Annotated in this window: 42 protein-coding genes and 2 riboswitches (2 of these 44 cut by a window edge); of the genes, 15 read left to right on the forward strand and 27 right to left on the reverse strand. The window is 46.0% G+C overall.

Going from position 1 to position 57,671, the window contains the following annotated elements:
• The 5 genes from M0413_RS10730 to M0413_RS10750 form a co-directional block, all read right to left on the reverse strand.
• A protein-coding gene (locus tag M0413_RS10730) for an adenosylcobinamide-GDP ribazoletransferase (RefSeq protein ID WP_037414785.1) crosses the window boundary here: on the reverse strand, positions 1–509 show its 5' portion. 280 nt of this gene lie to the left of the window's left edge; the window shows 509 of its 789 coding nt (coding positions 1–509); it begins with the start codon at positions 507–509; its stop codon lies beyond the left edge, outside the window.
• Between the two features lie 91 nt (positions 510–600).
• Positions 601–1,653, reverse strand: a complete 1,053-nt coding sequence (gene cobT, locus M0413_RS10735) for a nicotinate-nucleotide--dimethylbenzimidazole phosphoribosyltransferase (RefSeq protein WP_249554099.1) — start codon at positions 1,651–1,653, stop codon at positions 601–603.
• A gap of 129 nt (positions 1,654–1,782) precedes the next feature.
• Positions 1,783–2,922 (reverse strand): FecCD family ABC transporter permease, encoded by a 1,140-nt coding sequence (locus M0413_RS10740; protein WP_069453401.1) that lies wholly within the window; start codon positions 2,920–2,922, stop codon positions 1,783–1,785.
• Positions 2,919–3,806, reverse strand: a complete 888-nt coding sequence (locus tag M0413_RS10745) for an ABC transporter ATP-binding protein (RefSeq protein ID WP_241406985.1) — start codon at positions 3,804–3,806, stop codon at positions 2,919–2,921. Before M0413_RS10745 ends, M0413_RS10740 begins: the two co-directional genes overlap by 4 nt.
• A gap of 124 nt (positions 3,807–3,930) precedes the next feature.
• Positions 3,931–4,119, reverse strand: a riboswitch (cobalamin riboswitch).
• 175 nt (positions 4,120–4,294) lie between these two features.
• Positions 4,295–5,017 carry a histidine phosphatase family protein gene (locus M0413_RS10750; RefSeq protein WP_249554101.1) on the reverse strand — a complete coding sequence of 241 codons (723 nt, stop codon included), beginning with the start codon at positions 5,015–5,017 and terminating at the stop codon, positions 4,295–4,297.
• 202 nt (positions 5,018–5,219) lie between these two features.
• On the opposite strand from M0413_RS10750, the gene metH reads away from it, so the two are divergent.
• Positions 5,220–8,954: a methionine synthase gene (gene metH, locus M0413_RS10755; protein ID WP_249554103.1), complete on the forward strand. Its 3,735-nt coding sequence runs from the start codon at positions 5,220–5,222 to the stop codon at positions 8,952–8,954.
• Positions 8,955–9,374: 420 nt separating this feature from the next.
• Here the strand turns inward: metH and M0413_RS10760 are convergent, their stop codons facing one another.
• From M0413_RS10760 to M0413_RS10785, 6 genes are all read right to left on the reverse strand, one after another.
• Complete coding sequence (locus tag M0413_RS10760) at positions 9,375–9,785, reverse strand: hypothetical protein (RefSeq protein WP_144345931.1); 411 nt, start codon at positions 9,783–9,785, stop codon at positions 9,375–9,377.
• Between the two features lie 56 nt (positions 9,786–9,841).
• Entirely contained in the window at positions 9,842–10,186 is a 345-nt protein-coding gene (locus M0413_RS10765) for a hypothetical protein (protein ID WP_144345930.1), read from the reverse strand.
• 224 nt (positions 10,187–10,410) lie between these two features.
• A complete protein-coding gene (locus M0413_RS10770) occupies positions 10,411–12,345 on the reverse strand; it encodes an ATP-binding protein (RefSeq protein ID WP_249554105.1) in 1,935 nt (644 codons plus the stop codon).
• A gap of 423 nt (positions 12,346–12,768) precedes the next feature.
• On the reverse strand, positions 12,769–14,604 hold the full coding sequence (locus tag M0413_RS10775) for a putative Ig domain-containing protein (protein WP_249554106.1): 1,836 nt from the start codon (positions 14,602–14,604) through the stop codon (positions 12,769–12,771).
• Positions 14,605–15,464: 860 nt separating this feature from the next.
• Complete coding sequence (locus tag M0413_RS10780) at positions 15,465–17,045, reverse strand: Na+/H+ antiporter NhaC family protein (RefSeq protein WP_249554107.1); 1,581 nt, start codon at positions 17,043–17,045, stop codon at positions 15,465–15,467.
• Positions 17,046–17,128: 83 nt separating this feature from the next.
• Positions 17,129–17,300: riboswitch (Lysine riboswitch) on the reverse strand.
• Positions 17,301–17,440: 140 nt separating this feature from the next.
• Complete coding sequence (locus M0413_RS10785) at positions 17,441–18,403, reverse strand: dienelactone hydrolase family protein (protein ID WP_249554108.1); 963 nt, start codon at positions 18,401–18,403, stop codon at positions 17,441–17,443.
• Between the two features lie 282 nt (positions 18,404–18,685).
• Here M0413_RS10785 and M0413_RS10790 point away from each other — a divergent pair, with 282 nt between their 5' ends.
• From M0413_RS10790 to M0413_RS10800, 3 genes are all read left to right on the forward strand, one after another.
• Positions 18,686–20,959: a hypothetical protein gene (locus M0413_RS10790; RefSeq protein WP_249554109.1), complete on the forward strand. Its 2,274-nt coding sequence runs from the start codon at positions 18,686–18,688 to the stop codon at positions 20,957–20,959.
• Positions 20,960–20,968: 9 nt separating this feature from the next.
• The gene (locus M0413_RS10795) at positions 20,969–22,702 is read left to right on the forward strand and encodes a toxin-antitoxin system YwqK family antitoxin (protein ID WP_172590133.1); all 1,734 of its coding nucleotides are present in this window, start codon (positions 20,969–20,971) and stop codon (positions 22,700–22,702) included.
• 123 nt (positions 22,703–22,825) lie between these two features.
• Positions 22,826–25,135: a toxin-antitoxin system YwqK family antitoxin gene (locus M0413_RS10800; protein WP_249554110.1), complete on the forward strand. Its 2,310-nt coding sequence runs from the start codon at positions 22,826–22,828 to the stop codon at positions 25,133–25,135.
• A gap of 92 nt (positions 25,136–25,227) precedes the next feature.
• On the opposite strand, the gene M0413_RS10805 is transcribed toward M0413_RS10800, so the two are convergent.
• The 3 genes from M0413_RS10805 to M0413_RS10815 form a co-directional block, all read right to left on the reverse strand.
• Positions 25,228–26,796 carry a rhomboid family intramembrane serine protease gene (locus M0413_RS10805; RefSeq protein ID WP_249554112.1) on the reverse strand — a complete coding sequence of 523 codons (1,569 nt, stop codon included), beginning with the start codon at positions 26,794–26,796 and terminating at the stop codon, positions 25,228–25,230.
• 211 nt (positions 26,797–27,007) lie between these two features.
• Positions 27,008–27,973: a D-alanyl-D-alanine endopeptidase gene (gene pbpG, locus M0413_RS10810; RefSeq protein ID WP_037414829.1), complete on the reverse strand. Its 966-nt coding sequence runs from the start codon at positions 27,971–27,973 to the stop codon at positions 27,008–27,010.
• A gap of 291 nt (positions 27,974–28,264) precedes the next feature.
• On the reverse strand, positions 28,265–29,191 hold the full coding sequence (locus M0413_RS10815) for a LysR family transcriptional regulator (protein ID WP_249554114.1): 927 nt from the start codon (positions 29,189–29,191) through the stop codon (positions 28,265–28,267).
• Positions 29,192–29,357: 166 nt separating this feature from the next.
• Between M0413_RS10815 and M0413_RS10820 the strand changes: the two genes are divergently transcribed.
• Entirely contained in the window at positions 29,358–29,861 is a 504-nt protein-coding gene (locus M0413_RS10820; protein WP_249554115.1) for a lactoylglutathione lyase family protein, read from the forward strand.
• Positions 29,862–29,967: 106 nt separating this feature from the next.
• On the opposite strand, the gene lysS is transcribed toward M0413_RS10820, so the two are convergent.
• On the reverse strand, positions 29,968–31,470 hold the full coding sequence (lysS, locus tag M0413_RS10825; protein ID WP_011788273.1) for a lysine--tRNA ligase: 1,503 nt from the start codon (positions 31,468–31,470) through the stop codon (positions 29,968–29,970).
• Between the two features lie 29 nt (positions 31,471–31,499).
• Positions 31,500–32,598, reverse strand: a protein-coding gene (gene prfB / locus M0413_RS10830; RefSeq protein WP_164925631.1) for a peptide chain release factor 2 whose coding sequence is annotated in 2 segments (ribosomal slippage) — positions 31,500–32,522 and positions 32,524–32,598 — 1,098 coding nt in all. Because the reading frame shifts where the segments join, the coding sequence is not laid out codon by codon here.
• 470 nt (positions 32,599–33,068) lie between these two features.
• On the opposite strand from prfB, the gene M0413_RS10835 reads away from it, so the two are divergent.
• Positions 33,069–34,760, forward strand: coding sequence for an amidohydrolase (locus M0413_RS10835; RefSeq protein WP_249554116.1), 1,692 nt, complete (start codon positions 33,069–33,071; stop codon positions 34,758–34,760).
• A gap of 4 nt (positions 34,761–34,764) precedes the next feature.
• On the opposite strand, the gene M0413_RS10840 is transcribed toward M0413_RS10835, so the two are convergent.
• Positions 34,765–35,652, reverse strand: coding sequence for a LysR family transcriptional regulator (locus M0413_RS10840; protein WP_164925829.1), 888 nt, complete (start codon positions 35,650–35,652; stop codon positions 34,765–34,767).
• Positions 35,653–35,900: 248 nt separating this feature from the next.
• Here M0413_RS10840 and fdhF point away from each other — a divergent pair, with 248 nt between their 5' ends.
• Entirely contained in the window at positions 35,901–40,181 is a 4,281-nt protein-coding gene (fdhF, locus tag M0413_RS10845) for a formate dehydrogenase subunit alpha (RefSeq protein ID WP_249554117.1), read from the forward strand.
• Positions 40,182–40,273: 92 nt separating this feature from the next.
• On the opposite strand, the gene M0413_RS10850 is transcribed toward fdhF, so the two are convergent.
• From M0413_RS10850 to ohrR, 5 genes are all read right to left on the reverse strand, one after another.
• Positions 40,274–41,938: a methyl-accepting chemotaxis protein gene (locus tag M0413_RS10850; RefSeq protein ID WP_099456921.1), complete on the reverse strand. Its 1,665-nt coding sequence runs from the start codon at positions 41,936–41,938 to the stop codon at positions 40,274–40,276.
• Positions 41,939–42,067: 129 nt separating this feature from the next.
• Positions 42,068–43,219: a chromate efflux transporter gene (chrA, locus tag M0413_RS10855; RefSeq protein WP_249554119.1), complete on the reverse strand. Its 1,152-nt coding sequence runs from the start codon at positions 43,217–43,219 to the stop codon at positions 42,068–42,070.
• A gap of 179 nt (positions 43,220–43,398) precedes the next feature.
• Complete coding sequence (gene rlmC, locus M0413_RS10860; RefSeq protein WP_088586057.1) at positions 43,399–44,553, reverse strand: 23S rRNA (uracil(747)-C(5))-methyltransferase RlmC; 1,155 nt, start codon at positions 44,551–44,553, stop codon at positions 43,399–43,401.
• A 179-nt stretch (positions 44,554–44,732) separates the two neighbouring features.
• Positions 44,733–45,908 carry a glycerol-3-phosphate dehydrogenase/oxidase gene (locus M0413_RS10865; protein WP_249554121.1) on the reverse strand — a complete coding sequence of 392 codons (1,176 nt, stop codon included), beginning with the start codon at positions 45,906–45,908 and terminating at the stop codon, positions 44,733–44,735.
• A gap of 64 nt (positions 45,909–45,972) precedes the next feature.
• Positions 45,973–46,467: a transcriptional regulator OhrR gene (ohrR, locus tag M0413_RS10870; protein ID WP_088586059.1), complete on the reverse strand. Its 495-nt coding sequence runs from the start codon at positions 46,465–46,467 to the stop codon at positions 45,973–45,975.
• 129 nt (positions 46,468–46,596) lie between these two features.
• Here ohrR and ohr point away from each other — a divergent pair, with 129 nt between their 5' ends.
• From ohr to M0413_RS10885, 3 genes are all read left to right on the forward strand, one after another.
• Entirely contained in the window at positions 46,597–47,022 is a 426-nt protein-coding gene (gene ohr / locus M0413_RS10875) for an organic hydroperoxide reductase Ohr (RefSeq protein WP_069453421.1), read from the forward strand.
• Between the two features lie 215 nt (positions 47,023–47,237).
• Positions 47,238–48,662 carry a cytochrome C biosynthesis protein gene (locus M0413_RS10880; RefSeq protein WP_088586060.1) on the forward strand — a complete coding sequence of 475 codons (1,425 nt, stop codon included), beginning with the start codon at positions 47,238–47,240 and terminating at the stop codon, positions 48,660–48,662.
• A gap of 98 nt (positions 48,663–48,760) precedes the next feature.
• On the forward strand, positions 48,761–48,946 hold the full coding sequence (locus tag M0413_RS10885; protein WP_011621607.1) for a hypothetical protein: 186 nt from the start codon (positions 48,761–48,763) through the stop codon (positions 48,944–48,946).
• Between the two features lie 119 nt (positions 48,947–49,065).
• On the opposite strand, the gene M0413_RS10890 is transcribed toward M0413_RS10885, so the two are convergent.
• From M0413_RS10890 to M0413_RS10900, 3 genes are read right to left on the reverse strand one after another with little or no spacing between them, the layout of a single operon-like run.
• On the reverse strand, positions 49,066–49,356 hold the full coding sequence (locus M0413_RS10890) for a hypothetical protein (protein ID WP_037414668.1): 291 nt from the start codon (positions 49,354–49,356) through the stop codon (positions 49,066–49,068).
• Between the two features lie 55 nt (positions 49,357–49,411).
• On the reverse strand, positions 49,412–49,945 hold the full coding sequence (locus M0413_RS10895) for a class I SAM-dependent methyltransferase (protein WP_249554123.1): 534 nt from the start codon (positions 49,943–49,945) through the stop codon (positions 49,412–49,414).
• Positions 49,942–50,352, reverse strand: a complete 411-nt coding sequence (locus M0413_RS10900; protein WP_047538262.1) for a hypothetical protein — start codon at positions 50,350–50,352, stop codon at positions 49,942–49,944. The genes M0413_RS10895 and M0413_RS10900 overlap by 4 nt, the downstream gene beginning before the upstream one ends.
• 500 nt (positions 50,353–50,852) lie before the next feature.
• Here M0413_RS10900 and fccA point away from each other — a divergent pair, with 500 nt between their 5' ends.
• The 3 genes from fccA (at position 50,853) to M0413_RS10915 (ending at position 54,684) form a co-directional block, all read left to right on the forward strand.
• Complete coding sequence (fccA, locus tag M0413_RS10905) at positions 50,853–52,643, forward strand: fumarate reductase flavoprotein subunit FccA (RefSeq protein WP_037414671.1); 1,791 nt, start codon at positions 50,853–50,855, stop codon at positions 52,641–52,643.
• A gap of 244 nt (positions 52,644–52,887) precedes the next feature.
• On the forward strand, positions 52,888–53,877 hold the full coding sequence (ldhA, locus tag M0413_RS10910; RefSeq protein ID WP_055647423.1) for a lactate dehydrogenase LdhA: 990 nt from the start codon (positions 52,888–52,890) through the stop codon (positions 53,875–53,877).
• A gap of 69 nt (positions 53,878–53,946) precedes the next feature.
• Positions 53,947–54,684 carry a dienelactone hydrolase family protein gene (locus tag M0413_RS10915; protein ID WP_249554125.1) on the forward strand — a complete coding sequence of 246 codons (738 nt, stop codon included), beginning with the start codon at positions 53,947–53,949 and terminating at the stop codon, positions 54,682–54,684.
• A gap of 59 nt (positions 54,685–54,743) precedes the next feature.
• On the opposite strand, the gene M0413_RS10920 is transcribed toward M0413_RS10915, so the two are convergent.
• The gene (locus tag M0413_RS10920; protein WP_037414674.1) at positions 54,744–55,289 is read right to left on the reverse strand and encodes a DUF3332 domain-containing protein; all 546 of its coding nucleotides are present in this window, start codon (positions 55,287–55,289) and stop codon (positions 54,744–54,746) included.
• 247 nt (positions 55,290–55,536) lie between these two features.
• The gene (locus tag M0413_RS10925) at positions 55,537–56,082 is read right to left on the reverse strand and encodes a mechanosensitive ion channel family protein (RefSeq protein ID WP_037414676.1); all 546 of its coding nucleotides are present in this window, start codon (positions 56,080–56,082) and stop codon (positions 55,537–55,539) included.
• Positions 56,083–56,172: 90 nt separating this feature from the next.
• On the opposite strand from M0413_RS10925, the gene M0413_RS10930 reads away from it, so the two are divergent.
• Both M0413_RS10930 and M0413_RS10935 read left to right on the forward strand, forming a co-directional pair.
• Positions 56,173–56,916, forward strand: coding sequence for a spermidine synthase (locus M0413_RS10930; protein WP_050991411.1), 744 nt, complete (start codon positions 56,173–56,175; stop codon positions 56,914–56,916).
• An 89-nt stretch (positions 56,917–57,005) separates the two neighbouring features.
• Positions 57,006–57,671 carry the start of a leucyl aminopeptidase gene (locus M0413_RS10935; protein ID WP_047538251.1) on the forward strand. It continues 870 nt past the right edge of the window, so only the first 666 of its 1,536 coding nucleotides appear in the window; the start codon lies at positions 57,006–57,008; its stop codon lies off the right edge, out of view.

The raw sequence follows: 57,671 nt of genomic DNA on the forward strand, positions 1-57,671 counted from the left end.
TATTTTTCGGTGAAAATAAGGCTCGCAGCCACGACTCGACTCACAGTATGGGCGACAATCATCGCCGAACCAGCAACCACAGGGTCATAAAGCGCTAATTCAACCAATAATTGCCATTTAAGCATCAAGACAATAATCAAGGCCAAGGCACCATAACTACCAAGGCGCGAATCCTTCATAATGCGCAGCTTGTCTTCGGCCGTCCAACCGCCACCAAACCCATCGAAGGTATCGGCTAACCCATCTTCGTGGAAACCGCCCGTTAACAGCACGCCCGTTAACATCGACAGCAATACCGACACCCCAGCGGGTAACCAATTTTGGGTCAGCCAAAAAACGATGGCGCTTAACAGTCCCACGAGTAAACCCACTAAGCCAAAGTAACGGCTGGCTTTATTGAGTTTATCGGCATCGACTTCGACCCATTTGGGCATAGGAATACGGGTAAAATAGCCCATGGCCACAAAAAATAAATCTATCTCTTTGTGCCAGCTTTCGCGTTCTGACATAAAGCATCCTTAGTGAATACACACTTGCTGCAGGGTTTAAAGTTAAAACGATTGGCTAAACGTTATTATTTTAAATAAGTTAGCAGGCACATCATACAACAGCCTCAATCCCTGCATCACTAAAACTCGCCATTTGATTGTAAAAATTTACTGCGGCTTGAATTAACGGCAATGCTAAGGCTGCGCCCGTACCTTCACCTAATCTAAGCCCCAAAGATAACAAGGGTTTAGCTTGTAAATATTCCAACATACGTTGATGGCCTTGCTCCTCGGAGCAATGGGCGAAAATCAGATAATCCCGTACATTAGCATTGATCGTCACCGCCACTAATGCGGCGGCTGTCGCAATAAAACCATCCACAACCACCAACATCTTGCGCTCAGCAGCAGCCAGCATGGCGCCAGTCATTTGCACAATTTCAAACCCGCCAAGACAAGCAAGCACCTGTTTTGGCCCACTAAGCGCACTTTGATGCGATAGCAACGCCAGTTCTACCAAGGTTAACTTACGCGCTAAAGTGTCGCTATTAATGCCTGTACCGCGCCCCACACAGTCAGCTACATCTAATTGCATAATCGCCGCCATAATTGCCGCGGCAGAGGACGTGTTGCCAATCCCCATTTCACCAAACGCAACCAGATTACAGCCTGCTTGATGGTGACGCTCAATAAGCTCCCGCGCCATATCAAAGCCCTTATCCACACTCGTTAAAGGCATGGCGGGTTCCAAATGAATAGCAGCAGTACCCGCGCCAAGACGTTGATCGATAATCCCTTCTAGCCCCTCAACGGGTGTCAAAATACCGCAATCGATCACTTCAAGCGTAAAATCTAATTGGCGACAAAACACATTAATGGCCGCGCCGCCGTGGGCAAAGTTTTGCACCATTTGGTGGGTGACTTCACTTGGGGCAATCGAAACCCCTTCAGCGGCAATGCCGTGATCCCCTGCAAACACCAACATGGTCGGTTTGACTATCTGCAATTGTTGTGGCCCTTGAATGCGAGCAATTTGTAATGCTAAGGATTCGAGTTGCCCCAAGGCACCTGGCGGCTTGGTTTTAAGATCGATTTTTTGTTGAATAACCTGATCCTGCGCTTTACTCACAGGCTCGATTTGAAATGACAGGCTTGATTGAGACATTCACACTCCAGTGACTAATTCGATTTCAATAACTCGTTCGATAACAACAACTACGACGCATACAGCGGCTATTTTCCATACGCACTTAGTACTAAATTAGCTAATCCTCTGCGAAAAACGCGAGTTCGATTAGTTGCGCCGACGCAAAATCAGCAAAAAGAAAAAACTACCTATCGAGGCGGTGATAATCCCAACGGGCAGTTCTTGATTTCCCAGTAAACATCTCGCGAGCACATCAATCCACACCATAAACAAGCCGCCAACTAACGCGGTGAGCAAAATGGGCTGACGCCCGGGAAATAACAAGCGCACCGTATGGGGGATCATTAATCCAACAAAACCTATGCCACCACAGGTCGCCACTAAAACGGCGGTAATTAGCGAGCAGAGCAATAACATATTGAGGCGTAATTTAGGTACATTCACCCCTAAGGTGTGGGCCGTTTCATCCCCCGCCTGCAGGGCCATAATCTGCCGCTTCCAACCGAGGATGATAAAAAAACTCACCAATACAACGATGGATGGCAAAATTAAGAGCGGCCAACTGGCCTTAGCAAAACTGCCCAAACTCCAAAAAAGCACTGATGCCGTGGCCTGCGGGCTGGCAAAATACAACAGCAAGCTGGTTAATGCGCCAAACATAAACGATGTTGCCACCCCAGAGAGCAGCATGCGCTCAACTTGGCTGTTGAGCCCAAGCCCTGACAAGGCGAGAACAATAAGAACGGATAAACTGGCACCAATAAAAGCGCCGAAAGGCAAACTAAACCACAGGAGCCCAGCAAACATTCCCGAGCCACTAAAAATCCCCGAATTGGCAATAACGCCCGCATTACCGAATAGACCGGAGCCAGTAAACAAGGTCAGCATCACCACAGCGCCAAAGGAGGCTCCTGAACTAATGCCAAATAAATAAGGGTCAGCAAGCGGATTGCGCGTTACGGTTTGCAGCACACTGCCCGCTAAAGACAGCCCCGCCCCCGCCACAAACGCGAGCAATATCCGTGGCAACCTTAATTCCATCACAATCCGCTCCGTCATCGAGGCGGCAGTTGACGCATCGTCGTTGGCGAAAAATTGATTGAATAATTTAATAAACACATGCAGCACATCTAAAAAGCTGATATTTGCCGCGCCAAAACTGGCGGCCGCAATCGGGGTCAGCAGAGCAAAACCCACCAAGCCAAGAATCAGCCATTGCTGGCGGGTTAATGGCGTTAAAATATGGGTTAAAAGATTCATCATTATCAGCTTAAACGTGTCAATCATGGCGTGTTTATCTCCCCGTTGATGTTATGGGGAGCGGATACAACCACATCATCCGTCGGTGATTTTTGATAACCATAAAAGTAATTAATTAAAGGATTGGCATGTTGTGGATGGGGCATCACTTGGGCGCAAACACCAAAAACTTGGGCAATGCGCTCCTCTGTTAATACCTCACTCGGCGTGCCCATGGCGCTCACTTGCCCCTTATCCAGTAGCAGCAAACTATCACACAGGGCACTTGCTAAATTCAGATCATGAATAGAGGCAATGACACTAATGCCAAGGCTTCGAACCAACTCCAAAATTTGTATTTGATAGCGCACATCGAGGTGGTTTGTGGGTTCATCTAAAATCAGTAACTGAGGTTGTTGCACGATAGCGCGTGCAATCAGTGCCCGTTGTTTCTCGCCGCCAGAGAGCCGTTCATATTGCTGATAGCGCTTATGGCTAAGACCTACCTTTTCAAGCGCCTTGATAATTTTTTCACTATCACCGCTGGAATTAGTATCAAACATTCCTTTGTGGGGCGTGAGCCCCATAGCAACGAGTTGCTCTGTGGTCATATCAAAATAGTGCGGCGTATCCTGCTGCACCACAGCTACTTTACAGGCAAATGCCTTGGGCGAAAGCTCGTTAATGTCCTGCGAAAACAAACTGATTTGCCCCAGAGTTGGGCGAATAAAACGATATATACAACGCAGTAAACTGGATTTACCCGCACCGTTAGGGCCGATTAATCCCAGCATTTCACCGCGTTGTAGGGCAAAGTTAATCCCTGAAAGAATGGTTTTGCCTTCGATGGTCCAACTTAATTGGCTGACATTGAGTGCCACATTAGTTAGCACCGCCGAAGATTGCACATCTGTTGACGTGGAAGGCTTCATTAAAAGCTGCTCCCACAGGCATATTTTGTACCCAAACCCAGTAGCACCATGGGCCACAGGGCGAAACGTATCAATATCATTTTCTGCTCCCTCGAGTCACCCGCTCGAGAACTAAGGCTGCACGCAGCGAAAACAGAAATAGGCAGGTCTCCTGACTTGTAGCAAAGAAGATTCTAGGTTCTAGATTCTAGGCACTTCTTTTAACTACTCACAGTTGCGGGTACAGTTCGGGCTGGCTGACGGGCAGCACCCCGATTCCCTATTATGTTTGGGTTGATTCGGCGTTTATAACGACTATTGCCTTAAGCTAATAGCGCAGGATAAAGCGAAATTCCCAACACCTATTTCTGCGACATTTAAACTTAGCGAACACAATGCGCTATCTGGCTCAAACGTCAGGGAAAAGCATTATCCTATATCTTGCTCATTAGGCAATGCAGTTTAAATCAGAAAATGTTCATCATCCCATTTAGCATGAGATTTCAATCTCAATCACCATGGCTCGATGGCCAGTCTAAGCGCCAGTATCGAGTCCCATGTTTATCTTCGAGTACATTAATCGTCACCACCGCGGCAACCGGTAAAGTCAGTTGACTGTAAAACCCTACCGTTCTCACCGCCCCCAATGCTCTTGCCATTAAATGACGGATCACTCCGCCGTGGGTCAGAACCCAAATATTGGCTGTGGGTACATTGGCATTACACTCGCCGTGGGCCTGTTCATCATCCAACGCCAGCTGGGCAAACTCTTTATTGAGGATCTGCTCTATTGCGCCATCGATACGAGCCTCAAAACTTGCCATCGTTTCACCATTGGGCGGCGATACGGCCCAAGGATCTTGCCAATAGGCCGCCATGCGCTCGCCATCCTGTTGATATAACTCATCGAGCAAGCGACCATCCCAATCGCCAAAATCCATTTCTTGTAGATCCTCCAGCAGGTTGACCTCAAGCGACGAAGGCGTTGGCGCAGCTAAATGTGAACTCTCAGACAAGCTGGAATGCGGCTCCAGCGCCAACTCCTTGGCAAATTCAGCGCAGCGCCTTGAGGTGGAGCTGTAAATACCGTGGCATTCTCTGGCCTGCAAAGCGACTGCTGCCAACATCTGCCGCCAGCCCTTCTCGCTCAGTGGAACATCGACTCTGCCACGTAAAATGGCCCCGCCCTCGCATTCCCCATGGCGTAACAGTAATAAGCGAACTTGTTTCATATATGCCTTTTAAAAATCTTAGGATCTAGATTCTCGCTCCTAATGACTTTCACCTTGCCCTGACAATCCGATGTCGCGTATTATGGACGTCTATACGTATAAATGTCCAAACCATAACGAACGACATTCAATAATAAAATGCAATTTACCGCAGAATTGCATATTTTTGGACTCAACTTAGCTGTAGTAAAGGTAATCATTTATGGCGATATCTCTCCATCGAGCCAGCCAAACACTGGCAGACATTCGCAACCAGTTGTCAAAGCGCATTCTGATTTTAGACGGCGCCATGGGCACTATGATCCAAGGCTACAAGCTAGAAGAAGCCGATTACCGTGGCGAGCGTTTCAAGGATTGGCATACCGACGTTAAGGGCAATAACGATCTTTTAGTGCTCACGCAGCCACACATCATCAAACAAATTCACAGCGACTACCTATTAGCCGGTGCGGATATTATTGAAACCAACACCTTTAACGCCACCACTATCGCCATGGCCGACTACGATATGCAGTCGCTGTCCGCCGAAATTAACCGTGAAGGTGCGCGTCTCGCCCGTGAGGCCTGTGATGAAATCGAAAAAGCCACGGGTAAACCACGTTATGTTGCCGGTGTGTTAGGGCCCACTAACCGTACTTGCTCTATCAGCCCCGATGTTAACGATCCCGGATATCGCAATATCCACTTCGATGAGTTAGTGACCGCTTACTGCGAATCGACCCGTGCCTTAATTGAGGGCGGCGCCGATATCATTATGGTCGAGACCATTTTCGATACCTTAAACGCCAAAGCCGCGCTATTTGCCATCGAAACCGTGTTCGATGAACTCTTTGGAGCAAATTCGCCAGCGCGTTTGCCAGTAATGATCTCCGGCACCATTACCGATGCCTCGGGCCGAACCCTGACCGGACAAACCACCGAAGCCTTTTATAACTCCCTTCGCCATATCAAGCCCTTATCTATCGGTCTTAACTGCGCCCTTGGGCCAAAAGAGCTACGCCCCTACGTCGAAGAACTGTCGCGCATCGCCGAATGTTATGTGTCGGCGCACCCTAACGCGGGTCTACCAAACGAGTTTGGCGGTTACGACGAAACCCCAAAAGACATGGCCAGCGTTATCCAAGAATGGGCCCGTGAAGGCATGCTCAACATTATCGGCGGCTGCTGTGGTAGCACGCCCGAGCATATTAAGGTCATTCGTGAAGCGGTGGAACCGTTTGCGCCACGGGTATTACCCGAGATCCCCGTCGCCTGCCGTTTATCGGGTTTGGAACCGCTCACTATCGACGCCCAAACCCTGTTTGTGAACGTGGGTGAACGTACCAACGTCACTGGCTCGGCTAAGTTCTTAAAGCTGATCAAAGAAAGCAAGTTCGAGCAGGCGCTCGATGTCGCCCGTGAACAGGTAGAAAGCGGCGCGCAGATCATCGACATCAACATGGACGAAGGCATGCTCGATGGCGTGGAGGTGATGCATAAGTTCTTAAATCTTATCGCCTCTGAGCCGGATATCAGCCGCGTGCCGATTATGATCGACTCCTCGAAGTGGGAAGTGATTGAAGCGGGCCTCAAATGTATTCAAGGCAAGGGCATTGTTAACTCAATCTCCTTAAAAGAAGGCGAAGAGAAGTTTATCGAGCAGGCAACCCTCGTTAAACGCTACGGCGCGGCTGCCATTATTATGGCGTTCGACGAGCAAGGTCAGGCCGATACGAAGGCACGCAAAGTCGAGATCTGTACCCGCGCCTACCGCGTGCTGGTCGATAAGGTGGGTTTCCCGCCCGAAGATATTATCTTCGACCCGAATATCTTCGCCATTGCCACGGGTATCGATGAGCACGATAACTATGCTGTCGATTTTATTGATGCCATTAAAGAAATTAAGGCCACCCTGCCCCACGCGATGATTTCAGGCGGGGTGTCGAACGTGTCGTTCTCGTTCCGCGGTAACAACCCAGTGCGTGAGGCGATTCACGCGGTATTTCTGTACCACGCGATTAAAGTCGGCATGGATATGGGGATTGTCAACGCGGGCCAGTTAGCGATTTTTGACGATATCGACCCAGAGCTTAAAGTACGGGTCGAGAACGTGGTGCTCAACCTACCTTGCCCGGTTGAAGGCTCGAGCAATACAGAGCAATTGCTTGAGATTGCTGAAAAATTCCGTGGCGATGGCTCAAGTGCCGCCAAAAAAGAAGATTTAGAATGGCGCTCATGGCCAGTTAATCAACGTTTAGCCCATGCGCTGGTCAAAGGCATCACCGAATTTATCGACGAAGATACTGAAGCCGCTCGCCAACTCGCCTCCCGTCCGCTGGATGTGATCGAAGGCCCGCTGATGGACGGTATGAATATCGTCGGCGATCTGTTTGGCTCAGGTAAAATGTTCCTGCCACAGGTGGTCAAATCCGCGCGGGTGATGAAAAAGGCCGTGGCCTACCTCAATCCCTTTATTGAAAAGGAAAAAGTTGCAGGTCAGTCGAACGGTAAGATTTTGATGGTGACCGTAAAAGGCGATGTGCACGATATCGGCAAGAATATTGTCGGCGTGGTGCTCGCCTGTAACGGTTTTGAAGTGTTCGATTTAGGCGTGATGGTGTCGGTAGAGCGCATTCTTGAGGCGGTGAAAGAACACAATATCGACATTATCGGCATGTCGGGACTTATCACCCCAAGCCTCGATGAAATGGTGCATAACGTCAAAACCTTCCACCGTGAAGGCCTCACCATTCCAGCGATTATCGGCGGCGCGACCTGCTCGAAAATCCATACCGCGGTGAAGATTGCGCCCCATTATCCCCATGGCGCGATTTACATTGCCGACGCCTCCCGCGCCGTGCCTATGGTCAGCAAGCTAGTCAGCAATGAAACTCGCCAAGCGACTATCGATGAGACCTACGCCGAATACGAAGAGATGCGCATTAAGCGTTTATCGCAAACCAAGCGTAAAGAAATCGTCTCGCTGGAAGCCGCCCGCGAAAACCGCTGCCAGCACGACTGGGCAAACTACACCCCGTTCAAGCCCAACGTACTTGGTCGCCAAGTATTTGAAGACTATCCATTAACCGATTTAGTCGACCGTATCGACTGGACGCCGTTCTTCCGCGCTTGGGAGCTGCACGGCCATTACCCCGAGATCTTAACCGACAACGTAGTGGGGGTTGAGGCGCAGAAACTGTTTGCCGATGGTCAGGCGATGCTTAAAAAAATCATCGATGAAAAATGGCTCACCGCCAAGGGCGTGATTGGGCTATTCCCCGCCAATACTGTCAACTTTGATGATATTGAGCTGTACACAGATGAGACTCGCACCGAGGTTGAGCTGACCACCCATCACCTGCGGATGCAACTTGAGCGTGTGGGTAACGATAACTTCTGTCTGGCCGACTTTGTGGCGCCCAAGGACAGCGGCGTTGCCGACTATATGGGCGGCTTTGCGGTGACCGCTGGCCATGGTATCGACGAGCATATCGCCCGCTTTGAGGCAAATCATGATGACTACAACGCCATTATGCTCAAGTGTTTAGCCGACCGTTTAGCCGAAGCCTTTGCAGAGCGGATGCACGAGCGCGTGCGTAAGGAATTCTGGGGTTATGCCGCCGATGAGCAGCTCGATAACGAAGCCTTAATTCGCGAAAAATACAAGGGCATTCGCCCTGCACCGGGTTACCCCGCTTGCCCGGATCACACCGAAAAAGGCCTGTTGTGGGAACTGTTAAAGCCGAATGAAACCATCGACTTAAACATCACCGAAAGTTACGCCATGTTCCCCACAGCGGCGGTATCCGGCTGGTACTTTGCCCACCCGAAATCCCGCTACTTTGGCGTGAGTAATATTGGTCGCGATCAGGTGGAGGATTACGCGAAGCGTAAGGGGATGACTGTTGCAGAGACGGAGAAGTGGCTAGCGCCAGTGCTTGACTATGATCCCGAGTAATCGGGATTTAGATTACGCTAACGCGGTTTGAAAAGCTGATTCAAACTTCGTTTGAATTTTAAATCAAAGTCGTGGAATTCCATTCCACACCAGGGCAAGAAGGGGATCAACAGCAATCCCCCTCTTGCATCTCCCCTTGCCGCCCCTAGCGAAGTTACATGCATTGAATACTGGCTTCGTGCTTATTCAAAAATCGCTAACGCTTCCGATGGGGCGTCCCTTCCCCCCGAAAGCTACGCAGACGTCCTGTCTGCGTCACGCTATTTTCTTCAACGCCCTTCAGCAACTTCGCAGGGGATGGGTGTACTTCTGCGACTTTTGTGTTGCCTCTAGCCATGCAAAGCAAATCGAGTAATCTTTACTACCAATTTTAGAATTTAACAATAGGTGGCTCATTAAACCAAAAAGTTATTTATCAATTTATATAGTAGACTCGACCTTATTATTGATACTTCTACAAACTAAATATAAGTGTATTAATTCAACCAATGCAAAATTAACTATTACGATGGTGAAGAATTTCAAATCCCCAATAATCCACAAGCCAAATAAAAAGAACACTCCTAAATTTCGAAATTTAGACCATGCGAAATAGTTTGCTGGATATTCTTTACCTGCAAAAAAAGATAGCAGTTTAAAATTAAACGAGATAGCAATAGCTACATACACTAGGATCATACTAAGTAATAATATGAGCAATTTAAAGCTAAACACATTCATCCATGTGAACATCGATTCATACCAAAACTCAAAGCTCAAATCAACGGCAAGACCGATAGCAACAGATAAAGCCAATACTATGCTAATACCCAATATACTAATTTTATTCATACAATTGCCTTAAGATAAAAATCGTGGAATTCCATTTCACACAAGGATAAATAGAGTTAACGAGGGGGATTAAAATGTGACTGAAGTTGCTTGATTCGTTCTGGGATCAAATCCATTTTCTTGTCGGTGTTTAACTCATCACAGTTTTCAGCGACAACCCGTTCTACGCCATTTTTATCAGTAAAATAGAGTTTTTCGCAGTCGCATCTCAGTTTAGCGATGAGCGGCTTTTCCGCTTTAGCTTGGCGAACCTCGGCAACCCAGCAGGAATCAGCACAACCGCAGGAATGATAAGTCAGTTCCTCACCAGAGACAGGCCAATCCAGCTGATATTCGCCAGCCAGTGCATTGCCCACATATGCCACAAGAGCAAAGAATACGAATAATAAATATCGAATCATTTTTAATCATCCAAGGCTTATCTGAGTTCCTTAGGACTAAGCATTAAACCACCTTGTTTAATGCTTAACCCAAGAAGAATCATGATGTTACGTCCGAGATATTAACAATGAATTTCCATTTTATTCTGCGGATTTAACAATGGGTGTCCAATTAAACTTTTTATTCTGCTAATTTAACAATGGATATCGAATTAAATCGTCAAACTTATCAAAAAGGTCCTATGCTATTCACCGACAGCCAAATCAAAACTACTTTGTTGTGGCAAAGATAATAACTCATCTAATAGTGCATCCTTCTCTATACCAATATAACGGCTCTCAATTTTTTCTTTCAATGAAAACAGCCTGGCCTCAGCAGTCCTAACCAACTCATTATATGTTAGAGCATGAATTTCACCATATTGATTTTCTTTGTCTGTACCAGCACTTACAAATTTACCTGTAAAATTATCAATAGTTTCTCCAACAACAAAAGCTTTAATAAAAGGTCTAGTTGAACCAACTCCTGCATGCCAGATATCATCTACATAATATTTAGCTTGAGTCATTTCATCTCTGCCAATTTCAAATCCACCTTTTTTTAGTTCTATCAGAAGTACTCGTGTAGTTTTCTTAATTTCATTATCAAACTGCTCTAATCCCAATGTACTGATTGAGGAGTTTTCCCCAACAACAATGTCAGGTCTTTTCGCTGAGTTAAGAAAGTTTTGCTTCTTGTGTTTCACTTTAAAGACGGTATCCATCGTCTTAACTAACCCTTTATTGCTGGAGTATTCAGGAGTATCAAATTCAGGACCAAACACCCATCGAGCTTTTTCAATTAAAGGATGCAATGTATGTAACTCATCTACAGTATGATCACTACTTAATCTTTCAATAGCCTCTACAACTTTAATCCTAGAGTCAATTTCAGAAAGAATATTCATAGCATCAGAGATGCACCACTCTTGCAATAATAGGTCTACAGCCTCAGCATCATCACTAGAAATATTCGTTAATTTATGCAAAAGAGATAAACCAGCTCGTGACTTCTCTAAATTTATCGCAGCTTTTAAAGCTAACTCTAATATTTCAGGTTTAATATCTGGGTTCTCAGACAATATTTGATCAATGAAATCATACAATTCTTTCCTTGCAAGCCTCGGCAAAGCTTTAATTTCAGATTTATGAATATCAATAACCTCTCTTTTACTTTTATCTATTTCACTTTTTGATAGTTCCAAATAACAAGACTTAACGAAAGAAGAAATTTCATCTGAAATAAGATCTAAAGACGAAAAGTCAGATTTAAAACCTGACCAATCTGCTTCAATAAAATCAAACAAACTCTCAGACTCTGCAATAACAGTATATCTCTTTGCAAAAGATTTTCTGCCATCAAGAATTTGATTACCACGGATCGACCAAGATGGATTACCTAAAAGTCGCCCACCTAACCAAAATGCAACTCCATGCTGAGTTGATGTTCTTGAAACTGTCGAAGAATCTACTAATGTTAGTCTTATTTTTATCTTACCGATCGGATTTATTTCATGTACCTTTACAATGCCTGGATGTTCAGAAAGGCACACTTGTCGACCATTTACAGTAACTTTAAACTCTGGATTAAATAAAAATCTGGCAGAAATTATTTCTGAAAGTTCCTTCTCATCAATTAGATTTCTTTTCACAAGAATCTTAATTAAGGTACCATGCCCAGACTTAGGGAAACTATGAGAGTTAACTACTACGATAGGTTGAGAACCATCAGATAACTCTAGTTCATATGAGTTACATACTCCATCCTTCCATGTCTCAACAAAATAAGTATCATTAAAACACAATCCTGCATGACGTCCAACACCGTTACGGCCAAATGCTAATCGGTTTCTTACAATATCATTATCTTTGGGTACTTCGACAAAAGCTCCCTGATGACGCCTTCTGTCATATCGAAGCTTCAACCATCTTTGTTCAAATTCTTTATTAGAAAGCCCAGTGCCATTATCTTCAACTGTTATATATTGGTCTCTGTCAGAAGGTATTCTTATTGAAACCTTTGAAGCGCCAGCATCATGTGAATTGGCAATTAGCTCTGTAATTGCCACATCTGGCTTTGTAGCGATTGAACCAATCTCTCTAATTAAAAAACCCTTTTCATAAGTTACTGAATATGACATTTAACCTCCTTATACAGATCAAAAAGATAAAAAGATCGGACAGCCGCTTTTTATGCCTTAACAATCGACCAATAACACCTGAGCTTAAGTAATACACCATCCCCTCGGAGTTGCCGCAGGGTATTTGCGTTCGTTGCGTGAGCGAGGCATGGATGCCGAGATAGCGTCAGTCGAATCAGGGACGAGCGTCTGACGCGATAGCATTAGAACGCTTAATGCCCAAGGGGCTTTCAACTCCGTTAGGGGCGTCTTGGCTGATGTGAAAACAATAGGCAAGGAGGATAGGACGAGCAGTCCACCTTGGTCGACTTTTGTTTAAAAATCAAGGGGGAAGCCCCACGACCTTGATATATCTCGGCCGCTAGGCCGTAATCACCCCATAATTCATCAAGTCACAAAGCATTAACTTCAATTGTTAAATATTTAATTATGCTTTAAACGCCTAAAAAACAACGTAATCAATAGCATCAACAATGTGAAATCCATAGTCCCACCACCGCCTTCGGATGATTTTTCAGGTTCACCAGTATCATTAACGATAAATGTCACATCAAATGTCAATTGTGCGCCCAACGGATCAGTTGCGGTGACAGTCATTAGATATTGGCCTTTAGTCTTAACAGCACCTTGGAATATTCCATCCTCTCTTGCCATTAATCCACTCGGTACATTCTTATATGTATAAGTCACAGGCTCTCTATCAGGATCAATGACAATTCCAGGAAGTCCACCGTAATATTCTTGATCTTTCTGAAGATACTGAATACCAATCTCCGCAGTTAAAATAGGAGCATCGTTAACGTTAGTCGGTGTAATATAAAAGATCTCTGTAGATAATGGAGGAATATTCACTCTCACTTGAATGGAACTGGCTGGTGTTGGATCAATTAAATTTTTTGAGGCAAACATATCTTCATTAGTAAAAGTCCCACGAATATATTCACCATCCCAAATCAATCTTTCATGTATATATTCAGTTTGAAAACCGGTAACCACAAGGTTGTTTCCATTTAGAAAATGCTTCTTAATATTTATCGCCAAAGGAACATCTTGAATAGCTGGAATAGAGCCTGTAGGTAAACCACCTTTATATATAAGAGGGTTAGGGTTAGAGAGGGTAAACGTTGTAATATTAGGTGACATTAAGTTAACGAAAAAACCTTTCTTGTCGTCAGTGAGCTGAAACCAACCATCTGCAATAGCATACACCTGGGAAGACTTATAAAAATACTTTTCTTCATCATCAAACACGTAAGAATGTCTTCCAGAGCGTTCAATAAAATAATTTTCACTCTTTAAATAAATAGCTTCTTTGGGATAACTAACACTATTCTTCATTTTAGATAGAAAAAACTTATTATCTTCTGATGAGTATTTATAATTCAACAACATATCACTACCCACAATAAATTCTTTCCCATCATTAATTGTATATATAGCTTCAACACCACTAAATCTAGATGAATCAACTCTTTCTGGGATAACTATTTCTTGAAAAACCACAAAGTCATTAATATCAGACTGCCATTTCAAAACATATAACTTAGGCTCTACCTTCGTTTCATTAATCCCCACACTTTCTGGAGAGAAGATGACTTCATCACGACCCTCTAATCGATATAGCTTGTAGGTACTATTTGATATGAGCGATTTATCAGCTAAGATTTTTTTACGTTCGCAAGAATCTATCACACCATTTATACTTAACTTACAAACACTATAATCGTAACTGGTTTTTCCTGTATGAGTATCATCATAATTAGGGTGTAAAGCAATAATGGTATCTTTATTTACAAATTCAACCTGTTCTACATATGAACCGTACTGACCTGAACTAGATGAAAATTCTACTTCTTGAGACAATGATAACTCATTACCTTCAAGAGTAAATCTAACTAATTTTCTAGCTCCGTCATAATTTGACTCAGATAAGGCGTAATAGTTTTTATTATATTCACCTATAGGTTCCACATTAATATAACCAACGAGTTCTGATACTATACCAAAACTGGCAGAGCTAATATAATCCACTCCATTATTATCAACATTATACTTCCATAAATAAATTCTTTTATCAGCAGAAAATTCATCACCAGCAGTACCAGATATTAATATTTCTTTTTTAGCCTCAGAGAAAGCCACCTTTAAGGATGATTTAGGCAGGTTATTTTCATACGTCTTATCAATTGAATAAGGGCTTTCAACCGCTATAGCTGATACTGAAAAAAAAGATAAAATCACTAATATACTTCTATACATACAGACACCTCACCCAACATCAGTATAATTATTAGTTAATCAACATACTCACGTAAAAATCATCAATTCCAACGGATAAAATCAAAAAGATCGGACAGGCACTTTTTATGCTTTAACAATCGACCAATAACACCTGAGCCGAAGGAATACACCACCTCCTCGGAGTTGCCGCAGGGCATTTGCGTTCGTTGCGTGAGCGAGGCATGGATGCCGAGATAGCGTCAGTCGAATCAGGGACGAGCGTCTGACGCGATAGCATAAGAACGCTTAATGCCCAAGGGGCTTTCAACTCCGTTAGGGGGCGGCAAGGGAGATCCAAGAGGGAATTGCTGTTGATCCCCTCTTGGTCGGGTGTGGGTTGAAGACCCACGACCTTGATTCACCTCGGCCGAAAGGCCGCTAAATAACCAGTTCACTACTTTGTGAACCGACAAAAATCTTTCCATGGCTACCGCACTTGGCCAACACCCATTAGCCAAGGGATTGCACTGCTGTAATGCTTTTATAGAATCTAGAATCTAGAATCTAGAATCTAGAATCTAGAATCTAGCACCTAGCACCTAGCACCTAGCACCTAGCACCTAGCATCTAGAGACTTATCGCATATTGTTCAGGAGGTGTTCTTGCGAAATAAAGATACATCTTCCTGATGCAAGTGAACTGAATCGAGGTCACGATTAAGTTTCATCCTTGTTAAAAACCTAAGATAACGTTGTGCTGAACATCTGTCTACCACTTTCACATTACAAATTAGATAGTTAAGTGATGACTTAAGTTTGCTTGAATGGATGCAGGTTTACTCAAGCCCACAAAAAACCAAGGGGCCCGTGGGCCCCTGGTTGATAGCGTGTAAAAGTGCCTTATGCCGTAGCTAACAAAGGCTGATTTTTCGTTTTACGCAGATGATAAGCAGTGAAGAGTACAAACCACAGGGCGCTTACGGCAAATCCAGCTAAGGTTGAATGCATAATCCCCATGGCCAAATAGCCTAAGGTGGCGCCAAAGGCGATGGCTAAGGCATAGGGTAGCTGGGTCATCACATGGTCAATATGGTGGCAACCTGCCCCCGTGGCCGACAAAATACTGGTGCTGGAAATCGGCGAGCTATGATCGCCAAACACTGAACCCGCAAGCACTGCGGCAAGCATTGGCAGCATTAACGCGATATCACTGGCAGCGGCCATGTCGCCAGCCAGTGGCAACATAATACCAAAGGTGCCCCAACTGGTTCCGGTGGCAAATGCCATGGCGCAGGACAACACAAACACCACCGCAGGCAACACTTCTATTGGCAAGTTACCGTTGGCGAGGGAGGCCAGATATTTGCCAGTCTCAACATCGCGAACAACCGCACCAATCGCCCAGGCAAACAGCAAAATATTAATGGCGGGTAACATGGCCATCACGCCTTGCGGGGCGGCTTTAAGCCAGTTTTTAGCACCCAATTTTAACCGCAGCGCAAGCAGAATTGACACCGCTAAGCTGCACAGCGCGCCATACACTAGCGAGGAGCCCACATTGGTGTTTTCAAAGGAGCCAAGTACGCTAAATGGCAGCCCTTTTTCATCCAACACTGCCGCACCAGAGGAGATCATAAAATACACGGTCGCGCCGGTGAGGGTTAGGATCGGCAATACCATATCGATCATGCCACCGTTACTTTCTTCAGGGCTTTCCATATCTAAGCCGATTGGACGAGGCTTAGACGGATCCCAAAGCTTCCCTTCCAGCGCCCATGCTTCATGTTTACGCATCGGGCCGATATCCATTTGAAAGATAATCACCACCAGCACCATCAACAGGGTAAACACGGCATACAGATTCATCGGGATCATCTCAACAAAGGCTGAGATTGGACTTTGCTCGCTAATGCCGTGGGCGGCCATAATGCCACCGATAAGCGCGATAATATAAGCGCCCCAAGAAGAGATGGGCATCAATACGCACACGGGCGCAGCGGTAGAATCTAAAAGATAAGCCAGTTTAGCGCGGGAGATTTGAAAGCGATCAGTCACCGGACGGCAAATGGCGCCAACCGACAAACTATGAAAAAAGTCGTCAATAAAAAACGCAAACACCATCACGCCAGTTAAGCCTTTCGCGCCGCGACGGGTCTTAGCGCGCTTAGCTGCCCACTCGGCAAAGGCGCGGGTGGCGCCAGAAACCGTCATCAGACTAATGAGTCCGCCAAGCAACAACATAAACAGCAACATATTGATATTGTCGCGATTAAGTGCGCCATCGACCCAAAAAATCTTCAGCACGGTATTGAACATATAGTGCAATGAATCAAGGGGAGAAAACTGATTGAGCAACAAACTGCCGGCCACAATCCCTACGCCAAGGGATAACAGTACGCGACGTGTGATGATCGCCAAGGCGACGGCTAACAAAGGGGGAAGTACTGACCAACCTGAGTCAGCAAAATGACTAATGTCCATGATCTCTTTTCACCAAAAAACGGGTGGAGATCTACCGAGAGGATAAAGAAACAAAACCTATAGGGAGGTATTACTCCTCAGCCCCTTCAGGTAGCGCTCCATAGTGGATGACTATGGCAGTCTTGCACCTATTTGATGCAAAACCAGCAGCTCGGTTTGATGACCTGGCTACTTCGGCGCTGACTCCTTTCCTTGTACATCTGCGGCATCACCCTCCGCACAAGTAGTCATAGGCAGCGCGCCTCTACTTAAAGGTATTCGAGCGGGCATTCTAGCGAGATGGGAACTGATAGCAAGTATTTTGATCCCACTCGCGTATAAAACAATGAATCACCTACAAGTTGGTAACACAAGAAACATCCACCTTTCAAGCGTTGCAATAGCGCCAAATGGACTTATACGAGTAAATGTTTACCAAAAAAATCTAAGGTTCTTGTCCATGCGAGCTCAGCCGTTGGCTCATCATAACGGGCGGTGGAGTCATTGTGAAAACCGTGATTAACATTGGGATAAAGGTAGGCTATATACTCGGCTTTATTAGCCTTTAGCTGGGCTTCATACTCGGCCCATGTATCGTTAATCCGTTGATCTAAAGCGGCAAATTGCAACATCAGTGGGCCTTTTACTCGGCTACGCAGCTCAGTTGCTGCGGGTGTGCCATAAAAAGGCACACCCGCCGCTAGCTCATCGGGAATGGTGGCGGCAAGCATATTGACGATATAGCCACCAAAGCAGAAACCGACGGCGCCGAGTTTGCCATTACTCTGCGGGTGCGACTTTAAAAAGCGCGCGGCGGCGATAAAATCCTGCTCGATTTTGGCCCTATCGAGGCTCGCTTGCATGGCGCGGCCCGCATCATCATTACCGGGATAACCACCAAGGCTATAAAGCGCATCGGGGGCAAAGGCTATATAGCCCTTGGCCGCTAAGCGGCGGGCCACATCTTCGATATAGGGATTTAAGCCTCGGTTCTCGTGCACCACTAACACCACAGGGGCTTTTTTACTGAGATCTAAGGTCTTAGGATCGCCCGCCTTTTGGCCTGGGATCAGCAACGCGTTTGGCAAGACTAAATAACCGCGACCTTCACCATAACCATCGGGGGATGGAAATTTCACATAACTGGCTTGAATGCTGGGATCGTTAAAGGAGACTTGCTCGGCTAAGGCGTAATTAGGCATTAGTGCGCCCGTCAGCGTGGTCATGGTAAAACCCAGTGCCACTAGGCCCGCAAGGCGAGCCATAAACTCACGGCGGTCGATAATGCCGTGGGCATATTCGTCATACCAGTCAAAGGCTTCCTGAGGAATGACAGGGAAAGGTGGTGTGGTTAGTTCTGGCTTATGATCTGGGCTCATCGTTCTTTCTCCATTTAACAAGCTAACCACTGGTTTATATTCCCTAGCTTGTGAGTTATCTAGCGGCCTTACCAAGAGTAAAGGATGAGAGCTTGTCAGGGCAATTAGCTTTATGCCGCACCTTTAATAATTCTCCACTCATCAATAGCCAATTTATGGTTGATCATGCGCCCAAATTGGCGTGAGCTTTTTATTCCCTAGGGGCATTTTTGTGTATAATGTCGCCAAACAACATATTAATATCATTACATTTCAATAACATAAGTTACCAATGGAGTTCAAATGGCTATAGGGATATGCAGGGTACTTTGTACCACTGTCACGCTCACGCTTGGGTTAACGGCTTGCGATAATCAGGTTTCTGATAAGTCAGCAAGTATTCCCGCTTCGCGCGAGTATCAGATTATTTCTACTTCACACCTCAACGATAGTTTCGAAACTCGTAAAGTGTTGCAGGCACGATTGCTGCTGGATTACCAGTTACAAGATACAGAAGGTAAGACGGCCAGCTTAACCACACCACTAACCCATAATGCCCGCTTTTTTATCCAACCTAACCTGCTGCAAATTAGCGATTATGGCATGCCGATCCCAGTGAGTAATATCGACCCAAAAGCCAAATCCAATGAAATCGCTCAGTTGGTTAAAGATGGCTTTAATGTGGAATTTAACAATGGTGAAGTCCGCCAATTAACCCCCATTGCCAAGATGGATCAAAAAGATATCAAGGAGTTATTTGAGCGCTGGCAAAATCTTAATAACTTGTTTAAACAAGCCCCAACCTTGCCTGTGGCGCTTGAGCCTCGCGTCGGTTACAGCACAAGCGCCCCCATGGATGGGCGCTTAACTTGGACGGTTGAGCAGGTCAGTGAAGATAAATTAATCGCCGTGTTACAAGGTGAAAAAGGCAAGTATAAGGCCTATGGCAAGTTCGAAGTTAACCGTAAAACCGGTTGGTTAGAGAGCATGGCGTTTTTTCAACGGGAAGAGCGCCAAGGCAGTACTTTCACCCACCGTACCCTGATGGCGCCTAAGGATAGGCCGTATATCATGAGCACGCTTTGGCATGCCGATGATAGATTTGATGCTGAGCGCGATAGGGATGATCGGCAAAAGGAGCTATACCGCATTAGCGAGGTACCGCAGGAGTATCGCCCCAATAATGAGGCATTTATAAAATCCTTATTACCAGACCAACAAGGTATTTTAGATAATGTTGGCCCTTGGGGTACTGATACCCCTGAAGATCTGCAATTACGCTTTGTCCACAATATGAGCCCGCAATATGTGGAAGCCGATGTACGTTATGAGGACTTAAGCGCTTTTGATGCTAACGGTAAACCGATTGATATTCACTTCTGGCAGCACGGTAAAGGTTGGGCGAGGAATTATAATCCCTCGATTGAATCTGCAACCGATATTATTGCGACGGGGTGGGATAACACTGCGAATAAACTCAAGCAGATAGACCATATTAATGCCAAGCTAACGCTTATCCCACAGACGAATAAGATCGTCGAAAAGTCGTGGGATGAATTGCTGGCAACACCTTACACCTTTGGCGATGCCAGCCTAACAATCCAGGTGCTCGATGCCGAGGCGAAACTGTTTAAAGTCATATCAAAACAGAGTGAGGATCAGAGTATTAACCTGCCTTTCCAGCAGTTTAAAGGCATGATCGCGGAGGCCCGTCGCGAAGGTAATTATCCCTCCTGGTTAACGGCGACCGAAAAGGAACTGCTAGAGCAATTAATTGGGGCCGATGAGCCACATCACCTCACCAGCAACGCACTGTTACTCAAGCTCGATGAGACCCCAAAAACCGTGGTGTTAATCGAGAAACAACCCCAGCCGGAGTTGACTCAAACCAAGACGATTCGCTTTGTACAATTTACCGAGTACAACAAAAATCTGGCAAATCCTCCCACCGAATTTGGTAACGCCAGCCTAGGTAGCTTCACCAATCCGACGCTAGATAGCGCTAAAAATGAGGTCAATACGATCCAAGGGATAAAACTGGTGTCTGACAATGGCCATAATCTATCTATTCCCATGTCAGCGGCTTTGGCGACCGCCTGTAAACCTGAAATAGAACAAGGTTTTAATGAGGGTAAAAATCCCGTCACTTGGCAGTTTGTTCCCAATGCCCTAAGCGGCAGTGCCTATATGTTGATGACTCCGGATCATGTGCGGCAGTTTTTCTACGATAAACAGATCAAGGGTAAGATCCGTTGCCAAGGTGATATCAGTTGGCAGCCTTTAGAACTGGCCGCGACAGACCGCCCTTGGTTAATCGATTTACAATCTTGGCTGACGCAAACGGGATATGGCAATGAGCCGAGTAGCAATCTTAACAATTACTTTAAGGTCGAAGATGCCCAAGGCAATCTGTTAACCATTCGACTCCCCGAAAATACTCAGCAGCCGATTAACGAGGTGCTAGTCGATGGGCGCTATTTGAGTGTTGCAGGCCCCGCCGCCAAGGTGAGTTATATGACGATCGCCAAAGAACCCAGCGATATCCCCTATGAATTCACCTTTAAACCTTTGCCTTAAGGAGCGGTTATGCGTCCATTTACTGTAAAACTGCTCCTAGGAGCACTCGTACTTATCAGTACCCATGCCAGTGCACAAAAGGTCTTACTCGATGCCCATTGGAAGGTTGTCAAAGATGAAAAACAGGCTCAGTACTATCTAAAACAATCGACCGAAGTGATCGACGGCCATTATAAGGCTGAGGTTTATTACAAAAACAAAGATATGCTTTTTTGCGCCAGTGCCCTCGCCGATAACAACATAGGTAAAAAACTCACCAGCGAACAATTCCGCGGTGCGTATCAATGTTACTTTGAGGATGGCAAGCCGTACGAGCAAGGCTTTCGTAACGAGCAAGGCCAACTTCATGGCTTGCTTAAAAAATACATTGCCACCGGCCAACTGTATGTTGAATCGCACTATGAAAATGGTGTGAAACAAGGTCTAGAAACGGGTTATTGGAATGGTGGCAATATCCGCTACAAAACCACCTTTAAAGATGGCCAAGAAGTCGGCATCAGCGAACATTTTGGCCCCGAAGGTGAAGTCACCGCCAAGATCTGCAATGACCCAACCTGCGTGAGTCAATATTTTAATCTTGGCAAACTTAACCGTGAAGAACATCGCGTTGATGGTCTATTGCAAGGTACTGAGACTACTTGGGGCCTAAATGGGCAAGTCATCTCGACCCAAGAGTATGTTAAAGACAAAAGGCACGGTGACTATTTTGAGTATTTTGACAATGGCAACGTCAAACGCCATTACCAATATCAAGCTGATTATAAGGTTGGTGAGCAACTAACTTACTATGAAAATGGTCAGATCCAATTAAAGGAACTGACTAACGATAAAGGTGATGCCCTCCAAGCCATTGAATACGATGAACAAGGGCAAATTAAAAAAACCACCGACAGCAAATACCAAGGTAATCGTTGGGTTTATCGTAAACAGCAGCGCTTTAGTAAAGGCCAACTGATTGAGAGCACAGAAAACGATCTACTCAAAAACTGGTCACTTAGCGAAGACTACGAGCAAGGCGAATTAGTGAATCGTCGCGAGGAACTCGATAAAAAATTGACTGGCTTGTATGTGGAATCCGTCAAGAGCCGTAGTGGTACAGACGTTATCACCCGCGAGCATTTTAACGCAGGCAAGCGTGAAGGCCCCTATGAAATGGTGAAATTCGACCATGAAACGGGTAAGCGTTGGGTGGCTGAGCAGGGGCAATATACCAATGACAAGCCCTCGGGGAAATGGAAGAAGCAGCAAGAGGATGCCAGCCTCACCTTTAGCTATGATGACAATGGTGAACTCCATGGCGAGTTTCGTAATGAGACAAGTTCAGGGCAACTGCTTGAATTAATAAATTTTAACCATGGCAACCCCGACGGCTTAGTGCAACGTTACGCCAACAATGGTCAATTGTATGAAAAAGGCGTATACCGCAATGGTCAACAGGATGGCGATTGGATATTTACCGATGGTGAGTACGGTTTCCGCCCAATACCCAACCCTGAAAGACGTTATTGGTATGGTCGCTTCGATCAAGGTAAACAAGTCGGCCATTGGGAACTGCGCTCATCTGAGGATTATGTGCTCCAAATCGCCAATTATGACGATCAGGGCAGGCTTGATGGTAAGCAATACGAGTTTGAGGAGCATGGCTGGATAGAGGTGATTAATCGCTACAATCATGGGCAGTTTTTGAATCAGGAAACACCGCCGCCGGTAGTTGCTCCTGACCCTGTTTTCTCAACGTTTTAGCTTAATTAAGGTAAACCTTGGCGCAGGGCAGTGCATTATGTCCTGCGCCAAAGACATAAATTCAACAGAGTAATTATATAGGCCGCAAAGGCGCTGCCTTAAGACCCAGAGCAAGGAATCAGCATGTTCTATACGCCATTTCGCTTTATCAGCCTCGCGACTGCCGCAGCCAGCCTAGTCAGTGTCCATGCTCTGGCAGCGCAAAATCTATCTTCCATGATGGTCGAAATTCGCCAGCAGAACGGGATCCCAAGCTATTACAATCTCGCCACGGGTATGCCATTAAATGGCGATATTGCCATCGTTCGCGATAACCAAGGCTATACCTTAGGGCAATTTTCTCAGGGAATACCGAATGGGAAATGGCAAGTATTTCATACTAATAACAGCAGAATCGTTGAAGGTAATTACCAACAGGGCTACCAAGATGGTACTTGGCGGCTGTTCGACTTAGATGGCACGATAACCGAAGAACAACAATTTGCTAAGGGCGTCCCCGTTGGCGAATGGAAAGAATTTAGCCCCAACGGCCATGTTAACCAAAGCACTGTCTATCAAAATGGCCAAAAATCCCAAGTTAAGCGCTTCTTCCCCAGCGGTAAATTGCAGGCACAAGAAAGTTATCTTGATAACCTGCGCCACGGCAAATGGGAAAGCTTTTATGAAAACGGCACCCTCTCCCAAAGCCAAACCTACGCCAATAACCAACTCACCGGCCCCTATCTTGAACAAAACTCTGTAGGCCAAGTGGTCGTAAGCGGCCGTTTTGATGCTGATGGTCGTCGCCAAGGATTATGGGAAACCTTTTACGATGACGGCACCAAAGCCAGTGCCAGCCAATTTAATCTTGATAAACTTGAGGGTGAAGAACGCACCTTCTACCCCAGTGGTGAACTGGCGAGCCTGTGCCACTATCAAGCGGGGCTGCGCCACGGTAAGTGCCAGCAATTTAATGAACTGGGCAAACTCCAAGTCGAAGAGCAATACCTCAACGATGTGCTAGAGGGACGCCAGCAGTACTTTAGCCTTGAGGGCGTACTGACCAGCGATTTGAACTACAAGCAGGATATGCTCGCAGGCGTGCAAAAGTACTTTCACCCTAATGGCCAACTTAAAGAACTGCGCACCTACCAAGACTCGCAACTGGCTGATAATGGTCAATATCCGTTGCATGGCCCTTCTGAGCGTTATGATGCGGACGGTAATCTTATCGAAAAAAGCAGCTACAACATGGGCTTAAAGGATGGATTGTTTGAGCGCTATAACGGCGGCAAACTGCAAACCGCTGAAGTGTGGAAACAAGGCCAACGTGACGGAGAATTTCGCCGTTACCACACCAATGGCCAGCTCCGCAGCTTAGATGTTTATGTGGATGGCAAACTCACCGGCCGCTCTGAATCCTTTTACCAAGATGGCACTGCCAATGAGCGCGGCGAGCGTATCGAGGGCGCTTGGGTCGGTAAATACGAGTCTTTTTATGATAATGGCAAACCGAAAGAACTTGCTCACTATGCCCGCAGCAAAGCGGATAACAGTAATAGTTATCCCCTAGACGGCCACTTTAGTCGCTGGTACTACAATGGCGACCTTAATGAAGAAGGCGAATATAAAGCAGGCTTAAAAGAAGGCCTTTGGGTCCAATATGCTTCTGGCCTTAAGCAAAAAGAACAAACCTTTGTTAACGGCAAACTCAATGGCGATTACGCCGAATATTACCAAGGTCGCCGCCGCGTCACTGGCCAATATGAGGATAATCAAAAAACCGGCCTCTGGATTGATTACCGCTATGAAGCCAAAGATCCAACCTACGGCGCGATCCCCGAGGGCAATATCAGCCAAAAAACCTACTGGAAAGATAATAAACGCCACGGCACTAGCGAGTACTACAGCTTTAAACAAGTGGTTTATCGCTTAGAAACCTATGATAACAATGATAAAACGGGCTCCTATGCCGAATATTATCCCAATAATGGCCAGCTTAAACTTAGCGGCACTATGGATAAAGGCCTGCAAACTGGATTATGGGAAAGCTGGTATGAGGATGGCATTTTAGCCGCCAGCAGCGAATTTTTAGATAATCAGCAGCATGGCAGCAGCAAAGAGTATTACAGCAATGGCCAGCTCAAACTCGAAGCCCAATACACAAAAGGCGAACTCGACGGCGAGCGCAGGGAATACCACCAAAATGGTAACCCTAAACTGAGTGAAACTTGGCTAAAGGGTCAGAAAGAAGGCGAAGCTAGCTATTACCATGTTAATGGCAAACTCGCCGAACAAGGCACTTATCTGAAGGATCGCAGGGAAGGTTTATGGCAACAGTTTTGGCCCAATGGCGAAAAACGCAGTGAAGGCAGTTATCTTGCCGATCGCCAAGCGGGTGATTGGAATCATTACGATCAGCTCGGCAAGTTGATTAATACCGAGCATTTCTAATAGGTTACCCTACCGTTTCGATTCAAACCTCAGTGTTTAAAGATTGCTGAAGCAGCCAATTTACGGCCAGCTTCGGCAATCACGTTAGGCTGTCATTTATGCTGTATGGCAGCCTTTCGCGTTGGTCGTAATAAGCTCCCAAGCAATAATCCACAGCCCAAACCGCCAAGATGCGCGGCATTATCCACGCCGCCAAAGAGCCCCATCACAAGACTTACAGTAACAAATAGGGTCAGATTCAGAGCAAGTGGCATATTGTCCGCCAAGGGCAATAAGCCCAACCAAATCCACATGATCAACACCCCAAATAATCCCATAATGGCACCCGAGGCACCGATACTGATCATCGCCTCATACCAGCTAATACTGGCAATGCTCGCCACTAAACCACAACATAAATAGACCCCGAGTAAACGCCATTTACCCAGCAGAGGCTCCGAAAACATCCCCGCAAAAAACAGTCCGTATAAGTTAAAAACCAAATGCATCAAGCCGACATGTAAAAACACATTGCTGATCAACCGCCAAACTTGTTGCTCCAAAACCAACTGGCGAAGGTTTGCGCCCCAATCGAGCAACAGACTGTTTGGAAAGGCGATAACGTGCTGGCTAGCAAAGGCCATCAACATAAATATCAAGGCGTTGATATAAAGCAAGATTGGCGTGATCACAAAACCCTGCCGAGGTTTAAATTCAGCTAAAAAGCCATAAAGCTCTGCCTTAGGTTTTTCTATGCTTAGCTGCGCCACCAAAGCCTTAGACGCCTGTGTCTCGTCCAGCTTTAGCATCAAGCTCATCAGTAACCACAGAATGGCCGCAAAGCTTAACCAGGCGATAATCCACGCTAATTTATGGCCATTACGCGCCTCGAAGGGCTTATTCACTGGCATCAAGACAGTTTGATAACCATCGAAATATACTGAGCTTTTTTGAGCAGCGGTCAGTAGCTGAGTGTAGCGGGTCGACGGGCCGATACGGTCAAGATAGACAAAGTCTTCAGGCTTAAAGGCATTAAAATCCTGCTGGCTCTGATGAATAAACTCTTGAAATAGCGCTTCTTTATGCTGAGGTTCGAGTCTATTACTGATCGTTTTCTCATAAACTTTGCCATACCATGCCAAGGCTTTAGCACCGACCAACCAACTCTCGTTACGTTTAGCAAAAATCGGCATCGCAATATACAGGCTCATACGCAACTCACTATTACCCTTGCCAATCGGCTCAATATTGCGCTGTACGCCGATATGTTTTTTATCGATATAAAACTGATTTAATTGGTAATACTTGGTTTGCGGCTGGTGCAATAGTGCATTGATGGACTCGAGTTGAGTCAACTTGCCCGTTGCGCTATTAAGGTATTCCTGCGCCACGATAGTGGGCACGGCTAGCAACAGCACGGCAATCACAAAATAGATAAAACGGCTATTACTCTTGGTAAAGCGGAATAACTTAAGCCGAGGTCTTAAGTAGAAAAACAGCAAGGGCCAAGGCAATATCAGCGGCAGCCAAAAATTGATAATCGATTCGTCAATGCTCAGCAGTTGGAACTCGATAATCAACAGCCAATGGAGCAAGCTGTAGCCTGAGACAAATATCAGGCAGAGCAGTATAAAGGGCACATAGATCAACTGGAGTTTTTTTAAGACTAACGCCACACGCATATCATCCTTGAGAGAAAAAACCTGCCAATAATACGGTGTATCGCCACACAACGCACCCTCTACGGGGTGATTAATTGACTTTTAGTTAAGCCTATCAATCATCTACAACACAAGTGCTAGAAAAATGACAATAAAAAGGCCAGAACGATTCTGGCCTAAAAACGGTCAACCTATCCTGTGACGGGACATGGATAAGCAGGAAACGCCTGCCTTAGGTCTCGCTGACCTTAGCAAATTGCTGCTGATTGCGCTGCTTCTTATATTGCTTAGCATCCGCGGGGATCGGAGTGACTTTGCCTGTTTCTAACCAAGTACGTAAACGGTTAGCATCGGCCATATGGGTATACTTACCATAGGCATCGAGCACAACAAAGGCCACTTGGCGTTTGGCCATTTCGGTACGCATCACTAAGCAGTGCCCTGCTTCATTGGTAAAGCCCGTTTTAGTGAGGTGGATATTCCAGTTATCTTTATAAACCAAGCGATTGGTATTTCTAAAATCGAGGCTGTACTTTGGTTTGCCAAAGGTTACGGTTTTCTTTTCGGTCGAGCTTAACTGGCCTAACATGGGATAGCCTTCGCTAGCCTTTAGTAACACCACCAAATCCCGCGCGCTCGAGACGTTCTTCTCTGACAATCCAGTAGGCTCTACATAGCGAGTGTTTTTCATCCCTAGGGCTTTCGCCTTAGCATTCATCGCTTTAATAAAAGCTTTATGGCCACCGGGATAATGGTGGGCAAGACTTGCGGCGGCACGGTTTTCAGATGACATTAATGTCAGCAATAACATTTCTTTACGGCTAATTTCACTGCCAATACGCACCCGCGAATATACGCCGCGCATTTCCTTAGTATCATTGATATTGATAGTAAGCTTTTCATCCATAGGTAACTTAGCATCTAGGGTTACCATCGCGGTCATTAGCTTAGTCACGGAGGCAATGGGCCTTACGGCATCGGGATTACTGGAATAGAGAATTTCATTAGTTTTAAGATCAACGACTAATGCACTATTAGCTGCCACCTCCTGCTTAGCAGGGGCTTTTTTAGCAGAAGTTGCTTTAGTGGCGGTGCTTTTTGTAGTGACAGAGGCCGAATCGGCTGAATGCGCTGTCGCGGCAACAGTTAAACTGCTGCATACCAAGATAAAACTACCAAGCAGAGAAGGGATCTTCATGTAGAATTCACTGAGTCGTTAATAAGTCGAATGTGCTACGGCACAGGGTTGAGGCTAAGTATAAGAGGTATATGCCGAAAGGAATAGAACTGAACACGACTTTTATCAGCAATATCAGCACTTTTTAGCCTTAATTCGCAAAATATTTCTATATTTTTTATACACTAAAAAATTCATCGATGAAGCACTTAATACTAATAAAAATTCTAACTGCAATTATCAATACTGAAAACAATGCCATTTTTAGTATGACAAGCCAAACAATCACATTCATCAGGGAATTTTTAGCCGCTATTCGTTGGCAATCAGACGAATCGCTAAGTCAATAAATGCCTCAAAGCGAGAAGGTAAAGGCCGAGTGTTTTTATGCACTAAATACAGCGACTCCTGCACTTTTTGCTCAAGTTCTACCGCCCATAGACTCTCCCTAGGTATAAAGGCGTTGACCGTACTCAAAGGAAGCACAGTAAAACCAATGCCTTTAGCGACTGGCAGTAAGATTTGATTGAGCTGATTAACATACCCCCTGCGTGGGATCTGCTGGGCGATGCCACTCGCGTGTCGCTGACTCCTACGGGCATTGAGTGTCGCTTCAGCGTCGCCAAAATTGGCCCTGAGGACTTGTTGCAGATAATATTGTCCATCGGGATGATCAATAAAGCCTATTTGTTCAAGGCGTTCCCTATCTAATGGCATACTTCGATACTGACTTGGCAGCACTAAAGCTAACTCCGCATAGCCTATGGCTTGATAACTAAGCTCAGCTTCATCTGTGCGCTTAGTGACTATGCCCACATCGAGCTGGTTATTTAAAATGCCCGACACTATGCGCTGGTTGGGCGCCGCCTCTAACATCACATTCAAGCCGGGATACTGAATTTGTCTCTCTAGAAAGTGCGGATAGAGCAAACTTGCTATCGCCCCCGAGCAACCAAAACGGCACTCACCAATATAGCGATCGTCGGTTTGTAATCGTGCTAACAGCTCAATTTCGGCTTGTCGATAGTCACGGGCATGTTGATAGAGAATGCTACCCGCCTCAGTCAGCTCAAAGCGCTTGCCCTGCCGCTGAATCAGAGACACACCTACCTGTTCTTCCAACTTTTTAATATGTTGGCTAACGCCTGGTTGAGTCATAAACAGCTTTTTAGCCGTCAGGGTAAAGTGCCCAACCTCAATCAAGGTCACGAAGGTCTGCAGCCATTGTTGATTCAGCATATGCACTCTCTATCGATCATTTTGCCATCAATAATAAACAAAAATTATCAAAATAAGAAAATTTGATAATTTTTAATTGTTAATCGAACACCATAAACTGACTCCATCGCCACTGAAGCTGTGATGATTCGGCTTTGGGCACATAACATTCGCACTAGGAGTTAATATGAATACACCTTATCCACGCACCTTTTCGCATATTGGTATTTCGGTCCCCGATCTCGAGGCAGCGGTTAAGTTTTACACTGAGGTACTCGGCTGGTATCTGATCATGCCGCCAACAGAAATTATTGAAGACAACTCGGCTATCGGTGAGATGTGCACCGATGTATTTGGTCCTAATTGGGGTTCTTTTAAAATTGCTCATTTATCGACGGGCGACCGAATTGGCGTCGAGCTATTCCAATTCGCGAATCAAGTAAACCCTGAGAACAACTTTGAATATTGGAAAACTGGCGTATTCCATTTCTGTGTGCAAGATCCCAACCTTGAAGAACTTGCCGAAAAAATTGTCACCGCTGGCGGTAAAAAACGTATGAAGGAGCCGAGATATTACTATCCAGGCGAAAAGCCGTACCGCATGATCTATATGGAAGACCCCTTTGGCAATATCCTCGAAATATATAGCCATAGCTATGAGCTACATTATGCTAGCGGTGCCTATCAATAAGTCATGGCTATTTAATAATGACCCAATAAAAAACCAGCCAATTGGCTGGTTTTTTATTGTTCGCTAAATGCTGGGGGTGGTGTTTAATCAACAACCCCAATCAGGCTTAGGCTTGTGGGCGCATTGCAGGGAATAGGATCACGTCACGGATAGTGTGAGTGTTAGTAAATAACATCACTAAACGGTCGATACCGATACCTTGACCTGCTGTTGGTGGTAAACCGTGTTCCAGTGCAGTGATGTAGTCTGCATCGTAGAACATGGCTTCGTCGTCACCCGCGTCTTTGGCATCAACCTGCGCCTTAAAGCGGCTATCTTGATCTTCAGCATCGTTTAATTCGCTGAAACCGTTAGCCACTTCACGACCACCGATGAAGAATTCAAAACGGTCGGTAATGAAGTGATTGTCATCGTTACGACGTGCCAGTGGCGAAATGTCCGCTGGGTAGCCAGTGATGAAGGTCGGTTGCATTAACTGCCATTCAGCAGTTTCACCGAAGATTTCTTCTAATAGCTGACCACAGGTCCAGAACTTCTCGATCTTGATGCCTAGGCTGATAGCCAGTTCACGCATAAATTCAAGATCTTTCACTTGCTCGTAGGTCATGGCTTGGATAGTCGCGTTGTCAGGATTGTACTTCTGAATCGCTTCTAACATGCTTAAACGGGCATATGGGCCACCGAAATCAACGGTGTGCTCGCCGTATGGCATTTGCGCACTGCCTAATAACTCAATGGCGATAGAGCTTAACAGTTCTTCGGTTAAGTCCATCAGATCTTTGTAGTCAGCATAGGCCATATAGAATTCCATCATAGTGAATTCTGGGTTATGGCGTGGCGACAGACCTTCGTTACGGAAGTTACGGTTGATTTCGAACACACGCTCAAAACCACCTACCACTAAACGCTTGAGGTATAACTCTGGCGCGATACGCAGGTACATTGGCATGTCAAGCGCATTGTGGTGCGTGATAAATGGACGCGCTGAAGCGCCGCCTGGGATCACGTGCATCATTGGCGTTTCAACTTCCATGAACTCTTTTTTGATCATGAAGTTACGGATAGCTGCAACCACTTTTGAACGCATTACGAAGGCTTGACGAGATTCTTCGTTAACGATTAAGTCCACATAACGTTGGCGATAACGGGTTTCTTGGTCCGTTAAGCCGTGGAATTTTTCAGGCAGAGGACGCAGTGCTTTGGTCAGCAGTTGGTACTCTTCCATATTGACGTACAGATCGCCTTTACCAGACAAGTGCAACTGACCAGTCACGCCGATGATGTCACCGATATCCAAACCTTGGTAACGATCCTTCAGATCCGCTTGAACGCCCTTTTCAGCATAAGCTTGGATACGACCAGACACGTCTTGGATCACCAGGAATGGGCCACGTTTTGCCATGATACGACCAGCGATGCTGGTTCTAAAACCTAAGGCTTCGAGTTCTTCCTTAGTGTTTTGACCGTATTTTTCCTGCAACTCAGCCGCTTTATGGGTGCGACGGAACGTATTAGGGTGAGCATTCGCGCTGCAGTTCGGGCGAATGCTGTCTAGCTTGGCACGACGCTCGGCAATCAGTTTGTTTTCATCTTGTACTTGTTCAGTCATGTTATTTCTCGTCTATACCTTTGAATTAATTACAGCCCTGATTTCAAACTGGCTTCGATAAACTTGTCCAGATCGCCATCGAGTACCGCTTGGGTATTGCGCGTCTCCACGCTAGTGCGTAAGTCTTTAATACGGGAATCATCCAATACATAAGAACGGATCTGGCTACCCCAACCGATGTCGGACTTGGCATCTTCGGCGGCTTGCTTTTCGGCATTTTGCTTATGCATTTCTAATTCGAACAGTTTGGCTTTTAACTGTTTCATCGCCGAATCTTTGTTCTTGTGCTGTGAACGGTCGTTCTGGCACTGCACTACCGTGTTGGTCGGTAAGTGGGTAATACGTACCGCAGATTCGGTTCGGTTTACGTGCTGACCACCGGCACCCGAGGCGCGGTATACGTCGATACGTAAGTCAGCAGGGTTGATATCGATGGTGATATCGTCATCAATCTCAGGGTAAACGAATACCGAGCAGAAAGACGTGTGGCGACGACCCGATGAGTCAAATGGCGATTTACGCACTAAGCGGTGCACGCCAGTTTCGGTACGTAACCAACCAAAGGCATACTCACCGGTAAACTTAATGGTCGCGCCCTTAATACCGGCCACGTCACCGTCGGTTACCTCCATCAGCTCAGGACTAAATCCGTGGGCTTCGCCCCAACGCAGATACATACGCAGTACCATGTTGGCCCAATCTTGCGCTTCTGTACCACCACTGCCCGACTGAATGTCTAAGTAACAGTTTGAGGCGTCCTGAGGACCAGAGAACATACGGCGGAATTCGAGTTCAGCCAAACGGCTCTCTAAATAATCCAGCTCTTTGGTGGTTTCATTGAAGGTGTCTTCGTCTTCTTCTTCGATGGCAAGCTCAAGTAGACCTTCAACGTCTTCAAGACCTGAGTCCATATCATCGATAGTTTTTACGACGGCTTCAAGGCTGGCGCGCTCTTTACCTAGGGCTTGAGCACGTTCTGGCTCGTTCCACACCTCAGAACTTTCAAGTTCACGGCTGACTTCTTCTAGACGCTCATGCTTAGCATCGTAGTCAAAGATACCCCCTAAGAAGCTGCGTACGCTCGGCAAGCTCCTTAATTTTGAATTTTACTGGATTAACTTCAAACATGGATTTTTAACTTCGCTTATTTTTGCCGTTTTTAATGGGTTTCCCATCAAAGCAGGCGGCGCTTAACGGTAATTGCAACCGCGCATTTTAACCTAACAACGCTGGTAAACCTAGGGCGCAGCGTTTATTAAATGGAATTGGCGAGATAATTTATCTTCAAATTCAACGATCCTAAACTAAATCACTCAGGTCAATGCATAAAAAACTGTGATGTATCTTATGTATTCAACAAGTTAATGCCACTATTGATTCAATCATCGAATATGACCGTTCCATTGTGTAGCCTGCACTTAACAATGTTGTTTGCACTAACATATTATTCAAAATCTGCAACACTCAATTGAATCGATAACTAAAATTGATACCAATGAATTGACTATCTCACTTTTCAGATACTCACTAACTTTCACAGCCAAACCCCTTCCATTTATCCTACAAGTTATAGATCACCACTTTGGACTCTAAGTCAGATGAAAAATAAACAATCAAAATCATTATTAGTAAAATCAATGACATTAACAGGATTATTTACGATTTCAGCCTGTGCAAATGAGGAGCTGGCAGACACTTTACTGACCAATACACATATTTATGGTCACAACAATGCTACGAGCCTAGCCATCAAGGATGGCAAGATTGTCTACATAGGCGATGAACAAAATGCGATGAACAATGTTAGCAATAAAACTCAGGTCATTGACTTAAAAGGCGGGTATTTACTCCCTGGTTTTGTTGATAACCATAATCACGTCTTTGAGGCCGCCAGTGAAATAGGCAGTGATTGCTTATTGGATGAAGATAAAGATATCAATGGGTATATTCGCTCTTTGCGTGCCTGCAAAGAGGAACTTGAAGAGGGAGAGTGGCTTCTGGGTTATGGGCATGAACTAAGCCAATTAATGCAAGATAACGACACCAGTCCATTAGCAATCCTTGATGAAATATTCCCTAATAACCCCGTAATTATCATGGAGCAAACCTCTCATTCCATGTGGGTCAACTCACTTGCTCTGGCAGAAGCGGGCATAACCATACACTCAAAGGAGCCTCAAGGGGGAAAAATTCTTAAGGATAAAACGACCGGAAAACTTCTCGGAATACTGCTTGATAATGCGGGAGATCTCCTGATGGAACAGGCATGGAAAAACCAACCTAACTTAGCAGAAGCTAACTACCAAGGATTACTTAATGGTTTAGCCCAAGCTAGCAAACATGGCATAACCACAATTGGAGACGGTCGTTTATATTGGAAAAGAGGTTGGTTAGAAACTTGGTTAACCGCAGAAAAAAATCAAGCCTTGACTGCTCGGGTGAGCCTACGTCCTTGGGTATATCCAGCCGATGAGGCAAATGAGCAACTTGCATTCTTCAAAAAAATAAAATCAAATGACAAACAAAGGCTTATACAAATAAACCAAGTAAAAATATACAGTGATGGCATCATTATCAATGGTACAGCAAGCACCTTAGATCCTTATGATTGGAGTTATACCCCTCAAATTCCCCATGGTCTTGAGTATATTCCAGCCACAAAAATGGCATGGTGGCTCAGTGAACTGAACAAGATTGGCTACGGAGCACACATCCATGCCATAGGTGATGCAGGAGTACGCAATACCTTAAATGCGATTGAAACCTTACGAGCCCAAGGGGCTACTACCGCCTACTCAATGACGCATTTAGAAATGGTTTCAGCCCAAGATATTAAACGCTTCGCGCCACTGAGAGTTGATGCAGACTTTCAGTTAGGCAGTGACTATATTGCAGAACAAGATCATGATTGGGCGATACCGTTTATTGGTAAACAACGGGCACACGCACTATTGCCAATTAACGCGATTTTAAATACGGGTGCAAATGTAACATTAAGCAGTGACTGGAATGTTAACGATATCAATCCATTAGTAGGGATAGCTAACGCAGTCTACTTGAAGAACATGGGGATAGCTGATATTCATCAAGCGATCGCCGCTTATACCATTAATCCCGCACAAGCGTTGGGGTTAGATGATATCACAGGCACTTTAGAGGTTGGCAAATCCGCCGATATCGTCATGTTAGAGCGCGATATCACTCAATCGACACCGAAGCAAATCGCCAACACACGCGTGTTAATGACATGGCTTGAAGGTGAAGTGGTATACGATGAACAAACAGAATGATGGCTCATGTTAACTCACTCAGCTGATTTTTGATTAAATCCAACAAACTCAGCCCTAATGCGCTGGACTCAAATCCAAAGTGCCAGCGCAATTCTAAACCGCGTTCGACATTTTCTCGTTCACAATTGAGTTTAACGACAGTTAGCAACCCCTGGTTTATTTCGGTTTGAGCAAGGGACAAAGGTAAAAATGCATAACCACTCCCATCAATAAGCAGTTTTTTTAATAACCCTAAATCAGGGATCACACAATAATGTCCACTAAAACCCACCTCCAAATCCTCACAACATGCTTGGCCACCCGCCCAAACATATTCACGGTAAATCGCCAACTCGCTTGGTGCAACAATGGCTTGTTTACTTAATGGGCTTTGCCGTGAAACTAATAACACTTCTTTATACTTGCCTATCCGGCAATAACCGACTTCCGTTAAGTGCAATTCATCCGACTGATGACGTAATAAAAGATCGATATTGCCTGCATTAAATGCTTCATTTAACACAGTTAACTTATCGACTTGCAGCACGAAATTGACCGCAGGAAACTGCTCAAAAAAAGTGTTAACCACGGTTATCAAACCGTTTAATGGAATATGGCTTTCCACACCGAGACAAATTATCCCCTTTTGATAAGTTGCAAAATGCGCAGCCGAACTGGAAAATTGCTCCCATTGAGATAAGGCTAATATTGCCCTAGGCAATAGATGCTGACCCGCTAAACTCAATTCAACTTGATTAGCCCCACGTTGAAACAACTGAACACCGAGATCAACCTCAAGCTCGGCAATCCACTGACTGACTTGGGGTTGACGTTTACCCAATTGACGGGCCGCAGCCGATACAGACCCCAACTGCGCCGCGATAACAAATGCTTTCACTCTCTGAATATTCATCGTTCTCAAATCTTAGTTGTAAGTCCTGATGTCAATAAACGTAAAACCTATGCTAATCACAGTCTAAACCCAGTAAAAAAACCTCTAGCGCACAGTCTACAACGAGTTTGTGATAAGTGCGGCAATTTAGCATCAAACTTTCCTCCCCCATAAACATCTTCTAAAGCGCTCTAGTTATACTCAAATCCACCTAAGTCTACCGCTTTACGCTATGCAGCAAGCACCCTACAAATATTAAAGGCCATGGGATGATAGAACTTCGAATCGATAATCAGATAGTCTCGGCCGAGCCGAGCGATAACCTATTACACGCAGCCCGTAAGGCGGGTATTACTATTCCCAGCCTGTGCGATCCCACTGACGCCTCACGGCAATTGGACACGCAAGCCCATGCCGAAAAGCAGGACTGTAACCTCTGTCTGGTGCAAATCGAAAATAGCGATGCCAGTCTACGCTGCGTTAAAGCCTGTGAAACCCCAGCTCAAACAGGCATGAAGGTCATCACCCAATCGGCGTTTTTAACCAAACAGCGCCAAGCGGCACTGAACACCATCTTGAGTGATCACTTTGCCGATTGTGAAGCGCCCTGCCAACAGGCCTGCCCTGCGGGGGTCGATGTACAAAGTTATCTCAACCACATTGCCCAAGGTGACCACACCCAAGCGATTAAAGTCATTAAAGACACTCTGCCACTGCCGCTGTCGATTGGCCGTGTCTGCCCCGCGTTTTGCGAAACCGAATGCCGCCGCGGCCTCGTCGACGACCCTATTGCCATCCGCCAACTTAAGCGCCACGCTGCCGATTTAGATTTAGCCGATGACGAGCACGGCAATAGCTATCAACCGCCACGCCTCGCAGACACGGGTAAGAAAATTGCCATTATAGGCGCAGGCCCTGCGGGCTTAAGTGCGGGTTATTATCTTTCGAATCAAGGGCATAATGTCGAGATATTTGAAGCCATGCCCAAGGCGGGCGGTTGGCTGCGCTACGGTATTCCCGAATACCGTTTACCCAAGGCGATTCTCGATAAAGAAATCGAGCTGCTGTGTCGTAATGGTTTAATCATTCATACCCAGACTCGACTCGGCCATGAGGTTCACTTAGCCCAGTTGGTCACCGACTTCGATGCGGTGTGCCTTGCGATCGGCGCCCAAAAAGCGGTGCCAATGAATTATAAAGGCTCGGAGCTGGCGGGCTGTTATCTTGGAGTAGATTTTCTTAAGGCTCATTGCCTCGATAAGCAACTGAAGTTGGGTAAAAAAGTCGCAGTCATCGGCGGCGGCAATACCGCCATCGATTGTGCTCGTACAGCGGTACGTGAAGGCTGCGATGTTACCTTAATCTACCGCCGTACCCGCGCCGAAATGCCCGCCGAAGCCTACGAAGTACACGAGGCCGAAGTTGAAGGAGTAAAATTCCACTTCTTAACCAATCCCATTGAAAATCATAGTGATGCCAATGGACATGTACAGTCGGTTACCTTCAGCAAAATGGCGCTCGGCGAAGCTGATGCTTCAGGCAGACGCGCCCCCGTGGACACTGGGGAAACCTTTACCGAAGCCTTCGACACTGTTATCGCCGCCGTCTCGCAGGCACCAGACCTGAGCTTTATGCAAGATCCCATGGGGCAACTCAGCCATGGCGAGCTGGCACTCAGTCGCTGGAACACCCTCATTGGTTGTGAGCAAACCATGTCATCGGGTGTGGAAAAACTGTTTGTGATGGGAGATGCCCGCCGCGGCCCAGCCACCGCGGTTGCCGCCATTGGTGATGGCCGAAAAGCGGCAAAAGCCATTGATAAAATGCTTCAAATTGGCCTTAGCTGTGATTTACATGCCCACGATTTTAACTCGGTAAAAACCATTCCGAGCGCCCTTAAGCAAGCAAAAACAACATCAGAAGCCGCACCAACGCTTTATCCCCATACGCCACGTCAGTCCCGCTTGAAAATGCCCGAATTAACAGCACTACAACGGCTGCTGAATTACAGTGAAGTCGAATTGGGCTTTCCCGCAGATGCCGCCATGCAAGAGGCGGCGCGTTGCCTTGAGTGCGCCTGCCAAGCTAATACCGACTGTAAACTGAGGGATTACGCTACGGATTACGGTGTTGAGAGCAAAAGCTTACTCACTGAAAATGCAAGACATTTCAGCGTAGATAAGAGTTCACCCTTTATTCAATTTGATGCCAACCGTTGCATTAGCTGCGGCAAATGCGTTGATGTGTGCCAGCAGAGCGGCCACTGCGCCATCCAATTTACCGAAGATTCCTATCAGGCGCTGCCACAGGAAATCAGTCAAAGCCTCGTGCGCCGCGCGCCGAGAGTTGGCTTTAGCGCGAGCATGGCCGATAGTCGCTGTGTACAATGTGGCAACTGCGTGCAGGTGTGTCCCACTGGCGCACTGGTCGATGCGCGGGACAAACGCCAAGGCGATAAAACAGCACTTAAAACCGCCTCGACGATTTGTACTTACTGCGGTGTAGGCTGTCGTCTGGATCTTAAAATTGACCCTAACACCAATCGCATTCGCCATATCGAAGGCAATAAAGACTCGGTTGTTAACCAAGGCATGTTATGTGTTAAAGGGCGTTTTGGTTTCGATTTTATTCACAGCGACAAACGCCTCACGACACCATTAATACGTAAAAATGGCGAACTACAACCTTGTAGTTGGCCCGAAGCCATCGCTTATGTGGCGAAACGCTTAACCGAGATAAAACAGCAAGATGGCAGCAATGCGATCGCTAGTCTCGCCTCTGCCAAAGCGACTAACGAAGATAACTTTGTGCTGCAAAAGTTTGTCCGCAGCGTTCTTGGTACCAATAATATCGATCACTGCGCCCGCCTATGCCACTCATCGACGGTAACGGGCTTACAACAGAGTATTGGTAGTGGCGCGATGACCAATGATATTCCAAGTATTAAGGACTCGGATGTTATCTTTATCATCGGTTCAGACACCACCTGCGCCCACCCGATTATTGCCTCAAAAATCCAGCAGGCGGTAATGCAGCACGGCGCACGATTAATCGTGGCCGATCCTAAACGCGTAGGCATAGCAGAAAAGGCCGAACTCTATGTTGCCCACAGACCGGGCACGGATGTGATGCTATTAAACGCCATTATGGCGGAGATTATTCGCAATAATTGGCAGGATAAAGACTATATTGCCGAGCGTACTGAAGGGATCGAGGGCCTCTATGCGGAATTAGCGAAGGAGGATTACTCCCTCGAAAACGCCGCCCTAATCACAGGTGTTAAAGCTGAGGATATCGCCCGCATCGCGCGTACCATAGGCACTGCACAAAAAACGGCAGTTTACTACGCCATGGGCATCACTCAGCATACGACAGGCCACGATAACGTCACCGCCATTTCTAACCTGCAACTACTCTGCGGCAATATCGGAGTATCAGGGGCGGGTATCAATCCGCTACGCGGCCAGAGTAATGTGCAAGGGGCTTGTGATATGGGTGCATTACCCAACTACTTCACAGGCTATCAAAAGGTCATGGATATTCATGCCAGAATGCGCTTCGAAAACTACTGGCAAACGCCGTTATCGGGGGAAATTGGCGTCACGGCAACCCACATGATGCACGACATTGCCGAGGGCAAAATCAAAGCCTTATATGTGATGGGTGAAAATCCAGTGCTGAGCGATCCCGATCAAGCTCATGTGCTTAATGCACTGAGTCAAATCGAGTTTCTGGTAGTGCAGGATATCTTTTTAACCGAGACGGCCGAGCTTGCCCATGTGGTCTTGCCCGCCGCCGCTTTTGTAGAAAAACGCGGTCACTTTACCAATACCGAGCGCCGGGTGCAGCGACTCGAGCAAGCGCTTGCCTCACCGGGGGAAGCCTTACCCGATTGGCAGATCGTACAAGCGCTGGCTAATGCCATGGGCGCAAACTGGGATTACAAAGATGAAGAGGCTATTTGGTCTGAAATCAATGTATTAACACCCCAGTATCGCGGTATTCGTTGGGAAAGATTAACCACAAGTGCAGAGGGTAAAGTGCCTCAGGGTATTCAATGGCCCTGTCCAGATGAAAATCATCCGGGAACACCGATTATGCACCAGAGTCAATTCACCCGCGGTTTAGGCTTATTTACGCCCGTCAGTTATCGTCTTCCCGCCGAAATGCCCTGCAACGAGTACCCACTGACGCTATCAACGGGGCGGCTCTTAGAACAATTCCACACAGGTACACTCACCCGTAAAACACCGGGACTGGATTTACTCGGCGCACCTAAAGTGATGATTTCAGTCTATGATGCCGAGCAACTCGGGATAAATAATGGCGACAGAATTAGCCTTATCACCCGCCGCGGAGAGATTGAAATCGATGCCTTTGTGACTAAACGCGCCCAAGCCGGTGTACTGTTCTTGCCGTTCCATTTTGTCGAAGCCGCAGCGAACAAACTCACCATCAATGCCTTAGATCCCGTGGCTTATATCCCTGAATATAAGGTTTGCGCAGTAAGAGTTGAAAAGGTGACTAAGCGGGTTATCGAACCAGCCTAAACAGATATTTGGGGATACGACTCAATAAATGGATATAAAAAACGGGAGATGTTATCTCCCGTTTTATTTTATAACTCAATAATAAATCAGTATTAAATTTTAAACTGCCCAACTAACTTGCCAAGATTGGTCCCTTCCTGCGACACAGTCTGACTCACCCTTGCCGCATCTTCACTGGAATGTAGCAGCTCATTCACAATTTCTTGGATAGCATAAACGTTACGGTTGATTTCCTCGGTCACAGAGCTTTGCTCGGTAGCCGCGGTGGCAATTTGGGTACTCATATCGTTAATCGCCGTTACCGCCGAGGTAACCGAACCTAAGCTTTCAGAAATAGCACGGGAAGATTCAACCGAGCGCACACAACTCTGCTGACTCTCGTCCATGGTTTTCACCGCCTGCGAGACCAGCTTATGCAGTTCTGATAGCATTTCATTAATTTCTAAGGTGCTTGCCTGAGTTCGGCTGGCTAAGTTACGTACCTCATCGGCTACTACGGCAAAACCCCGTCCCTGTTCACCGGCTCGGGCAGCTTCAATGGCTGCGTTAAGAGCGAGCAAATTGGTTTGCTCGGCAATGCCACCAATCACCGACAATACGCTGTTAATCTTCTGCGATTGTTCACTCAACGATTTGATACTGCCCGCGGCATTATTGATTTGCGCCATCAATCCAGCAATTTCTTCTAATGATGCATCGACACAGCGCTGAGCGTTAGCCACATCACCTGTCGCCGCTTGAGTAGCTTCGGCCACTTGGGTGGTGTTTTGCGCGACTTCACTCGCGGTAGATGACATTTCAGTAATCGCGGTAACGACTTGGTCAGTCTCATTGTTGTGACTGAGCAGTTGGTGTGACATCACTTTCGTTTGGTCATGAATCGCATTGGCAGCCGTTTTGACTTTGGCGGTCGCATTCGCCACATCACCGATAATGGTTTGTAGCTTATCGACAAACAAGTTAAAAGCTCGACCTAATTGAGCAATCTCGTCTTCACCTTTAACCATTAAGCGCTTAGTTAAATCCCCTTCACCTTGAGCGATATCATTAAGATTATCAGCCATATTTTTGATCGGCACGACCATTCGATGGGCGGCGACCATAATGATAAACGCCGTAATCCCCGTTAACACAATGGCGATGAGGAGGATCATAAACGATTTCTCAGCCATCTGTTCAGTCACAGTTTGACGATAATCTTCAACTACGGCTTCAATATCATCAATATAAGCGCCAGTTCCTAACATCCAGTCTGTACCTGGAACCATCATCACGTAGCTTATCTTCTCAATTTGCTCATTGGTATTAGGCTTCTGATAATAGTAAGAAAAGTTACCATCACCCCGTTTCGCCGCATCCAGCAAACCAACAATAATCTTGGTGCCGCGCGGGTCGGTCATATCGATTTTGTTTTGACCTTCTAAATTAGGTAATAAAGCATGGAATATATTTTTACCTTGGGAATCATACATAAAGAAGTAACCCGCACTGCCAAAACGAATATCTCGCAATGCTTGATTCACATTACCTTGCTCCTTTAAAGACAATTGGTATTGCACAATTCCCGCGGCAATTTCGGTCGCTTCTTTAATTTGTTGTTTACGTTCGCCCACTAATTTTGTTCTAAAGGTCACAACCTCTTCCGCGAGAGATTCCTGTTCGACATAGTAGGAAACAGTCATTAACACTAATAAGGTCAAGATGAGGGGAAACAAAGATAACAGCAGTAATTTATTACGCAGGCTTAAATTCGACATGCTTGCTTACTCCAGAGTGATGTAATTTATATTTTTTATATGGTCGAAGTATAGCCAAAAAGGTGCATCCACTTAGCGCTTGGGTTAACAAAATTTTCTATAGAGGATAAAAATTATACTCAACTGATTTTAAGCTAATAATATCAGTCCTATGCCACATAGGCTAAAACCTAAGACCAGTAACAACATCTGCGGTTTAAAGAGTTTTAATGCACCAAAACCAAGCAAGACAACAGCCATATCCACCGCAGATAACACCCCTTGGGTAAATACAGGTTGATACAGCGCAGCCGCCAATAATCCCACCACACAGGCATTTATGCCCGAGAGCATGCCGGCAATCTTGGGCCTTGCGGCAATCGCATGCCAACTTTTTAAGCCCACCAGCATCAATAAAAATCCCGGTAAGAAGATTGCTACAGTTGCAATGGCCGCACCGACAAAGGGATTGTCTAGCATCATCTCGGCACCAAGGAAGGTGGCAAAGGTAAACATAGGCCCAGGCACGGCTTGGGCAAAGGCGTATCCGGTGAGAAAACGATCGCCGCTCATCGTATCACCCACAGCGGTTTCAAGCAGTGGCAGCACCACATGGCCGCCACCAAAGACTAAACTCCCGACACGAAAAAACTCACCAAAAATCCCTGCTTCAATCCCCAGATTTAAGGCAAAAAAACTCGCCACAAATAAGACAACGAATAATCCTAAGCTCAGGTAATTTAACCTAATCGGTTCATTTTTACTGGACTCGCTCTCAGTCGCACTCAGGAATAACATACCTAAAATGGCAGCAAGCAACAGTAAGGTGATTTGTGTCCATAAGAAAGGCAGAATGAGTATCGCAGCGGCACTACCGAGCATGAGTAAACGCGCCGTTTGCCGTTGACAAAATTGCTTAAACATCGCCAATACCGCATCTGCGACAACCACGACGGCCAGCAGTTTTAAGCCATGCACAATGCCTTGCATGTACTCGTTACCTAACCAAGCGGCAGTCGTCACCGCCAACAAATACATCAGCACGAAGGAAGGCAAGGTAAATCCAGCAAAGGCGGCTATCGCCCCTAAAAGCCCACCACGATGATAACCAATAGCAAACCCCACCTGACTCGATCCCGGCCCCGGCATAAATTGGCTTAAGGCTACAAAACTGGCATAACGTTTATCATCAAGCCAGGCGAGTTCGTTGACAAAGGTCTGGCGAAAATAACCAATATGCGCCGCTGGGCCACCAAAGCTCATCAGACCAAGAGAAAAAAAACGTAAGAATATCTGTAGCATAAACTTTGCCCTTCGACGCATAAAGTGAACAAGATTATGTCACTAAAAAGACAGTTTAATGAAAGCTAAATCAGCAAGACACAAAAATACTCAACCAAAGGTAAAATGAACAAAATTCCTTTTTATCAACCTCTAAACTATAGCGATCTACTGCTCAGGAGATCATTCATTTAGATCGCTTAATCTTTTACCAACATGGCTAAGACTTCGAAATGATCCGAATGGGGAAAGAGATCGAACAACTGCACCTTAGTTAATCGATAGCCACGAATATGGGCGAGATCTTTAGCAAGGGTTTTGGGATTACAACTGGAATACAAAATCGCCCTAGGGGCAAATTCACTTAAGGCGTGACACAGGGACTCACCAATCCCACGACGCGGCGGATTGACAATAATCAAATCGGGCTTTGTTTGCGCCGCATCACCCTTGGCAAAATCGGTAGAGTCGAGGGCCATAAACTGCACGTTATCCAGCCCCATCATTTGCGCCGACATCTTAGCGCACGCAATCGCCTCGGCTTCGATTTCAATCCCAGTTAAAGGGATATCTTTGGAGGCGCAGTGCAAGCCAAAACCGCCCACACCACAAAATAAATCCCACAGGGACTTTGGTGCAAATTCACCAACCCACTCACGGGCGGTTTGATACAGCTTTGCAGCAACCTGTGGATTCGTTTGAAAAAAGCTTTTTGGGCGAATAAACAAAGGCACATCGTTAAAGCGCTCTTCAAGACGAGTATTTTCAGTTAAGAAAATTTCCTCATCCCCTTCAAGGATCGCCATATGAATGGGCTGAATATTTACCGATACGACGCTGATTTGTGGATATTCAGCCAGCAACGCGGGTAATTCCCGTTCAATACGGGCAATGGCATCGGATGAGCGCAGCACAAAACGCAGCATATATTCGCCGCGCACTTGGCTGCGCGTCAGTAGAATAAACTTAAGCTCGCCCTTGGCTTTATCGATACGATACGGCGGGATACCCGCTTGCTGCACAAAACGCTCCAGACGGTGGAGCAACGCTTGCATATCAGCAGGATACAGCAAGCAGTCACAGAGACTCACCGCCTCACCGCTTGGACTGACAATCCCCAGTACAGGCGCATGAGCCGCGCCCAGCACCACCATTTTCGCCTTGTTACGAAAACCTTGGTTCTCACCCACTACGGGCGGCAAAAATTGGGTATTAGTATGCTCAACAAATGGGGCTAACAATTGCTGTAATTCTTGGGTTTTCGCCGCTAATTGCATCGACATAGGGAGCTTAATATGACGACAGGATTGGCATTGGCCTTGTTCAAAATACCCACATTGCACTAATGTACTCACAGCATCGTACCCACAGCAGTTCCCGTCTATCTTATCTATTGAGATGGCGAGTGAAATTGAGATAACAACTGAAGCATAACAAATACCGTAACGGCCTCAGTTAAAAAGCGCCACACTTTAGCGTTTTTATGCAAAAAGATCATCTTCAACCACAGCATCACACCCAATGTTAGACAGAATTAAGTTAATCTGAGGCTGTCTACATCGGCGATTGGTGGACGTTTCCCTAACTTTTGTTCAATCCATTCAATTACTTCAGCAGAAGTGCTTCTAAAGGTCGTGAGTTTGCCACCATATAAACTCAGCAGCCTTGGATGCGAAACTGAGGTTTGCATTAAGGTATCCCGAGGCCGCTCAAAAGCGGAACTAGCCTGTTTAGGTAGCACTCGCACGCCGCAATAGGTTTGCACTATCTTAGCCTTAAGCTCCTCAATCGATGGGGAAAGTGGAAAGTAATGACGATAAATACCTAAGAGGTACTGAGTTTCAGATTCCGTTACTTGGGGAGGGGTATCGATGGACGTCAGCACTGTTTCAGTGGTGCCGATGAGCATTTGGCCATACCAAGGCATCACAAAAATCACCCGCTTATCGAAGCAGGATTCTAAATATAAAATCCCCTCTGGTGCAGGCAAGTCGAGCAATAAATGCGCACCCTGTACCCAATCGATTTCAACACCCGCAAGAGGCGGCTCAACGTTAGCTAATACCTGATTAACCCAAGGGCCAGCGGCATTTATCACCAGCTTGGCATCAATTTGTTGTACTTGGCCGCAATGGCGAAAGCTAAGCTCAATATGCTCCCGTAAATGATTGAGCTGCAAAAACTCTGCCTCAGCATAAATATGCGCGCCAAGTGCTTGAGCGCTTCGCGCCACTGCTTGAGTGAGTAATTTATCATCGGTTTGTGCATCCCAGTATTGGAATACCGCTTTTAACCCCGTGAGTTTAAGCCCGTTAAAACGATGCCAATGCACCGCGGGAATAGAGACAAAACGCCCAAGCGGGTCAAATTTACTCAACAATGCATATAAACTCAGCCCAGCACGTATCGTCAACGGATTGCGTTGACTGTCCTGATAGACGGGAATGTAGAAAGGAACGGGTTTGACTAAGCTAGGCGCCAGATCCAGTAAATTACGCCGTTCAAGCAGTGACTTACGCACGAGATTAACTTGCCCACTCTCAAGGTAACGCAGGCCACCGTGGATAAGCTTACTGGAATTGGCTGAGGTTTGGCCGCCAATCTCACCTTTTTCAATAAGTAAAGTTGAATACCCTGCCGCTGCGGCATATTGGGCAATGCCGACACCGCTGATGCCACCACCGATAATAGCAATATCGAATGAACTCATAGAGGTTTTATCCATCCTGACGTGCTTCTGGCTAATGTATCCCAATTCTTTCGAACAGAGAGACCTAATCTACACTGTGCAACTGTGCCAATGCTTTATCACACATGGCTTTTAGCGCCTTAAGATCATCAATTTCAGCCCCAATTTTACAGCGCATTAAATGCGGGATCTCACTGGCCTGTTGCTTTAACGCCTGACCAGCAGAAGTTAAACTGAGCACCCGAACCCTTTCATCCTGTTCGCTACGACCGCGACTCACTAATCCCTTCGACTCTAAACGTTTAAGTAACGGCGTCAATGTACCCGAATCGAGGAACAATTTATCTCCTAAGGTCTTCACGCTAATCCCCTGCTCCTGCCACAACACTAGCATGACCAAATATTGGGGATAGGTTAAATCTAGCTTATCAAGCATAGGACGATAAGCTCGCACCATGGCATTTGCTGCACTGTATAGAGAAAAACAAACTTGATTCTCTAGGCATAACACATTGTCTGTATTGGTGGTTTCAGACATTTCTAACGCCTTTTCCATTGAAGTTAACTCATAGCTTGGCATAGTCATTCCAAAAAACTTAAATATATTGCGCACAATATACTTGCATTCACACTAAAGATCGAACTATAGTTTACCACAATTAAATTGCGCACAACTTAAATTAACCATTTAAACACTGAGGATCTAAACATGAAAACATTGTATGAAACCCGAGCAACCGCCAGAGCAGGTCGTCAAGGCCAAGTCAGTACCGATGATGGGTTACTCGATGTAGCACTCGCCTATCCAAAGGCAATGGGCGGAAGTGGATTAGCAACGAACCCTGAGCAACTGTTTGCAGCAGGTTATGCGGCTTGTTTCTCTAATGCGGTTTTGCACGTTGCCAAAATCGGCAAAGTGGCCATTACTGAAGCGCCTGTCAGTGCTGTGGTTGGCATTGGTGCCAATGATGCGGGAGGTTTTGCCTTAACCGTCGCCCTAGAAGTCAATCTTGACCTGCCGCAAGCTGAAGCCGAAGCCTTAGTACAACATGCCCATCAAGTGTGTCCATATTCTAACGCTACACGTAATAATATCGATGTAAAACTGAGTGTTAATGGTACAGCGTTAAACTAAGCGCTTAACCATAGACTGAAAAGCACCTTGGGGTGCTTTTCAGTTATTCGCAGCTTATTTCCCCAACAGTAAACCTGCCTCACTTCCCAAAAACCAGTTAATCGCGAGTTAACTAACATTTCTTAATGCTTAATTTAATCAAAAGGATTGAATTCAGTAGAGTAATAGTCAGAAATCCATTTAAAACACATCTTGTCCACAATTGTGGAGGCACTATGACTAAATACTTAACCCAATTCGCTCTGCTATGCTCTCTCGCATTAGCAATGCTCAGTGCACCTAGTTGGGCCGACACCCCAAATACTTCCGATCAAACGTGGCATTACGTCAACGCCCAAGGTGAGCTTAAGATTAAACTCTACTTTTTTTGGTCGAAAACCTGTCCACACTGCGCACAAGCTCACCCTTTTATTGATTCACTACCGCAAAAATATCCGTGGATAGAACTTGAATCCCATATGGTTTCTGCACCTGGCGTACAGGATATTTGGCAAAATATTGCCGCCAAAACCGCCACAGAAGCCCGCTCAGTTCCTTATATGGCGAGCTGCGAAAAAGCCATTATCGGTTATTCCAGCGAAGCGGTTACTGGCGAGTTCCTCGTTAATCGTTTGAAGAATTGTTACTTATCCTTAGGTGGTCAGCTAAGCGAAGCGGATATGCCAACAAAGGGAGCTGCGTCAACTGCACCGACCAATAGTGAACCTCTGTTTGGCACTTGCGGAACCGACTCAGGTGAAGGAACCTGTGATGCAACTAGCCTGGCAAGTACCGACCAAGCTGAAGTACAACCCGTTGAATTACCACTTGTCGGAGTGGTCACTCCCGAGACGATGTCACTCCCGCTGCTGACCTTAGTACTTGCTGGCGTCGATGCCTTTAACCCTTGCGCCTTCTTCGTATTGCTGTTTTTACTGTCGATTATGGTTAATGCGAAGAGCCGTAGCCGTATGCTGTTAGTCGGCGGTATCTTCGTGTTCTTCTCTGGCTTTATTTATTTCCTGTTTATGACGGCATGGCTGAATATCTTCAAACTGCTAGGAGCAGGTAGTGATGGTGGAATGATCATCTTAGCGGCCGGGGTCTTAGCCTTGATTGCAGGCACCATTAACGTAAAAGACTACTTCTTTACTAAAGGAGAAGTCACCCTCTCAATGTCGGCTGAAAACCGTACGAGCCTGATCAAACGCATGGGGAAACTCTCTAATTCCAGTAGTTTAGGCGCCTTAATTCTGGGATCGACTGTACTAGCGATTTTAGCCAATGCCTACGAACTGCTCTGCACCGCGGGCTTCCCGATGATTTATACCAGCGTACTATCCATGCATAACCTGCCTGAGATTGAGCGCTATATGTATCTGGTTTTATACAATATTGTCTATGTGATCCCACTGGCAATTATTGTGATTGTGTTTAGTGCGACCTTAGGCAAACGTAAACTGACCGAAAAAGAAGGCCAAGCACTCAAGCTGATGTCGGGTGTGATGATGTTTGGTATGGGGGTTGCGCTAGTGATTGATCCCACTGCGCTACAGAGTGTTGGGCTGGCACTGGGATTAATTCTAGGTTCATTGGGCTTAACCGCCATCATAGTACTTAGTCGTAAGTTACTCACGGCAAAAGCGAATAAAGCGGTATAAGCAATAACAGGGTTTTGGATTGGCAAACTTAGGATAAAGGACTAAAGTAAAACCTGAGCTTGCCGATACAAAGACTCAGCTTACAATTGAGGTTAGTTATGTCTATTTCACTGAACACCCAAGCTATCACGCCTAACTTAGAAAATGGTGCCGTTGGCGTTAAAGTGGCGCAGTTAGCCAAAGAGCAGCAAAAGGCGGAAGGTCAAATTGCCGTTGATTTAATTAACGCAGCCACACCTCAACCCGTGGGAAATACCGGCCACAATATCAACACTACGGCCTAACCCACCCGCAAGAGATTGATAAAAAGCGCCCCGAACATCGGGGCGCTTTTTTATTTAAGGTATTCGAATGAAGTTAAGCCATTTGAACGGGCTAACCTGAGGCTCTGCCCGGTTCAGCCCTAAGAAAAGGCATTACCATTCACATGCATAATAGTGAAAGTCCACACAACAAAGGCCAGAGGAATATGCACCAAGGCATAAAAACATTGGTCGAGTCGACTCATCCCTTTGGCAAGCCAAATCAAATATAAATGCAACCCAATAACAGCTGGAAACAAGGTAAACAGTGGATACAAGGCAAAAGGGCTAGCATCGGCTAACAAGCTGTGGCTTAACAGGGCCCACGCCACCATTAGCGCCGTGGTTATTGGTGGCATGGCAACACGATACTGCTCTGGATACGGAAACATCCTTGGCCTCTTACACTTATTTAATACTTATGGTGGCAGTTGACCCCAAATGGGATCACTGGAGCGGTTTTCGCGCGATCAACTGCGCCTTAGCACTTTCAATACCCGTAACAGCATCGCTTAACCGCCCTTCAAAGTAATGCAAAGGTTGCCAGTTAGCAAATACGGATTGTAGTTCGTGTTCTTTGAGTAAAAAATCGGGATTGCGAGGGCGGCCAATTTCCGCCTGTTGCCACGTAAAAGTCTCATAGACAATGAGTCCCCCGTGCTTAAGGCTAGCGGCAATTTGCGGGAACAGTGGCCGATGTAAGTAATTAAAGACTAGCACTATATCAAAAGTGTCTTGGGGTAACAGAGGGGCGCTGCCATCTTCTAAATTCCACTGCCATTGATGTGCTTTGTCGTGTGTTAGCTTGGCTAATGTACTCAAATCCTGGTCGATAAAGGTCACTTCACAGCCTTGATTCAGAAACCACAATCCATTTCGCCCAGAACCACAGGCTAAATCCAATACCTTAAGCCCTGCAAGCTCGGGCCATTGAAACTGGATAATTAAGCTCGAAGCTGTGCAGAGTGTAGCGTGTGTCATCCCTTTATCTCTTTTTTAGTGTCTATCTGTTTGCGATGCACTATCGAATAGTGTCTGAGTCCAGACGGGCCATGAGAGACTATCACAGATAAAAATAACACCAAGATAAACAACTCTGGCTTGTAATTGGCAAGCGGGATAAACAGACAAAGCAAACCTAATTTTCCAAGGGTTAACACACCCTTAAGTTGAATTAACCAACGCCAATCCCGCATAATTTCCCACAACATTAATATGCTGCCGGTGCTCATGGCGAGATACCAATAATTTAACCAAAGGGATTTATCAATGTTTAATAATATCCCTCCACCCGCACCTGCAATGCCTAATATATGTAAAGCCCTTAAGGCTGTTTTACTAAGTCGCTGTACCCAAAAACGTTTTTCAGAAATCTGCTGCCTAGGCATAAATTTAACCCCTCAACACCACTTAAATAACATTTTGGAAAAATATAATATATTTATTCAAAAAAAACTGGTGGAATTTAATTATTTATAGAATACTCACATTATAAATTCTCGCACATTCACGACCAAGAACAAAATCAAAAATAAACCATTAAAATCAAAGCTATAACAACAAAAAACTGACTATACCCACGTTAAAAAACAATTATTAAATTATAATTAAGCCCACCAAAATATGTTAACTCACGCAAGTTATACCGTATTCTCTAAGTGATTAACTTCAATTTCAGTAATATTTTCAGCCATATTGCACATTTCAATTATGTAATTCTCACTGTAACAATCGTTATGTGACCTAAGTACGCATATACCTCTTTAGATAGTGGTAACTTTGTTCATGGAGAATACTCTAAAAGCGCGTGAGCTACGTAAAATATAAATATCACGCCATGATGAATAACCCTTATTAAGTAGATGAAATGTACGGCGGAGGAACAATTATGTTCACAAGAAAGATTCAAAAAACAGCACTAGCCATGCTGATCTCTGGTGCAATGGCTGGCACAGCCTATGCTGCACCAGAAGTACTAGCCGATTTTCACGGTGAAATGGGTGGCTGCGATAGCTGCCACGTATCAGACAAAGGTGGCGTAACCAACGACAACCTGACTCATGAAAATGGCCAATGTGTTAGCTGCCACGGTGATCTAAAAGAACTGGCTGCTGCAGCGCCAAAAGATAAAGTTTCTCCGCACAAATCTCACTTAATCGGTGAAATCGCTTGTACCAGCTGCCACAAAGGCCACGAAAAATCAGTAACCTACTGTGATGCTTGCCATAGCTTCGGCTTTGATATGCCATTTGGCGGCAAGTGGGAACGTAAGTTTGTTCCTGTTGATGCAGACAAAGCTGCTCAAGATAAAGCCATTGCCGCAGGCGTGAAAGAAACAACTGACGTTGTCGTTATCGGCTCTGGTGGTGCAGGTCTTGCTGCTGCCGTTTCAGCCCGTGACGCTGGCGCAAAAGTGATCCTGTTAGAAAAAGAACCTATCCCAGGTGGTAACACTAAACTGGCTGCTGGTGGTATGAACGCCGCAGAAACTAAGCCACAAGCTAAGTTAGGTATCCAAGATAAGAAACAAATCATGATCGACGACACCATGAAAGGTGGTCGTAACATTAACGATCCTGAATTAGTGAAAGTCCTGGCCAACAACTCTTCAGACTCTATTGATTGGTTAACCTCTATGGGTGCCGACATGACTGACGTGGGCCGTATGGGTGGCGCAAGCGTTAACCGTAGCCACCGCCCAACGGGTGGTGCAGGTGTTGGTGCTCACGTTGCACAAGTACTGTGGGACAACGCCGTTAAACGTGGTACTGATATTCGTTTAAACAGCCGTGTTGTACGTATCCTTGAGGATGCGAGCGGTAAAGTGACCGGCGTTCTAGTGAAAGGTGAATACACTGGTTACTATGTAATCAAAGCCGATGCGGTAGTTATTGCTGCTGGTGGTTTCGCGAAAAACAACGACCGCGTTGCTAAGTATGATCCTAAATTAAAAGGCTTTAAAGCAACTAACCACCCAGGTGCTACCGGTGACGGCTTAGACGTCGCTCTGCAAGCTGGCGCAGCAACACGTGACTTAGAATACATCCAAGCTCACCCAACTTACTCACCAGCCGGCGGTGTGATGATCACCGAAGCCGTACGTGGTAACGGTGCGATCGTGGTTAACCGTGATGGTGACCGCTTCATGAACGAAATCACTACCCGTGACAAAGCATCTGCTGCGATTCTGAAACAAAAAGGTGAAAGTGCTTACCTCGTATTCGATGACTCTATCCGTAAGAGCTTGAAAGCCATCGAAGGTTATGTTCACTTGAACATCGTTAAAGAAGGTAAAACCATCGAAGAGTTAGCGAAACAACTCGATATACCAGCAGCTGAACTGGCAAAAACAGTGACTGCTTATAATGGTTTCGTGAAATCAGGTAAAGATACTCAATTCGAACGTCCTGATTTACCACGTGAGTTAGTTGTCGCACCTTTCTATGCCTTAGAAATCGCGCCAGCGGTTCACCACACAATGGGCGGTATCGTGATTGATACTAAAGCCGAAGTGAAGAGTGAAAAAACTGGTAAACCTATTGAAGGTTTATACGCTGCGGGCGAAGTCACTGGTGGTGTGCATGGTGCTAACCGCTTAGGTGGTAACGCTATCTCTGATATCGTGACCTATGGCCGTATCGCAGGTGCATCTGCCGCTAAATTCGCGAAAGATCACTAATATCAATCCTTTCTAGGTTAATGGACTAACCTTAGGCTCACATAGCACGACCATGAGAGCCAAGCTTGAACACTCAAGCTTATCGATACAAGCGAGCCGTCAGGGGCTCGCTTTTTTTATGCTTTTTTGAGCAATTGATGACTAAGCTCACTCTTTTTACGGGGTAAATTCATCACCAGAGGACAAATGTCGCCGAGTCACATACACTCAGTGCCAGTAACAATGTAACCCTTAGGTGATTGAAATGAGAATTGGATTTTTTAGCGCAAAACATTATGACATGCAGCATTTTAACCGTACTAATGCCGCATTTGGTGCGCAAATTGAGTATTTCGATTATCGTCTCTGCATGCAAACGGTAAAGCTTGCCGAAGGTTTTGAGGTGGTATGCGCCTTTGTTAACGACTCTCTCTGTGAAGAAGTGTTGGTCGAGCTCGCTAACGGCGGCACAAAAATCATCGCTATGCGCTGTGCAGGCTTTAACAATGTCGATTTAGTCGCCGCAAAACGTTTAGGTATGCAAGTGGTCAACGTGCCCGCCTATTCCCCCGAATCCGTGGCCGAGCACACGGTCGCCTTAATGCTGACCCTAAACCGCAAAATCCACAAAGCCTACCAACGCACCCGTGATGCTAACTTTTCACTCGAGGGGTTAGTCGGCTTTAACATGTTTGGCAAAACTGTTGGTGTAATTGGCACTGGTAAGATTGGGGTCGCCACCATTAAGGTATTGCTCGGTTTTGGTTGTAAAGTGATTGCCTTTGACCCCTACCCAAATCCCGCGGTAGAAGCGCTCAATGTGGAATATTTAGATCTCGATACCATTTACGCCACCAGCGATATTATCAGCCTGCATTGTCCATTAACCGCCGATAACCACCATCTGCTGAATAAAGAAAGTTTTGCTAAGATGAAACCCGGCGTCATGGTGATCAACACTAGCCGCGGCGGTCTGCTCAATGCCTTCGATGCGATGGAAGCCTTAAAGCTCGGCCAAATTGGCTCCTTAGGGTTAGATGTGTATGAAAACGAAAAAGAACTGTTTTTCGAGGATAAGTCGAACCAAATCATTCAGGACGATGTTTTCCGTCGCTTATCCGCCTGTCACAACGTGATTTTTACCGGTCACCAAGCCTTCCTTACCGAAGAAGCATTGGGCGCGATCGCCAACACAACGCTGAGCAATGTGAAAGCCGTGCTCGCGGGCGGGCGCTGTGGTAATGAACTGTTTTAACTGACAGATTAATACCTGACTGCTAAAGTGAGGCTTCAACGTTTGAAGCCTCACAGAGAGAATCTCAATATGTTAGTCACTCAGGAAACTCAGGATATCTCCACGCCTTCAGGGCTAATGCGTACTTACCTCTACCGCCCAGATGCCACTGGGCAATTCCCTTGTATCATTTTTTACTCTGAGATATTTCAGCAAACCGCGCCCATCGCCCGCACCGCAACAATACTCGCAGGTCATGGTTTTGTGGTGTTAGTGCCAGAGGTATTTCACGAGCTTAATCCGATAGGCACAGTGCTGGCCTACGATGATATGGGTAAAGACAAAGGCAATGCCGATAAATTTGCCAAGCCCTTAGAGCAGCACGACAGCGACACCCAAGCCCTTATCGATTTTGCCCATCAGCAGAGTTATTGCACCGGTAAAGTCGGCAGTATGGGCGTGTGTATTGGCGGCCATTTAGCCTACCGCGCAGCACTCAATCCCGAGATTTTGGGCGCGTTTTGCCTCTATCCCACCGACATTCATTCCAATACCCTGCCCTGTGCCTATGGCAATGATTCACTGAGTCGCACAGGCGATATTCAAGGGGAATTAGTGTTAGCGTTTGGTAAGCAAGATCCCCATGTATCACCCGAAGGTCGGGTATTGATCCACCAACAGTTGATGGCTAAAAACCGCAATTTCAGTTGGCTTGAGGTGAATGCTCAGCATGCCTTTATGCGTGATGAGGGCGAGCGCTACGATCCCGCGCTAGCACTGCAGATGTATCAGCAAGCTGTGGCGTTTTTCCAGAGGGTACTGCGATAATATTGTTATTATCCAACCCATAAATCTAAACCATTTTATGGGTTGGATAATTCAAAAGCTTAAGCAGCAGGTGTTGCTGGCGCATGTAAACGGCTTTGGCTATAAGCAACAAGTTCTTGGTTACTCACTCGCGTGATAAAAGCACCATCGAGGAAAAAGTCCACATCTTCGCCAACTTTACGGCCCGATAATAACTGGGTGCTACCGTCTTCGTAGGCTAACGTCATAGTGACCGTATGCTCATCGGGGTAGGCAATTTGCGCCTGAGTCAGCTTCACTGGCGCAGATCTAAGCTCATCACTCACGTGTGGATTAATCTTAAAAATCGCCTCAACTGGCATATCAACTACCGCGGGCGATTTATCGGTAATCGGATTCTTGCCAGTCCAAAACTCAATGGTATTAAAGATGAACAGATCGCCTGTCGCCGCGATGCCATACACTGGGCTTAACAGCATAAACAAGCCTGCACGACCATAACGGTTATCCACCGCACTTAAATTTCCCTTAGTCACCATTTGGCTTAAACCCATTTGTCCCATACAACCGGTTAACTGGGTCGCGAGTAGCGTGCCAATCGTCACAGCTAAAAGTTTAGATTTCATTAAATTAGATCCATTAGGTAAAAACAAAAGCGCGGATTCTACGGATTCGTGGGCACTAAACCGTGCAACAGGGCACAATCTAAGGTAAACAAATGGAGGGAAATGTAATCAATAACACTGATTTTGTTATATAAAACAGATTAAGCAACGAAAGCTAACGCCAAGATAATAAAACTAAGTGCTTGCGAGTGCGCCGACAACAGTTTGCTAATAAATGTACCGCGATGGCGCACATACAGGAGAATGGTTACTCGAGGTCGAGTTTCTTTTTGCCATCCTGCAACGCTTGACGCTCGGCAAGCGGTGACTGATCGGCCAGCTTTAACACCGCCTTCTGCAGCATCAAGTTGTTGGGATAGGTGATGGTATCGCCATTATCCCTTAGAATAAGTACATGAAACAGCGCGATTTCAATAATCACTCCACTGATATCTTCATCCTTATCCACCACCCGAATACGTTCACCGATCCGATACGGGAACACGAAAAAAATCAGCACACCAGCCGTTAAGTTGCTCAAGATAGACCATTGAGCGACTAAGGCGACACCCATCACCGCAAACGCGGAGGAAACAAACAGCGACACATCTTGATAACCTAATCCAAGTGAAACCGCCATTAACGACAAAGTGATAAAAAACATCACATAGGAAATAAACCGCGTCACAAGGCTAGTACGGGCCGCACTCACCTGCTTCATTAATGAGAGTTTTTTCACCCATTGAGTTAATGCTCGCTGCAAAAAGATAAACACCACAAGATAAATACAGGCAAGCAGGATTTGATTTGTCATAATAGCCACTTAAAAAACGAAACCAGCTGAATTCTAACTTTTTTATACCTGCACGCAAATCAGCTCAACGCAAATAGAGTAATAATGACCATGGCCGACGCAATTTTGTTACACGAAACTCACGATACATTCGGGCCTATCCGCGTGCTCGACTATGGTGATTCGCGCGTGCTCTCCTTCGGTGACAACGATGAACAAAGCAAAATCCTAAAAACCGCTCCCCATATTCCACAGCATACCTATGTACAGGGCATGATGCTGGTTCTGTTATTTTGTAAACCCAAAAGTGCGATAGTATTGGGTCTGGGTGGCGGTGCACTTATCCATGTGCTGCGCCGATTTGACGCAGCCATCAAGCTAACCGCAGTAGAGCTTCGTCCCACGGTTATCGAACTGGCCAAGCGTTACTTCCAACTCCCAATAGGTAAAAAGCTGAATGTTATCAATGATGATGCCCTCGTCTTTATGGCATCGGCCGAGCATAAAAAAGTCGATGTGATTTTTGCTGATATCTACAGCGCCAAAGGCGTTAACACCGGGCAACTCTCGGCGACCTTCCTTGAGCAATGTACTCAACGGATTAAACCCGATGGCTATTTAGTGCTGAACTGCTGGAAGGAACATAGCCAAAATCGGGAGTTACTCGCCGATTTGCAGCACCATTTTGCCCACGTACATGCCTGCCTCACCAGTGGCGGAAACTGGGTGATTTTTGCTAGCCAAATACCGCAATCACTTGGCGCCAGCGCACTTAAGAGCCAAGCCCAAAGCCTGTCACAGCAATTGGATTTTGCCCTTGAGCGTTCACTAACACGTTTTGGCCCTTGGATTTAAGATTAATCTCAGTCAAATGGCGTAAATTAGTTAACCCTAAGACTCAGCTTTGCTATGCTTCTCACTCTCCACAGATATGAGTTGTCACCATGAAAAATAAGAATAAATTTTTGTTAAGCGTTATGGCTCTGGCGTGCCTTAACTCTCTCAATGCTAACGCCGAAACCTTTAGTTTTGACACTCGTAATTCACTTAATTCAGATACCTTAGTACTGTTCCAAAGTACTGATTCAACAACCTATAGTCTCGATTTTTTGCCCCAGTCGACTCAGGATCAACTCAATCTTGCGGTAGCTGATAATAGTTTTTCGGGTAAACGCGGAGAAATTTTAGAGATTTTAGTCCCGAGCGAAATCGACGCAAAACGAGTATTACTGGTTGGGATTGGCGATGCTAAAACCCTAACACCTGGTGAAATCAATACCTTAGGTGGCAACATTGCCGCCAAACTTGAAACCGTGCCACAAGCCACGGTACGCGTGCTGACCCAAGGCCTCAGTAACGCACCTCTCTTTGGTTCAGAGCTCGCCCACGGCATTGAGCTGCGCAGCTACCGCTACACTCAATTTAAAACCAGCAATCGCGCCGAGAAGAACTATCAAATCGGCGTTGATGACTTAAGCAAAAACCAAAAACATCATAAGAATCTGCAAGCTATCGAAGCAGGTGTGTTTTTAGCTCGCGATCTTACCAATGCCCCAGCGGGAAACATGTATCCCGAAAGCTTTGCTAACGAGGCGCGTAAACTCAAAGCC

The sequence above is a fragment of the Shewanella sp. 8A genome, from assembly GCF_023475945.1.
GTDB classification, from domain to species: Bacteria; Pseudomonadota; Gammaproteobacteria; order Enterobacterales; family Shewanellaceae; genus Shewanella; species Shewanella xiamenensis.

What these genes read in the sequence shown, in the direction of transcription:
- cobT (WP_249554099.1), bottom strand. Translation starts at nt 1,653, where the DNA reads ATGTCTCAATCAAGCCTGTCATTTCAAATCGAGCCTGTGAGTAAAGCG.
- M0413_RS10740 (WP_069453401.1), bottom strand. Translation starts at nt 2,922, where the DNA reads ATGATTGACACGTTTAAGCTGATAATGATGAATCTTTTAACCCATATT.
- M0413_RS10745 (WP_241406985.1), bottom strand. Translation starts at nt 3,806, where the DNA reads ATGAAGCCTTCCACGTCAACAGATGTGCAATCTTCGGCGGTGCTAACT.
- M0413_RS10750 (WP_249554101.1), bottom strand. Translation starts at nt 5,017, where the DNA reads ATGAAACAAGTTCGCTTATTACTGTTACGCCATGGGGAATGCGAGGGC.
- metH (WP_249554103.1), top strand. Translation starts at nt 5,220, where the DNA reads ATGGCGATATCTCTCCATCGAGCCAGCCAAACACTGGCAGACATTCGC.
- M0413_RS10760 (WP_144345931.1), bottom strand. Translation starts at nt 9,785, where the DNA reads ATGAATAAAATTAGTATATTGGGTATTAGCATAGTATTGGCTTTATCT.
- M0413_RS10765 (WP_144345930.1), bottom strand. Translation starts at nt 10,186, where the DNA reads ATGATTCGATATTTATTATTCGTATTCTTTGCTCTTGTGGCATATGTG.
- M0413_RS10770 (WP_249554105.1), bottom strand. Translation starts at nt 12,345, where the DNA reads ATGTCATATTCAGTAACTTATGAAAAGGGTTTTTTAATTAGAGAGATT.
- M0413_RS10775 (WP_249554106.1), bottom strand. Translation starts at nt 14,604, where the DNA reads ATGTATAGAAGTATATTAGTGATTTTATCTTTTTTTTCAGTATCAGCT.
- M0413_RS10780 (WP_249554107.1), bottom strand. Translation starts at nt 17,045, where the DNA reads ATGGACATTAGTCATTTTGCTGACTCAGGTTGGTCAGTACTTCCCCCT.
- M0413_RS10785 (WP_249554108.1), bottom strand. Translation starts at nt 18,403, where the DNA reads ATGAGCCCAGATCATAAGCCAGAACTAACCACACCACCTTTCCCTGTC.
- M0413_RS10790 (WP_249554109.1), top strand. Translation starts at nt 18,686, where the DNA reads ATGGCTATAGGGATATGCAGGGTACTTTGTACCACTGTCACGCTCACG.
- M0413_RS10795 (WP_172590133.1), top strand. Translation starts at nt 20,969, where the DNA reads ATGCGTCCATTTACTGTAAAACTGCTCCTAGGAGCACTCGTACTTATC.
- M0413_RS10800 (WP_249554110.1), top strand. Translation starts at nt 22,826, where the DNA reads ATGTTCTATACGCCATTTCGCTTTATCAGCCTCGCGACTGCCGCAGCC.
- M0413_RS10805 (WP_249554112.1), bottom strand. Translation starts at nt 26,796, where the DNA reads ATGCGTGTGGCGTTAGTCTTAAAAAAACTCCAGTTGATCTATGTGCCC.
- pbpG (WP_037414829.1), bottom strand. Translation starts at nt 27,973, where the DNA reads ATGAAGATCCCTTCTCTGCTTGGTAGTTTTATCTTGGTATGCAGCAGT.
- M0413_RS10815 (WP_249554114.1), bottom strand. Translation starts at nt 29,191, where the DNA reads ATGCTGAATCAACAATGGCTGCAGACCTTCGTGACCTTGATTGAGGTT.
- M0413_RS10820 (WP_249554115.1), top strand. Translation starts at nt 29,358, where the DNA reads ATGAATACACCTTATCCACGCACCTTTTCGCATATTGGTATTTCGGTC.
- lysS (WP_011788273.1), bottom strand. Translation starts at nt 31,470, where the DNA reads ATGACTGAACAAGTACAAGATGAAAACAAACTGATTGCCGAGCGTCGT.
- M0413_RS10835 (WP_249554116.1), top strand. Translation starts at nt 33,069, where the DNA reads ATGAAAAATAAACAATCAAAATCATTATTAGTAAAATCAATGACATTA.
- M0413_RS10840 (WP_164925829.1), bottom strand. Translation starts at nt 35,652, where the DNA reads ATGAATATTCAGAGAGTGAAAGCATTTGTTATCGCGGCGCAGTTGGGG.
- fdhF (WP_249554117.1), top strand. Translation starts at nt 35,901, where the DNA reads ATGATAGAACTTCGAATCGATAATCAGATAGTCTCGGCCGAGCCGAGC.
- M0413_RS10850 (WP_099456921.1), bottom strand. Translation starts at nt 41,938, where the DNA reads ATGTCGAATTTAAGCCTGCGTAATAAATTACTGCTGTTATCTTTGTTT.
- chrA (WP_249554119.1), bottom strand. Translation starts at nt 43,219, where the DNA reads ATGCTACAGATATTCTTACGTTTTTTTTCTCTTGGTCTGATGAGCTTT.
- M0413_RS10865 (WP_249554121.1), bottom strand. Translation starts at nt 45,908, where the DNA reads ATGAGTTCATTCGATATTGCTATTATCGGTGGTGGCATCAGCGGTGTC.
- ohrR (WP_088586059.1), bottom strand. Translation starts at nt 46,467, where the DNA reads ATGCCAAGCTATGAGTTAACTTCAATGGAAAAGGCGTTAGAAATGTCT.
- ohr (WP_069453421.1), top strand. Translation starts at nt 46,597, where the DNA reads ATGAAAACATTGTATGAAACCCGAGCAACCGCCAGAGCAGGTCGTCAA.
- M0413_RS10880 (WP_088586060.1), top strand. Translation starts at nt 47,238, where the DNA reads ATGACTAAATACTTAACCCAATTCGCTCTGCTATGCTCTCTCGCATTA.
- M0413_RS10885 (WP_011621607.1), top strand. Translation starts at nt 48,761, where the DNA reads ATGTCTATTTCACTGAACACCCAAGCTATCACGCCTAACTTAGAAAAT.
- M0413_RS10890 (WP_037414668.1), bottom strand. Translation starts at nt 49,356, where the DNA reads ATGTTTCCGTATCCAGAGCAGTATCGTGTTGCCATGCCACCAATAACC.
- M0413_RS10895 (WP_249554123.1), bottom strand. Translation starts at nt 49,945, where the DNA reads ATGACACACGCTACACTCTGCACAGCTTCGAGCTTAATTATCCAGTTT.
- M0413_RS10900 (WP_047538262.1), bottom strand. Translation starts at nt 50,352, where the DNA reads ATGCCTAGGCAGCAGATTTCTGAAAAACGTTTTTGGGTACAGCGACTT.
- fccA (WP_037414671.1), top strand. Translation starts at nt 50,853, where the DNA reads ATGTTCACAAGAAAGATTCAAAAAACAGCACTAGCCATGCTGATCTCT.
- ldhA (WP_055647423.1), top strand. Translation starts at nt 52,888, where the DNA reads ATGAGAATTGGATTTTTTAGCGCAAAACATTATGACATGCAGCATTTT.
- M0413_RS10915 (WP_249554125.1), top strand. Translation starts at nt 53,947, where the DNA reads ATGTTAGTCACTCAGGAAACTCAGGATATCTCCACGCCTTCAGGGCTA.
- M0413_RS10920 (WP_037414674.1), bottom strand. Translation starts at nt 55,289, where the DNA reads ATGAAATCTAAACTTTTAGCTGTGACGATTGGCACGCTACTCGCGACC.
- M0413_RS10925 (WP_037414676.1), bottom strand. Translation starts at nt 56,082, where the DNA reads ATGACAAATCAAATCCTGCTTGCCTGTATTTATCTTGTGGTGTTTATC.
- M0413_RS10930 (WP_050991411.1), top strand. Translation starts at nt 56,173, where the DNA reads ATGGCCGACGCAATTTTGTTACACGAAACTCACGATACATTCGGGCCT.